Raw genomic sequence first — 55461 nt, forward strand, 5'->3', positions numbered from 1 at the left:
AATACCTGCCTGTCACGCAGGGGGTCGCGGGTTCGAGCCCCGTCCGTTCCGCCACTTAATTGGAAAGCCCTGACTTAACGGTCAGGGCTTTTTCCATTGGTTCGCATTCTGCCAGACAGTGCCGTCTGACAGGATCCTGCCCCGACTCACATAGCCAGCGACCGGATCGTTAAAGGTTCAAAGCCGGCGCGATCCGTTCATCTGTTCAGGAGTGTCCGCCAGCAGGCACCCTGAAAAACGATCGATTCAGCTGCGCCACGGTTGCTCTGCCGTCCACTCACTGACAAAGTCGATGAAAGCTCTTACACGTTGGCTTACGCCGGTATCACTGTAATAAACCGCATTGAACGGCATCTCAACCGGCAGACGCTGATCGGCCAGCACCTCCACCAGTTTCCCCTCTGCAATCTCACGATCGATCATATAGTCCGACAGGCACGCAAGACCATTGCCGGTCAGGCAGAGCTGCTTGATGGTCTCTCCACTGTTCGAAGAGAGAGTCCAGTTTATGTCGTAGAGTTCGCCATTCTCACGGCTGACCGGCCAGCGATTCAGACGTGGTGAGTCATCGAAGCCCAGACAAGGATGGTTATTGAGATCGGCCACCTGCTGCGGTATGCCATGCTCACGCAGATAAGCGGGCGAAGCCACAATCCTGCGGAAACTGTTAAACAGCAGCCGGGCGCGCAGGGTAGAATCCGTCAGATTACCGGCACGGATCGCGACATCCACTTTCCGCTCAATCAGATTGATAAAACTCTCTGAGGAGATCAGCGAAAGGGTAAGGCCGGGATAGCGCAGTCGGAAGGGTTTAATCATCGGCATCAGCAGATGGAGAATGACCGGTGTCGCGGCATCCACACGCAGTAATCCTTTCGGTTCCTGCTGACTTTCGATCAAATCGTTCTCTGCAGTCGTCATCTCCTGCAAAAAACGCTGAACGTGACGGAAATAGCGCTCGCCCTCCTGCGTCAGCGCCAGCTGCCGCGTCGTGCGGGTCAGCAGAGCGATACCCAGCTTGTTTTCCAGCTTTTTGATGGTTCTGCTGACGGCTGAGTTGGCCATCTGCAACTGCTCCGCCGCCCGACTGAAACTCCCACTTTCGACTACACTGACAAACACCTGTAGTTCGTCAGAAGATGCCTTCATCCTTCCTCCCTGTCATGACGTGACCTGTACGCCCGTTGATACCGATAATGCGATGTTGACCAATATAGATGTTTGCAGAGATAAGCCTGCAGGGCTTGCTCCGTTCTGACCCGATTTGCTTAACGACCATAATGAGGTGATTTTATGCTGGAAAAGGGTGATGAATTCTGACATTCACCTGCATCCATTGAAACCCCGGTCTAAAATCCCTATAACAGACAGGTGTTAACTGTAATCTGAATCATCAGCCAGGCGGGAAAGTGCGCAAAAAAACTTATGCAATGCGATATGTAGCAGGACAACCAGTGGAACAGATCTTTCCACCTGGCGCGATGCTCCATCTCGGTCAGGCACTGCCTCCCGGTGCGCCATTGCCTGCGCATCCCACGCTCAAGGTCCTTGTCTGGAACATATTCAAGCAGCAGCGCGCAGACTGGATGTCGGTTCTTGAGGGGTTTGGTAAAGACGCTCACCTGGTGCTGCTGCAGGAAGCCCAGACCACCCCTGAACTGGTGCAGTTTGCGACCACCAATTATCTGGCTGCCGATCAGGTGCCCGCCTTTGTGCTGCCTCAGCACCCTTCTGGAGTGATGACGCTTGCCTCAGCCCATCCGGTCTACTGTTGTCCGCTACGCGAGCGTGAGCCGCTGCTGAGGCTGTCTAAGTCAGCTCTGGTGACGGCCTATCCATTGCCAGCCGGTGAAATGCTGATGGTCGTTAATATCCATGCGGTAAATTTCAGTCTGGGCGTCGACGTCTACAGTAAGCAACTGGGGCCCATCGGCGAACAGATTATGCACCACCAGGGGCCGGTGATTATGGCTGGCGATTTCAATGCCTGGAGCCGCCAGCGTATCAATGCTCTCTACCGTTTTGCCCAGCGCATGAAGCTGGAAGAGGTGATGTTTACAGCCGATCACCGGCGTAAAGCCTTTGGCCGCCCGCTCGATTTCGTCTTCTATCGCGATCTCAGCGTCAGCGAGGCTTCAGTACTGGTAACGCGCGCTTCTGACCATAACCCCTTACTGGTGGAGTTCAGCTCAGGACGCTAGCCTGCTCAAGCCTGGTGAATAAAAGGGGGGAGGTCAGAGATGGCTGAGAAAAAAAAGAAAAAAGGCTGACAGATGTCAGCCTTTTCAACGTATCAGGTATCCGGAGTGGCGTTATTATTCACAAACAGCGTTAAATTATCGCCGGGTTGAATATCTTTCGCACTATCCAGCACACTGTTCCAGCGCATCACGTCTCTGATGTTGACGCCGTGATGACGGGCAATACTGTCAAGAGAATCACCCTTACGAACACGATAGGTGATGCTGTTGCCGTTATCAGCCAGTCGGGTGCCGTTTGAACCGATGGTCAGCATCTGACCCGGTCGGATATCAGCCCCGCGCAGGTTGTTATCCTGCTTCAGTGTGGAAACACTTACGCCCAGTTTTGAGGCGATGCCTGAAAGCGTATCACCCCGTCGCACTTTGTATCCGCCGCCTGCGCTGGCCTTCGCCAGTTGGGTCGGTTGTACCGCTGCGATGTCACCGGAGGCCAGTGAGTTGCGCAGTTTCGCGACGTTCGACTTCGGCACCATAATATAGTGCGGGCCGTTTGGCGCAGTGGCGCCGCCTTTATAACCGGTATTGAAGCTCTTCAGTTTTGTGAGCGACATACCTGCCATTTCGGCCGCCTGCGTCAGCCGTATCTGCTGACCTACTTCCACACGTGCCAGCGCACGGCTTTCGTTAGGTGTCGGCAGTTTGATACCGTAACGCTTGTTATTTTTCAGCAGTTCACTCAGCGCTAACATTTTGGGAACATACACAGTCGTTTCGCGTGGCAGCGACAGATGCCAGAAGTCAGTCGGCTTACCGCGCGCCTTGTTCTGTTTGATCGCTTTGAGCACCCGTCCTTCACCACTGTTGTACGCTGCAATGGTTAACAACCAGTCACCGTCAAACATGGAATTGAGACGTTGCATCATATCCAGCGCAACTTTTGTGGATGCCACCACATCACGTCGCCCGTCGTAATACTGATTCTGTTTCAGACCATAGTTCCGACCCGTTGCAGCAACGATTTGCCAGATGCCAGCAGCATTGGCAGATGAGGTTGCCCGAGGGTCAAAAGCGCTCTCCACTATGGGTAGCAGTACCAGTTCCATCGGCATTTTACGTTTCTGTATCTGCTCGACTATCCAGTACATGTACGGCTCTGCCCGTAATGTTACATCGTGGAGATAGCTCTTATTTTTTAAAAATTTACTTTTTTGTTCGCGGATTGCCCGGTTTTCCGGAATCCCCATCTTCAACTCGTCACTAATGAAACTCCAGAGATCGGCGTCTGCTGCGAGGCTGGTTCCATCTTCCTGCCATCGCGGCGACAAAAACTTGTCTCCGTACTTTCCATTTTCACCTTGACCAGCTGAAGACAGACTCTGTGCATGCTGTTCGGGGATATTGGCATCGTTCCTGGACGCCTGACATCCTACCAGCAAGACTGAGGCGAGTAAGATCGCTTTAGCCTTCATGTGTGTGTCAATAGTTCGCTTAAAAGACGAGCAACTATACGTGACGACTTTTCACAACACAACCCGAAAAATCAAAAAGCGTCTTTCTTCTCGCGTAGAACAGCAAATGTCTGCCATACAGGTTCATCATCAAGGTTAACGTTTAATGCCCTTTTTAAATCAATGTCTTGCGTGCGAAGAAATAAATTTATTGTCCGTTCGTGCGCCAGTTTTGTTGGCAGACTAATGCCATTTTCAGCGCGTAAGTCCTTAATTTTCTGATATTCGGCTATTATTTGCGGGTCATGGGGCAGAATAGCCGCAGCAAACTTCAGGTTGGATAAAGTATATTCATGCGCGCAACATACCCGTGTTTCACCAGGAAGTTGATTAAGCTTTTGAAATGAATCATACATCTGCTCTGCAGTGCCCTCAAAAAGGCGTCCACAGCCGCCGGAAAAGAGCGTGTCGCCACAGAAAAGATAAGGTGCGCTGTAATATGAGATATGTCCTAAAGTATGTCCGGGTGTATGGATGACGTCGAAGGTCAGGCCCAGGACGTTGACCTTATCGCCTTCGCTGACCACCGTGGTGGTTCCTTTTTCCGCTGTCTCCTGAGGCCCGTAGACCTCAAGCTGAGGGAAATGCTCGCGCAAAATTTTGACGCCACCCGTATGATCATTGTGGTGGTGGGTGAGCAGGATCGCCACTGGCTGCCAGCCATTGGAAGCCAGTTTTTCTAACACCGGCTGGGCTTCGCCAGGGTCTACAATCAGGCACTTATCTTCATCATCAGTCAGTGTCCAGATGTAGTTGTCCTGCAACGCAGGAATACTGTTAAGATTCATCATCACCTCTCGCAGGTTGCAGGAAAAGGAAGAGCGTAAAGCATGAAGCCCGCTAAATCACGCCAGGTTCTGAACGCACCGCTGTCGTGGCGCGATATGCCGTGGGGAGATTATTTCCGCGATGCGCTGACGCAGCACCTTCAGCCTTACCTTGGAAAGCTTTATGGCTTTCACATGCTTAAGCTTGGCAACCTCAGCGCAGAAATCAATACGGAAAATTGTGCTATTTCACATCAGGTTAACGTTGGCCGTGAGGGGGAGCTGCTTCAGGTCCTCGCCGATCCGATGCAGCTGCCGTTTGAGTCGAAGTCAATCGACGCCTGTCTGATGGCTCATACGCTGGCCTGGAGCCAGGACCCGCATCGGGTATTACGCGAAGTCGACAGGGTGCTGATTGACGATGGCTGGATGATCATCAGCGGCTTTAATCCCTTCAGTCTGCTTGGCGTGAGTAAAATAGTGCCGGGATTAACGCGCAGAGCGCCCTGGAGCGGGCGGATGTTCAGCCAGATGCGGTTACTCGACTGGCTGGGACTACTGAACTATGAGGTGGTCTACCGCACCCGGTTTCAGGTTTTGCCCTGGCATCGGCAGGGCGGAAAAATCATCAGCGCGCATTTACCGGCTTTAGGCTGTCTGAACATTGTGGTGGCACGCAAACGCACCTTCCCGTTGCTGCCGACCCGGACAAAGAAGAGCCTCAGCACCAGCAAAATTCGTCAGACGGTCAACGCCACCCGCCAGTTCCGGCAGGCAGACGATCAGGATTCCGTTTTATAGCCGATATCATCGAAGGCAGGATGTTCAGCCGCACTGCGTGCCAGGACGTCGCAGCGCTCGTTCTCCGGATGGCCGGCATGGCCTTTGACCCATTCCCACTGAATTTTGTGCGTGCTGAGCGCGGCGTCGAGACGCTGCCAGAGATCGACATTCTTCACCGGCTTTTTGTCAGCCGTTTTCCAGCCGCGTTTTTTCCAGTTATGGATCCAGCTGGTGATCCCCTGACGCACATACTGACTGTCGGTACTCAGCACCACGTCGCACGGCTGGGTAAGCGCCTCAAGCGAGACGATGGCCGCCATCAGTTCCATCCGGTTATTGGTCGTGAGACGATAGCCTGCGCTGAAGGTTTTTTCATGCTGGCCGTAGCGTAAAATCGCCCCGTAACCGCCGGGGCCAGGATTCCCCAGGCAGGATCCATCGGTGAATATTTCTACCTGTTTGCGCATCTCTGGTAGACTTCCTCTCAAAAACGTCAAGTCTGACATAAAACGGGTCCTATGAGCACTGCAAATAACCGCCAGATCGTTCTCGATACTGAAACCACCGGCATGAATATGATCGGGGCACATTATGAGGGGCACCGCATCATTGAGATTGGTGCGGTGGAGGTGATCAACCGTCGCCTGACCGGTAACAATTTCCACATGTACCTTAAGCCCGATCGGCTGGTCGATCCGGAAGCCTTTGGCGTTCACGGTATTGCAGATGAGTTCCTGGCCGACAAGCCTGCTTTCAGCGAGATTGCGGATGAGTTTCTCGACTATATCCGTGGCGCGGAACTCGTGATTCACAATGCTCCCTTTGATATCGGCTTTATGGACTATGAGTTTTCAAAGCTGAACCGCGGCATTGAGAAAACCGAAGCCTTTTGCAAAATCACGGACAGCCTTGCGCTGGCGCGTCGCATGTTTCCCGGCAAGCGTAACAGTCTCGATGCGCTTTGCTCACGTTATGAGATAGACAACAGTAAACGTACCCTGCATGGCGCACTGCTCGATGCCGAGATTCTGGCGGAAGTTTTCCTGACCATGACCGGCGGTCAGACGTCGCTTTCCTTCCTGTCAGAAAGTGAAAGCGCCCGTCAGGCACAGGGCGAAAGCATTCAGCGTATCGTGCGTCCCGCTTCGGCATTGCGGGTAGTGACCGCCAGTGAAGAAGAGGTAGTTGCCCATGAGTCCCGTCTGGATCTGGTAATGAAGAAGGGCGGCAGTTGCCTGTGGCGTGGCTGAACCCTGTGATTTTGCGGATAAAAACAGCGGCAAGTTGAAAAAAACAGCAAACGATCTCTTCGCCAGGAAAAAGCATTGACGCCGCATCAGCCTGCTATTACTATGCGCCTCGTTCCCGACGGGGAACACAGCGCGGAGCGGTAGTTCAGTTGGTTAGAATACCTGCCTGTCACGCAGGGGGTCGCGGGTTCGAGCCCCGTCCGTTCCGCCACTATTTAAAAAAGCCGATTCAGAAATGAATCGGCTTTTTGCTGTCTGCTATTCGATAGCAGCCTGTTTCTTCGGCGTAATAGCTTCGTGAGTCCAGCGCGCGTCATCCGTCGCTTCACGCTCTTCACGGGCGATGAAACGATAGCAGCCTGCGGCCAGTCCGGCACCGATAAACCAGCTGAAGTTCGCCACCTCATGCAGGGAGGGAATAAAGCTGATCACCAGACAGATCGCCACCGACGGCAGCAGTGCGGCGATGGCTTTGGGATTGAAACCTCCGCGATACCAGTAACGGCCTGATGGCGTGTCATTAAACAGATCGTCGACTGAGATACGTCCGCGTTTAATCAGATAGAAATCGGCCAGTAAAATCCCGAACAGCGGCCCGATAAAGGATCCCAGCACGTCGAGGGTGTAGTGGATCAGCTCAGGTGACTGAAAGAGGTTCCACGGCGTTAACAGCACCGAGCCTACCGCGGCGATCATACCACCGGTTCTGAAGCTGATTTTCTGCGGTGAACAGTTGGAGAAGTCAAAAGCGGGCGAGACAAAGTTTGCCACGATATTGATGCCAATGGTGGCGGTGATCATGGTCAGTAAGCCAATCGCCACGGCCAGATCGCTGCCGACCATGCTTACCGTTTCGATGGGATCGGTAATCATTTTGCCAAACAGCGACTGCGTTCCGGAGACGATCACCACCGTCACTATAGAGAAGAGCAGAAAGTTAAACGGCAGACCCCAGCGATTGCCGCGACGGATCGCTGACATGCTTTTGCCGTAGCGTGAGAAGTCGCCGAAGTTCAGCAGCGGCCCGGAGAAGTAGGAGACGACCAGCGCCGTCGCCGTGATCATCTGCCATGTCTGTTCACCCGGTGAAAGCGATTTGCTGGCGAGGGTAAAGGAGATCCCATCAAAGCCGGTCTGGTATACAATCCAGCCCGCCAGTGCCACCATCACCACATAGACCGCCGGCCCGGCCACGTCGATAAACCGTTTAATCGCGTTCATGCCGTGCCAGAACACCATCGCCTGCAGTAACCACATCACTCCAAAACAGCACCAGCCCAGCAGTGACAGCCCCAGCCAGTGCGGCTCCGTCATCGAGGTCAGCGACGGCGCAAACTTCAGCAGCACCAGCATCAGCGCATTCGCCGCCAGCCAGGTCTGGATGCCATACCAGGCAAACGCTATTAATCCACGGATCACCGCCGGGATGTTTGCGCCAAACACGCCAAATGCCTGACGACAGATCACCGCATAGGGCACGCCCGCCATCTGGCTCGGTTTTGCCACCAGATTGGCACAGAGCTGCACAATGCAGATCCCGGTCAGCAGGCAGAGCAGCACCTGCCAGCTGGCGAGCCCCAGCGTAAAGAAGCTGGCGGCCACCACATAGCCGCCCATGCTGTGCACGTCCGACATCCAGAAAGAAAAAATGTTGTACCACGACCAGTTCTGATCGCGCGTGGGGGCCAGGTCCTCGTTACAGAGCCGTGGGCTGTAATGGGCACTGGTTTCAGCGGCCGTGCTGGCCACCTTGGAATGTTCTGGCATAAAACCTGCTCCTCTACCCGAGAGTGAAATGAATGATCTGGTAAAGGGGTATTGCAGGATTCAGGCCAGATTTCGTTTTTTGTATACAATATTTTATTTTCACGTATACGATAGGTGACATACAGAGAGCGACCGGAGCAGGTAATGACGAATAAAACAGGCCAGCATGACGCGGCCAGGCTGCAGGATAAAGATGAAAGGATTTACCAGGCGCTGATGAACGCCATCGTTGAGCACCAGCTGCCGCCGGGCAGCAGGCTGCCGGAAGAGGCCCTTTCCGGCGTCTTTGGCGTCAGCCGCACCGGCATCCGCAAAGTGCTGCAACGCCTCGCGGCGGTGCAGATGGTGACCCTGACGCCCAAGCGTGGTGCGCAGGTCGCGACGCCGGGTGTCGACGAGGCGCAGGAGATCTTCACCACCCGCAGCTTAATCGAGTGCGGCAATCTGCCCGCCGTGCTGGCGCATCTTCAGCCGCCGCATCTGGTGGCGCTGGAGCAGCTCATCGCGCAGGAGAATCAGGCGCACGCCAGTCATGATGGCCCGGCCGCCATCCGGCTTTCGGCGGCGTTTCATATTCAGTTGCAGGCGATCGCCGGTAATCAGGTGCTGACCGGCATGGTCACCAGCCTGACACAACGATCATCGCTGGTGATTGCCGCGTATGGCGCACCCTGGCAACGGGGCTGTCGCTGTGACGACCACGCCACGCTCGTGCAGCTACTGCGTGCGCGTGCGCTTCAGCCACTGACAGAGGCGCTGCAACACCATTTTGAACACATCGTCTCCAGCCTCCACTTTGAGCGCAGCGGTGAAACCCTGCCCGATTTTTCCCGGTTGTTTGCTGCAGACTTCGGAGCCGCCTCATGAGCATCATTCAGGTTATTAACCCCAATACCACACTTGCGATGACCGAAACCATTGGTCAGGCCGCACGGGCGGTCGCCGCGCCGGGCACAGAGATTCTGGCGGTTTCACCGTCGCAGGGCGTGCCCGCGATCGAAGGGCATTTCGATGAGGCGATCGCCGCCATTGGTGTGCTGGAGCAGGTTAAGCTGGGCAGGGCGCAGGGCGTCAGTGGCCATGTCATCGCCTGTTTTGGTGACCCGGGGCTGCTGGCGGCGCGTGAGCTGGCCAGCGGCCCGGTGATCGGCATTGCCGAAGCGGCGATGCACACCGCGACGCTGCTGGCGACCCGGTTCTCTATCGTCACTACGCTGCCGCGTACCCTGATCATTGCGCGCCATCTGCTGCAGCAGTATGGCTTTACCCATCACTGTGCCGCACTGCATGCGATCGACTTGCCGGTGCTGGCGCTGGAAGATGGCAGCGGCCTGGCGCAGGAGAAGGTGCGGCAGCGCTGTATACAGGCAAAACGTGAAGATGGCAGTGGTGCAATCGTACTGGGCTGCGGCGGGATGGCAACGCTGGCGGCGTCATTGACCCGGGAACTCGATATGCCGGTGATCGATGGCGTCAGCGCGGCGGTAAAAATGGTCGAGTCGCTGGTGGCGCTGGGCTTTGGTACCAGCAAACAGGGCGATCTGGCCTGGCCTTTGCAGAAACCTCTCTCAGGTGCGTTTGAGCATCTAAACTAACGGAACTTTCCCGACTTAAGACAGGAAGCGAGTGATGACAGACGCTGCAGAGAAGAAAGAGTACAGTTTTAACAAAAACTATCCACGCGATTTAATTGGTTATGGTGCTCATCCCCCGCATGCAGCCTGGCCTGGCAACGCCCGCGTGGCGGTGCAGTTTGTCCTGAACTACGAAGAAGGGGCTGAAAACAGCGTACTGCACGGCGATGCTGGTTCAGAGCAGTTCCTCTCCGACATCATCGGCGCCGCCAGCTACACCGATCGGCACATGTCGATGGAGTCGCTGTATGAGTATGGTTCCCGCGCCGGGTTCTGGCGTATCCACAACGAGTTTCAGAAGCGCGGTCTGCCACTGACGGTATTTGGCGTCGCAATGGCGCTGGCGCGTCATCCGGCGATCGTGGAGGCGATCAAGCAGGCCGATTATGATGTGGTCAGCCATGGCTGGCGCTGGATCCACTATCAGGGCATGGATGCAAAAACCGAACGTCAGCATATACAGCAGGCGGTCGATGTGCTGGTGGATCTGTTTGGTAAAGCGCCCACCGGCTGGTACACCGGACGTGACAGCCCGAATACCCGTCGTCTGGTGGTGGAGCAGGGGGGCTTCAGCTACGACAGCGACTACTATGGCGATGACCTGCCTTTCTGGACCCAGGTAACCTGTCAGGATGGCACCGTGAAACCGCACCTGATTATCCCCTACACCCTGGAGTGCAACGACATGCGCTTTGCCACGCCGCAGGGATTTAATACGGCCGACCAGTTCTTCACCTATCTGCGTGACAGCTTCGACGTGCTCTATGAAGAGGGGGAAACTGCGCCGAAGATGATGTCGATCGGCATGCACTGCCGCTTGCTGGGACGTCCCGGCAAATTCCGCGCGCTGCAGAAATTCCTCGATCACATTCAGCAGCACGACGATGTCTGGATTTGTACCCGCCAGCAGATCGCAGACCACTGGATCGCGACGCACCCGGCGCCCTGATAGGGTGATGACGCCTGGCCCTTTTCGGGGTCAGGCGTCTGAAGGCTTAGCTCATCAGGCTGACCTGCGCGGCCACGATGCACCAGCCGTGCGGCATCCGCACCCAGGTCTGCTGCTGGCGGCCAGTTTTATCGCTGCCGGCGCGGGTAAATTCGGTGCTGCAGACCGCATAATCTTCACCAAAAGTGGTGATGACAGTGTTCCGCAGCGTCCGGTTCAGACCGGCTGACGGGCGCGCGGCGCGAAACGCACGGATCGCGTCAATACCATACAGATTTTCACCCGCCCCCAGGCGCACGGTGCGCGGGTCATGCCAGAACAGCGCATCCAGTTCAGTCACGTCATTACTGATCAGCGCCTGCTCATAGCGATAAAACTGCGCCGTTACCTCGGCAACCACCTGCGGTAAATTAATCTCTCTGTTCATCAGGCACCTGCCATCGTGATTTGCGGTAGCGTGATACCGCGTTGTTCCAGTGTCCAGGCGGCGCGCAGCACCGCTTCTTCATCAAACGGGCGGCCGATAAGCTGTAAGCCAATCGGCAGGCCGCTCCGGGTGGCCAGCGGCACGGTACACACCGGCAGTCCCAGGAAGGAGATCGGCTGCGTCAGCATCCCCATACTCGCTTTAGCAGGCAGCGATTCGCCCTGGATCGACAGCGTCTGCTGACCAATCGTAATCGCGCTGCAGGGGGTCGCCGGGGCGATCAGCACATCGAAATGGTCGAACAGCGGTAACACCTGCTGCTGAAAATGGCGACGGAAACGCTGCGCCTGCACATACCAGGCGCCCGGCATCATGGCACCAGCCAGCAGACGCTCGCGTGAGTTCGGTTCAAACTGCTCAGGCATCTGACGCAGGGCGGGTAGATAGTGATTGCCGCCCTCTGCGGCGGTCAGGATAAAGGCTGCCGAGCGTGCCAGCTCCGCCTCCGGCATCAGTACTTCTTCCTGCGCATTCAGCGCGGCCGCAACGACTGCGACGGCCGCGCGGGCATCCTCATCACACCAGCGGGCAAAAAAGCCGCCGAGTACGCCGCAGCGTAAGCCTTCGCTGCCCTGTGCCAGCGCTGGCTGCGTGGCGGTCTGCGGACGACTGGCCTGAAAGGCATCTGCGGGATCGGCCCCCTGTAACTGGTCATAGACCAGCGCCAGGTCATCCACCCGGCGGGCCAGAGGGCCGATATGGTCAAGGCTGGCAACAAAAGGGTGGCTGCCGCTGCGCGCGAGACGGCCAAAGGTGGGCTTAAGGCCAAAAATCCCGCACAGCGACGCTGGCACCCGTATCGAGCCGTTGGTGTCAGTGCCCAGCGAAAAGTGCACCAGCCCGGCAGCCACGGCGGCGGCGGAGCCACCGGAAGAGCCACCCGCCACGCGGCTGAGATCGCGGGGATTGCGTGTCGCGCCGTAGTGGCTGTTTTCGGTGGTAAAGCCGTAGGCGTAGGCATCCATATTCAGCATGCCCGACAGCAGTGCGCCAGCATGACGCAGTTTATCGACAGCAAAGGCATCCGCCTGCGCAGCCGGGCGATCGCGGAACAGGCTGGCCCCGGCCAGCGTGCTGTGACCCGCCACGTCAAACAGGTTCTTCACGGCATAGGGGATGCCGGCCAGCGGCGGCAGGGGCGCGCCGCGCTGCCGCTGTGCATCGATCGTCCGGGCTTCCTGCAGCATGCGCGACCCGGTCACCTCCGTCCAGGCGTTCAGCGCCGGATTGTGCTGCTCAATCGCCTGCAGCGTGTGTTGTGCCACCTCATGAGCACTGATTTCACCCTGGCGGATCGCCCGCTGCAGGCTCTGAATTGAAACGTCACCTAAGTTCATGCCTGATAGACTCCTGCCACTTCCAGCCGGTCATCCAGCGGAAACGCCATCAGCGGCACCGCCATCTCCGCAATGCGCGAAAGCTGGATCAGCAGCTCGGCGCGCCGGGCCTCATTCAGTTCCAGCTGCAGGATCTGCTCCATATAGCCGATGTAGCTGGCCCAGTCGTGTTGATTCATGATTCGCTCCTGTTAAAAACCGGCGGCGCTGCCGTTGCTGCGCGGATCGCTGGCACCTTCGAACATACCGTTGCTGTGCCGTACGATGGCACCCGCATGGCCTACGGATTCGCTGAAGTCCGGCAGCAGTTCCACCTCGTGTCCCCACTGACGCAGTCGCGAAACGGTTTCGGCGTCAAAGCGGCCTTCCAGTTTCAGCGAGTCGGACAACTGCCCCCAGGTGCGGCCCAGCAGCCAGCGCGGTGCACTGACCGCCTGCTGAAGCGGCAGCCCCTGAATCACATGGCGGGTAAAGATCGCCGCCTGGGTCTGCGGCTGCCCGTCGCCACCCATCGCGCCATAAACCAGCGTACGGCCATCCTTCAGGCGTGCGGCGGCGGGGTTCAGGGTATGAAACGGCTGCTTACCGGGTGCCAGCGCCAGCAAGTGATCCGGGTCGAGGCTGAACGCGGCGCCACGGTTCTGCCAGGTGATCCCGGTGCCGGGCAGCACGACACCGCTGCCAAATTCGTGATAAATGCTCTGAATAAAAGATACGGCCAGACCGCTGCTGTCCATAACACCCATCCAGACGGTGTCGCCCGGGCCGCGTCCCCGGCCCCAGGCGGCGGCTTCACCATCGGCTATCTGGCTGGCCAGCGTGGCAAGGTGGTCGCTGTCGAGCAGCGCCTGTAAATCCTCTTTGACGTGGCGCGGATCGGTGATGTGCTTATCGCGCAGCGCAAAGGCTTTTTTGGTGGCCTCCACGATACGGTGCACTGTCTGTGCGTCATCCGCGCCGGCCATCTCCAGACGGTCGGTAATGCCGAGGATCGCCAGCGATACCATGCCCTGGGTTGGCGGGGTGATATTCCAGATATCCCCTTCGCTGTGAGTGAGATGCAGCGGCGCTGTGCGGCGTGCGCGATGCTGCTGAAGATCCGCCAGCGTAACGGGCATACCCAGTGTGGCCATCTCATCGGCCATAGCGTGCGCCAGCTCACCGCGATAGAAGCTGTCGAGCCCCTGTTCGGTCAGCAGAGTCAGGGTCTGTGCCAGGGCAGGCTGGGTGAAACGGCTGCCTGGCTGCGGCACGTTGCCATCGGGCATAAAAGTGGCGCTGAAGCCGGGCTGATGCTGCAGCTCATGACAGAACGTGGTGGTCGCGGCGGTCTGCGACGCCGTGACCGGAATGCCGTCGGCGGCGTAGCGGATGGCATCCCGCAGCAGGCGCGCCAGCGGCAGCATCGGGCTGCCCATCTCTGCAGAGATCGCCAGCGCCTCCTGCCAGCCACTGACCGTACCGGCGACGGTCAGCGCCGCCTTCGGCCCGCGATGGGGGATCGTCGGGTGATCCGCATAGAAGTCGCAGTGAGCCAGCGCACCGGCTGCGCCGCTGGCGTCGATAGCCACAGGCTCCCCATTGGGCGGCAGAATCAGCCAGAAGCCGTCGCCGCCCAGTCCGTTCATGTGCGGATAGACCACGGCGATGGTCGCCGCCGCCGCCACCATCGCCTCAATGGCATTGCCGCCATCACGCAGCACCGCCAGCGCACTTTCACTCGCCAGATGGTGCGGGGTCACCGCCATCCCCTGCGGGGCCATATTGCTCTGAATCATCTTTCACTCGTTCTTCGGGTAACAGAATCTCTGATGAAGCAAGAGCTGTTCCAGTTTTCACCCCAACGGCGATTGCGGCGGTTAACCTGGCGTAAATTGTGCTAGCTTCTGCTGAAACAAAAGTTACAGGATGGGTTATGAAACAGCTTGATGAACGACTCAGAAGTCACTATCCCCGGCTGTCGCCGCAGGAGCAGCGTATTGCCGACTTCGTTTTTGACCACTTCGACGATCTGATCAGCTACAACAGCGCCGAGCTGGCACGGCTCAGTGGCGTGTCGAAAGCCACGGTCAGTCGGCTGTTTAAGCGTCTGGGCTATGAAAAATATAAAGATATGCGCGATGAGTTGCGCATCCTGCGTCAGAGCGGCATGCCGCTTACCGATAATCGTGATGCTGTGCAGGGCAACACGCTGCTGGCGCGGCACTACAAGCAGGAGATGGCCAACCTGACACAGTGGGTCAACAGCCTGGATGCCCGGCAGTTCAGTGAGGTGGTCGGGCAGCTGGCGCAGGCGAAGCGCGTCTTTATCATCGGCATGCGCAACGCCTATCCGGTGGCGCTGCACCTGCGCCAGCAGCTGGTGCAGGCGCGTTCCCAGGTGCATATCCTGCCGCAGCCGGGCCAGACGCTGGCTGAGGAGCTGGTGGATATTACTCCGGCGGATATGGTGGTAGTGATGGCCTTTCGTCGTCGTCCCCGCATCATCCGGCCACTGATGCAGCAGCTGAAGGCCGCCGCGGTGCCGGTGCTGGTGCTGTGTGAGCCGCAGGCGCAGACGGTGATGGCACTGGCGCGCTGGCAGCTCTGTACGCCGCTGGACAGCGTCTCCGCCTTCGACAGCTACAGCGCCGCCATGAGCCTGGTCAATCTGCTGGCGAATGCGCTGCTGCATGAAACCCTGGCCCAGGGTCGCCAGCGTATTCATCAGATCGCGGATCTTTATCAGCAGTTTGATGAACTGGAGCACCGTTAACAGGCACCATTCTGGTGCTTTGCCCCATTTCAGTACATCTCCGCTACGGCGTAATTATCCCCCGATTACGCCCGCCTTCCACTCAGAGCCGCCCTGTTTATCGTTTTTTTCGTGCCAGCCGGATTGGCACATTAGTTGCAGATTCAGGTTCAAAGAATCTTTTGTTTCACGTTAATCTTACCGGGGTGCATAATGAAAAAAGTTTTGATGGCGGTTGCCGCAGCGGCATTACTGATGGCTCAGGCGGGAAGCGCACTGGCCGATCAACTGCAGAATATTCAGAAGCGAGGCGTCATTCGCGTGGCCGTACCGCAGGATTTTCCGCCGTTTGGTTCGGTCGGAACCGATCTGCAGCCGCAGGGGTATGACATCGATATGGCGAAATACCTGGCAAAGCAGATGAAACTTAAGTTGCAGCTGGTGCCGGTCAGCAGTGCCAACCGCGTGCCTTACCTGCAGACCGACAAGGTTGATCTGGTGATCTCCAGCATGGGTAAAAATGCCGAGCGCGAAAAGGTGATCGACTTTACCCGTGCCTATGCGCCGTTCTTCCTGGGCGTCTTCGGGCCGAAAGGTGACGAAATTAAGACGGCAGCGGCCCTCGGCGGCAAGTCGATTGGCGTCACGCGCGGGGCGGTCGAGGATATGGTGCTGAGCGACGTGGCGCCGAAAGATGCGCAGGTGAAACGTTACGAAGATAACAACACCACACTGTCCGCCTACCTCTCCGGCCAGGTGCAGTATGTGGCTACCGGCAACCTGGTCGTGGCGGCAATTGCGCGTCAGAATCCGGCCAAAGCGCCCGTCGCGCAGTTTATGCTGAAAGATTCACCCTGCTTTATCGGCCTGAAGAAAGACCAGCCTGCGCTGAAAGCGAAAGTGAATGAACTGATTGAGCAGGGCATTAAAGATGGCACCCTGAATAAACTTTCTGAAGAGTGGCTTAAAGCGCCGCTGCCTGCGAACCTCGGCGCCTGAGGAACGATTCATGACCGGGCAACTTAACTTTCCCGCCCTGTGGCCTTACTGGCCGGAGCTGCTCTCCGGCCTCTGGGTCACCATTCAGCTCACGGTGCTGGCAACGACCGGCGGCGTGGCGATTGGGATTGCAGGCGCGGCACTGCGCAGCGGCAAACCGGGCTGGATGAGCCGCCTCTGGGGCATCTATGTCGAGCTGATCCGCAATACGCCGTTTGTCGTGCAGCTGTTCTTTATCGTATTTGGCCTGCCGGCGCTGGGGCTTAAGCTCACCGCGGGGGAGGCGGCGCTGCTGGCGATGCTGATCAACCTGGGGGCTTACAGCACAGAGATTATCCGTGCCGGGATTCAGGTGACGCCGAAAGGGCAGTGGGAAGCGGGACGGGTGCTGGGCTTAACCCGCAGCCAGACCTTTCTGCGGGTGGTGCTGCCCCCGGCGCTGCAGCGCATTTATCCGGCGCTGGTCAGCCAGTGCATCATCGTCATGCTGGGCTCGTCGGTGGTGTCGCAGGTCTCCTATGAGGAGCTGACCTTCGCCGCTAACCTGATCCAGTCGCGCACCTTCTTAAGTTTTGAAGTCTATCTGGTGACCACGCTGATCTACCTGGCGTTGTCGATTGTGATGCGCCATCTGCTGCTGGCGATTGGCCGTAAATGGTTTGGAGTGCAGCCATCATGATGACGACCTTTTCCGACTGGGACATTCTGCGCAACCTGCTGCTGGCCGCGCGCTGGACCCTGTTACTGTCGCTGGTGGCCTTTGTCGGCGGCACGCTGGTGACGCTGCCGCTGCTGTTTCTGCGCCTGCTGCAGCGCCGGTGGCTGACGCGCGTCATTCGTGGTTACACCGCGCTGTTTCAGGGTACGCCGCTGCTGATGCAGCTGTTCCTGGCCTTTTTTGGTGTCGGCCTGTTCGGCATCGATGTTGCGCCCTGGACCGCGGCGTCACTGGCACTGACTTTCTACACCAGCGCTTTTCTGGTCGATATCTGGTACGGCAGCATCCGTGCGCTGCCCAAAGGGCAGTGGGAAGCGTCGCGCTGCCTCGGCCTGACTTTTGGCCAGACGCTGTGGCGGGTGATTGCCCCGCAGGCGATCCGCATCGGCATCGCGCCGACGGTGGGGTTTGCCGTCCAGGTGATCAAGGGTACCGCGCTGGCGTCGATTATCGGTTTTATCGAGCTGACTAAGGCGGGCACCATTCTGAACAACGTGACTTATCAGCCGTTTAAGGTCTTCGGGCTGGTGGCGCTGGGCTACTTCCTGATGTGTTATCCGCTGTCCCGTTACAGCCAGTATCTGGAGAAAAAATTTAATGCCGCTCATCACCATTAATCAGGTGCAAAAATATTACGGCGACAACCATGTGTTGAAAGGCGTGGATCTGGATATCGACATGGGCGAGGTGATCTCGATCATCGGTCGCAGCGGATCGGGCAAGAGTACGCTGCTGCGCTGCATGAACGGGCTGGAGGGCTACCAGGAGGGCAGCATCAAGCTCGGCGGGATGACCATTACCGATCGTGATTCGCAGGCGCGTGAAATCAGCCGCTCAGTCGGAATGGTGTTTCAGAACTTCAACCTGTTCCCGCACATGACGGCGCTGGAGAACGTGATGCTGGCCCCACGCCGGGTGCTGAAAAAGAGTGATGCCGAATGCCGGGCGCTGGCGACGCAGATGCTGGAAAAAGTCGGACTGGGCGAACGGCTTAACTACTATCCGGGCAGCCTCTCCGGCGGTCAGCAGCAGCGGGTGGCGATCGCCCGTGCGCTGGCGATGACGCCAAAAGTTTTACTCTGTGATGAGATCACCTCCGCGCTCGATCCCGAACTGGTTGGCGAAGTCCTTAAAGTACTGGAGCAGCTGGCGGCAGAGGGGATGACGCTGATCCTCGTCACCCATGAAATGAACTTCGCCCGCGACGTGGGCGATCGTGTGGTCTTTATGCATCAGGGGCGCGTCTGGGAACAGGGTGACAGCAAAACGCTGTTTGCTCAGCCGCAGACACCGGAGCTGAAGCAGTTTATCTCTTCAGTTCGCCTCTGAGCCTCATAAAAGGAAATGATGATGGATATGACTAAATTCCCGCAACTGAATCCGCCACAGCGTCTGCTGATGGGGCCAGGACCGATCAACGCCGATCCCCGCGTGCTGCGCGCCATGTCGAGTCAGCTGCTGGGCCAGTACGATCCCGCTATGACCCACTACATGAATGAAGTGATGGCGCTCTATCGCGGCGTATTCCGCACGGAGAATCGCTGGACGCTGCTGATTGATGGCACGTCTCGCGCCGGTATCGAGTCGATTCTGCTGTCGTCTATCCGGCCGGGTGACAGAGTGCTGGTGCCGGTATTTGGCCGCTTTGGTCATCTGCTGTGCGAAATCGCCCGCCGCTGCCGCGCCGAGGTGCACACCATTGAAGTTCCGTGGGGCGAGGTCTTTACGCCCGACCAGGTGGAAGAGGCGATCAAAAAAGTGCGGCCGCGCCTGCTGCTCACGGTGCAGGGCGACACCTCCACAACCATGCTGCAGCCGCTGGAGCAGCTGGGGGCGATCTGCAAACGCTATGGCGTGCTGTTCTACACCGATGCCACCGCGTCGCTGGCGGGTAACCCGCTGGAAACGGACGCCTGGGGGCTGGATGCGGTGTCAGCAGGGATGCAGAAGTGTCTGGGCGGGCCATCGGGCACCTCGCCGATCACCCTGAGCGCGGAGATGGAGGCGGTGATCCGCAAACGTAAATGCGTGGAGCAGGGGATCCGCACCGAGGCGCATCAGGATGGCGAAGAGGAGATGATCTACTCCAACTATTTCGATCTCGGCATGATCATGGATTACTGGGGGCCGGAGCGGCTTAACCATCACACTGAAGCAACCAGCGCCCTGTTTGGCGCGCGCGAGTGCGCCCGTCTGATCCTGCAGGAGGGGCTGGACAACGGCATTGCCCGTCACAAACTGCATGGCGACGCGATGCTGAAAGGCATTCAGGGAATGGGACTGGAAACCTTTGGCGACCTGAAACATAAAATGAATAACGTGCTGGGCGTGATGATCCCGTCAGGCGTCAATGGCGACCAGGTGCGCAAGCTGATGCTGGAAGATTTCGGCATTGAGATCGGCACCTCGTTTGGCCCGCTGCATGGCAGGGTCTGGCGCATCGGCACCATGGGTTACAACGCACGCAAAGATTGCGTGATGCAGACCCTGTCGGCGCTGGAAACGGTACTGACCCACCTCGGTTATCGCACGCCGCAGGGCGCTGGCGCCCAGGCTGCATGGGATCACTACGGGAGTCAGGCATGATGATGAGCGCCAGCGAAGCCCGGATCGCTGCAGAGCGCGTGATGGCGCGCTGCGACGCGCTGGCGGCGATCAGCGAATCGGCAGAGGGGCTGACCCGCGTCTACCTGTCACCCGAGCATCTGCGCGCCAACGCCTGCGTCGGTGAGTGGATGCAGGCGGCGGGAATGCGGGTATGGCAGGATGAAGTGGGCAATATCTGTGGTCGCTACGACGCGGCTGACGCGGGCGCGCCTGCGCTGCTGCTGGGGTCGCATCTTGACACCGTGCGCAACGCAGGGCGTTACGACGGGATGCTGGGCGTGCTCAGCGCCATCGAAACCGTACAGTGGCTGAATGAACATCAGTGCCGGCTGCCGCTGGCCATTGAGGTGATTGGTTTCGGCGACGAAGAGGGCACCCGCTTCGGCATTACGCTGCTCGGCAGTCGCGGCATAACCGGCAGCTGGCCGCAAAGCTGGATCACGCATCCCGATGGCAACGGCATCACCGTGGCGCAGGCGATGGCGGATGTCGGTCTCGACAGTGAGCAAATTGGCGCTGCCGCCCGGCGGGTAGAGGACATTGTCGGCTATCTTGAACTGCACATCGAGCAGGGGCCCTGTCTGGAACAGGAAGATCTGGCGCTGGGCGTCGTCACGGCAATCAACGGTGCGCGTCGCCTTAACTGCCGGTTTACCGGTGAAGCAGGCCATGCGGGCACGGTGCCCATGACCCACCGCAAAGATGCGCTGGCTGCCGCAGCCGAGTGGATGGTCTTTGTCGAGCAGACCACCCGTGAGCAGGATCCGCAGCTGGTGGCCACTGTTGGCACCCTGAACTGTGCGCCGGGCGCGGTGAACGTCATCCCGGGCGAGGTATCGCTGTCGCTGGATGTGCGCGGCCCGCAGGACATGCCGCTGGAGACACTGCTCTCCAGCCTGTTAACCCAGGCGGAGGCGATCGCGCTGCGGCGCGGGCTCCGTTTTGAGTCGAACGAATATTATCGCATCGGGGCTACAGCCTGTGACTCCGCGCTGCAACAGGCGCTGAGTCACGCGGTGGAAACGGTGCAGGGGCGTACGCTTTCACTGCCGAGCGGCGCCGGGCACGATGCTATCGCCATCGCTGAACGCTGGCCGGTCGGGATGTTATTTGTGCGTAACCATCGCGGCATCAGCCACCATCCGGCGGAGTCGGTGGCGGTAGATGATGTGGCGCCTGCACTGCAGGCCTATCTGCAGGCGATTTCACTGATTGCCGGACGGAGCTGAAGATGGAATTAGCCGCTTTTAACCAGCTCGACGCCAGCGAGGCGCAGGCCGCTATCCGGCACTGCGTGGCGATCCCCCACTGGCAGCAGTCGCTGGTGGCCGCCCGGCCTTTTGCCAGCAGAGAGGCGCTCATGACGGTGGCTGATACGCTGGCCCGCCAGTGGCAGCAGCCTGAGTTACAGGCCGCGCTCACGGCCCATCCCCGTATCGGCGAGCGCGCAGAGGGCGCGGATAAAGAGGCGGCCCTGTCGCGTGGTGAGCAATCCGCAATGCAGCAGGCCGATCACACTCTGCAGCAGGCGATGCAGCAGGGAAATCAGGCGTATGAAGCGCGTTTTGGCCGGGTATTTCTGATCCGCGCGAAGGGGCGCAGTGGCGAAGAGATGCTGGCGGCGCTGCAGCGCCGGTTGCAGAATAGCGAGGCTGACGAACAGCAGGAGACGCTGGATCAGCTGCGTGAAATCACCCTGTTACGCCTTAAGGAGACAATTCGATGAGTACCATCACCACTCACATTCTGGACACGGCGCTGGGCAAACCTGCCTGTGGGATTGCGATTTCACTGGAGCAGAACAGTCCGGAAGGCTGGTTTCCGGTTGCGGAGGGCGCGACCGACAACGACGGGCGGCTGAAAGATCTGACACCTGAACCGCTGTCGCCGGGCCACTACCGGCTAACCGCAGAGATCGGCGACTATTTCGCCGCCGCCGGTCGGGATGCACTTTACGTCAGCGCGCAGATCGATTTCGTGATTGCCGAGGCGGGCAGCCATTTCCACCTGCCGTTTCTGATCTCGCCCTGGTCCTGGTCAACCTATCGCGGCAGCTGAAAAGCTGCCGCGTCAGGCCTTACAGGGAAAAGCGATCCGCATCCTGCCAGGCCGGGAAACGCTCACGGTAGGCGTTGAGCGTCTCCAGCGACAGTTCGGCGTCCAGCCGGGCGCGCTGATGCGGCTCTGCCTCACTGAGGATCTCGCCCTGCGGGGAAATAATCTGGCTGTCGCCGCTGTAGTGATGCTGATTACCGTCGCTGCCGACGCGGTTGCAGCCGGCCACATAGGCCTGATTTTCAATCGCCCGCGCTAACAGCAGCGCCTGCCAGTGCCGCGCACGCGGCGCAGGCCAGTTGGCGACATAGAGCGCCAGATCGTAATCGTTGCGGTTGCGCGAGAAGACCGGGAAGCGCAGGTCATAGCAGATCTGCGGCAGGATCCGCCAGCCGCGCCACGTAAACACCTGACGCTGTTCGCCCGGCAGATAGTGGTGATGCTCATCTGCCATCCGGAACAGGTGGCGCTTATCATACTGATGCACTGTGCCGTCGGGCGCGACCAGCAGAAAACGGTTTACCGCACCGTTCTCGGTCTGGATCGCCGCGCTGCCGCCAATCAGGGCATCGGTGCGCCGGGCATGCTGATGCAGCCACTCCACCACCTGCGCTTCGGGCAGCGAGCTTTTGGCCGCTTCCATCGCAAAGCCGGTGGTAAACATCTCCGGCAGTATAATCAGATCGCGACCGGTGAGTCCGGCCAGCTGCGCATCGAAATGGCGCAGATTGGCCTCGCCATCCATCCAGCTCAGCGTCTCCTGCAAGAGCGTGATTTTTAAAGCTGACATAAGCGCTCCGCGGCGGCATCTAAGGTCGCCGGCTGTTTAGCAAAACAGAGGCGAATCAGTTTATGAGGAAAAGGATCGGCGCAGAACACCGAGAGCGGGATCGCCGCGACGCCCACGTCGCGGGTCAGCCACTGGCAGAAGCTGACATCATCCAGGTCGGAGAGGGCGCTGTAATCCACCAGCAGGAAGTAGGTGCCCTGGCAGGGTAAAACCTTAAAGCGGCTGGCGGTCAGCGCCGTTGCCAGCCGGTCGCGGCGGTCGCGATAAAACGCCGGCAGCTCATGATAATGTTCCGGATGTTCACGCAGCATATCCGCAATCGCCAGCTGCGCCGGGGTATTCACCGAGAAGGTCAGATACTGATGCACCTTGCGCAGCTCAGCGCTGATCGCCGCAGGCGCAATACAGTAACCCACTTTCCAGCCGGTGATATGGAAAGTCTTACCAAACGAGGAGACTGCAACGGCGCGCTGACGCAGCTCAGGATGGGCCAGCACGCTGGCGTGACCCGCTTCATCGAAGCAGATATGCTCATAGACCTCGTCGCTCAGCACGTAGACTGGCCGGGCGGCAATCGCCTGCCACAGCGCGGCGAAATCCTGCTGCAGCCAGACGGTAGCCGAGGGGTTGTGCGGCGTGTTCAGGATCACCAGCCGGGTTTTATCACTCAGTAATGCAGCAAAAGCGGCCCAGTCGACCCGAAAGGCGGGCGGCTGCAGCGCAATACGTTTCATGACGCCGCCCGCCAGCGCGACCGCAGGCGCATAGCTGTCGTAGCTGGGATCAAAGCAGATCACTTCATCGCCCGGCCGCACCAGCGCGGTAATCGCCGCATAGAGCGCCTCGGTAGCGCCCGCCGTTACCGTAATCTCTGTTTCAGCATCGGGCCGGTAGTCATAAAGCTGCGCGGTTTTCTCAGCAATCGCCTCACGCAACGGTAGCACACCGGTCATCGGCGCATACTGGTTCGCCCCCTGGCTGACGTGAAACGCCAGCCGCTGCTGCAGATAGTCGGGACCACTGAAATCAGGAAAGCCCTGTGAGAGATTGATGGCGTTGTGCTGCTGTGCCAGCGCACTCATCTGGCTGAAAATCGTGGTGCCGAGTAAAGGAAGCTTACTCTCGGGGATCAGGTTGTGCTGCGTCATGGTGTCAGGCCTTAAGCGCGAAGAGTGATGCGGTCTCACCCGGGGTTTGTGCCACTATAAACAGGATGGTAGTATTTGGCAATCAAGACGCTTAGATGGCTAAATGCGTTATGCTCCACACCTCAGCGGCGTTGACTGCGCGTACTTACCCCGGTCACTGACTGATGTCAGCGCCCGGGGATGCGCATACCTGCCGCTTTGCTGAGATGCGGATCATTTAGCATTTAAATGCTCCGTGTAGCAGCGGCGTTAGCTGCGCGTACTTACCCCGGTCACTGACTGATGTCAGCTCCCGGGGATACGCACACTTGCCGCCTTGCTGAAATAGGGATCATCCGGCAGGACCCGGAGAACAGGAGTTAGAAGTGGGATATTCAGGCTAAAAATTTCACTACAACGGCGGGGACTTCTGTAGCCTTTACCCACAGTTACGTCACCCGCTACACATTTCACCGCAAGGAACCGTTATGTCGCAGACTCTTCCGTTAGATCAGCTGGTCGCTGCCTGTCACTGGATTGGGGCGAAAGGCTGGGCACCGGCCACCGGTGGGAATATGTCCGTGCGTCGCGATGCGCATGTCTGCCTGCTGAGTGAATCAGGCAAAGACAAAGGCACGCTGACGCGGGATGATTTCATCGAGGTCGATATCGCCACCAGCCAGTCACTTTCCGGCCGTAAACCGTCGGCAGAAACCGGGCTGCATACGATGATCTATCGCCTGTTTCCCGAGGCGGGCGCGGTGCTGCACACCCACACAGTCAATTCGACCGTGCTGTCGCAGGTGGAGCAGGGAGCGGCACTGCTGCTGCACGGTTATGAGATGCAAAAATCGCTAAGCGGACAGCAGACCCATCTGGATACCGTGGCGATCCCGGTGTTCGACAACAGTCAGGATATTGCGGCGCTGGCGTCAGAAATTGAGGATTACGCCGCCCGTTTTCCGCTGCGCTACGGCTTTCTGCTGCGCGGCCACGGCTTAACCTGCTGGGGCTGTGACGTCGGCGAAGCACGCCGTCATCTGGAAGGTCTGGAATTTTTATTTGAATGCGAACGTCAACGTCGCCTGCTGGAGAGAGCATGATTCACGCCATTGTCACCGATATCGAAGGCACCACCAGCGATATCCGTTTTGTACATAACATCCTGTTCCCCTTTGCGCGTGAGCATCTGCCCGCGTTTGTGCGCGACCATGCCGGCCAGCCAGAGGTTGCTGCGGCGCTGCAATCGGTGCGTGACGAGGCCGGTCAGCCAGCGGCCGATCTGGCGACGGTGACGGCGATCCTGCTGGATTTCATGGATCAGGATCGCAAATCCACCGGCCTGAAAGCCCTGCAGGGCATGATCTGGCGCGACGGCTATCTCAACGGCCATTTTACCGGCCACCTCTATCCCGACGTCGTACCTGCGCTGCGTAACTGGAAGGCGCAGGGCATTGAACTCTATGTATATTCCTCCGGCTCGGTGGCGGCGCAGAAATTGTTATTTGGCTACAGCGACGAAGGTGATATTACTGGCCTGTTCAGCGGCTATTTTGACACGCACGTCGGGGCCAAGCGCGAGGTCGCCGCCTACCGGGCGATTGCTGCTGAGATCGGCCAGCCAGCGGAGCAGCTGCTATTTCTCTCCGACATTCATCAGGAGCTGGATGCGGCCGCGGAGGCGGGCTGGCAGACGCGGCAACTCCTGCGTGGCGAAGCGGATCCTGAGAGCCGCCATCGGCAGGTCACTGATTTTTCCCAGATTAACCCGGAGTCAATTTAGGATGAGTGCACTGACTATTTTTACCGATCGTGATGCCGCGCAGCCGGTGTGGCATAGCACTGATGCAGAGGCGATCCGCGATCGTCTGAATACCAAAGGCGTCCGTTTTGAACGCTGGGAAGCGGATCGCAACCTGGGTGACAACCCGGACGCCGACACCGTCATCAGGGCTTATCAGCACGCCATCGATCGGCTGGTGGCAGAGAAGGGCTATCAAAGCTGGGATGTCATCAGCATGCGCGCCGACAATCCGCAGAAAACCGTGCTGCGCGAGAAGTTTCTCAACGAGCATACGCACGGCGAAGATGAGGTGCGCTTCTTTGTTGAGGGTGCCGGACTCTTCTGTCTGCATCTGGAGGGTGAGATCCTGCAGATCCTGTGCGAAAAGAACGATCTGATTTCGGTGCCAGCGGGCACGCCCCACTGGTTTGACATGGGCTCGTCACCGCACTTCACCGCGATCCGTATTTTCGATAATCAGGAAGGCTGGGTGGCGAACTTCACTGGTGATAAGATCGCGGATGCCTATCCGCGTCTGGCGTAACCGGTCAGCCTGCGTGTAGGGTGTCGGGCAGCGTAGCCCGCCCCCTCTTACAGCCTTAGCGGGGCTGAAAGAAGCCGTCCCGCACCTGATCGGGCGTCACCACGCCGGTGTCCAGTATCCAGCCGCTGATCAGGGCGGCAGGCGTGACATCGAACGCCGGATTGAAGACCTTTGCTGCCTCCGGCGCCCACTGAACGCTGCCAAAGCTGCCGGCAACGCCTTTGACTTCGCTGGCGGCACGCTGCTCGATTGGAATCGCCGCGCCATCAGGACAGTGGCGATCCAGCGTGGTATGCGGAGCCGCGACGTAAAACGGGATCCGATGGTAATGGGCCAGTACCGCCAGGCTGTAGGTGCCGATTTTGTTCGCCACATCGCCGTTGGCGGCAATGCGGTCCGCGCCGACCCAGACCGCATCCACCTCGCCACGCGCCATCAGGCTGGCGGCCATGGCGTCGGTAATCAGGGTGTAAGGCACCTCCAGTTCACCCAGCTCCCAGGCCGTTAATCGTCCCCCCTGAAGCAGCGGGCGGGTCTCATCCACCCAGACATTTTTCACCAGGCCCTGCTGATGCGCCCGTGCGATGACGCCCAGCGCGGTGCCGACACCCGCCGTGGCCAGGCCGCCGGTATTGCAGTGGGTCAGGAGCTGGCTGCCGGGTTTCACCTGCGTGCAGCCCGCCTCAGCGATAGCGTCACACAACTGCTTATCTTCCTGCACCAGCCGCCAGGCTTCTTTCGCCAGCGCGGACGCAAAGTCCGGCTGCGCCAGCGCCACTTTCATCCGATCCAGATTGTTCATCAGGTTAACCGCGGTAGGGCGGGCGGCGCGCAGGGTCTCCAGCGCCCGCGCCAGTTCAGCCCGTCCCTCTCCCTGACCGGCCAGCAGCGCCAGCAGCAGCGAGGCGGAAAGGCCGATCAGCGGCGCGCCACGCACCCGCAACGCATGAATATGCTCAATCAACTGCGGCACGCTGTGCGCGGGCAGCCAGTTTTTTTGCTGCGGCAGCGCCTGCTGGTCGAGGATCCAGAGCTGATTGTCACGAACCTGTAAACTGGTAGTTTTAAGTGTCTGCATTGTGGGTGAAATCCATGTTGCGTTAATGGCTGATATTGTGCCAACATGCTGAGCGGATGTATAGACGTCTGAACGGCTTATTATACCCGGTCATCCCCCTTCGACTGACGAGGAACAGGCAATGTCGCAATACCATACCTTTACCGCTGCTGATGCTGTGGACTATGCCCGGCAATTTGGCGGTGTGGACAATCCTGCTGCACTGAGCCGGGCAGAAGAGATTGGTGATGGCAACCTCAACCTGGTGTTTAAGATCTATGACGACCAGGGCATCAGCCGGGTGGTGGTCAAGCAGGCGCTGCCCTATGTGCGCTGCGTGGGCGAGTCATGGCCACTGACGCTGGACCGGGCGCGGCTGGAAGCGCAGACGCTGGTCGAGCACTACAAACATTGCCCGCAGCACACGGTGCAGATTACCCATTACGATGCGGATCTGGCGGTGATGGTCATGGAGGATCTCTCCAGTCATCGCATCTGGCGCGGCGAGCTGGTAAAGGGGGTTTATTACCCGGAAGCGGCCCGGCAGTTAGGCGTCTATCTGGCAGACACTCTGTTCCACACCTCCGATTTCATCCTGCATCCGCACCAGAAAAAAGCGGAAGTGGCGCGTTTCATCAATCCGGAAATGTGCGAAATCACCGAGGATCTCTTTTTTAATGATCCCTACACCAACCACGAGCGCAACAGCTATCCCGCTGCGCTGGAACCGCTGGTCGCCAGTCTGCGCGACGACGCTGCGCTGCGCATTGCGGTAGGCGGCCTGAAACATCGCTTCTTTGCCCACGCCGAAGCGCTGCTGCATGGTGATATTCACAGCGGCTCGATTTTCGTTGCTGACGGCAGCCTCAAGGCGATTGATGCGGAATTTGGCTATTTTGGTCCCATCGGGTTTGATGTTGGTACTGCGGTAGGCAACCTGCTGATTAACTACTGTGGCCTGCCGGGGCTGCTGGCGCCGCGCGAGGCGGCCGACGCCCGCGAACAGCGCCTCAGCGATATACACACCCTCTGGACGACTTTTGCCTCACGTTTTCTGGCGCTGGCGGCAGAGAAAACGCGCGATCAGGCACTGGCTTATCCGAGCTACGCGGCAGCGTTTCTGCGCAAAGTGTGGGCCGACACCATTGGCTACTGCGGAACTGAACTGATTCGCCGCACGGTGGGGATGTCCCACGTTGCGGATATGAAGCTGATTGCCGATCCGGCGATGCGCACCGACTGCATTCGTAACGCGATTAACCTGGGACGCACGCTGATTCTGGCGGCCGACCACGTAGAGGATGTGGATGCGCTGATTGCCCGCATCCGTCAGGCTGGATAAAGAAAGGCCGACGTGACGTCGGTTTTCAGAAAAGACAACGTTTCTGCCAGCTGTGAGGGTGTGCCAGCGCAGGAAACACGGTCAGATCGGAAAGTCGCTAAAGCCATCCGTGGCGCGGGACGCTTTCCTCCTCTTCCCGTGTTCCCTGCGCTTTGCGTTTGTTAGTTGCGGCCAGGTTTAACCTGACCTGGCTTTGCCGGCTGACAGAGTACGGAACTTAAAGCGATGGGAGCATACGCCCGGAGTAAAGCATAGCGGGCCAGGGATGGCGTTTTTTGCGTCTTTACGGAGGGCGTATACTCCCTGAGCCAGTGCTGTTTTTAGAGGCCGACATCACATCGGCCCTGACCCCTATGCCGCCTCGCTGGCCCGTGAGGCAGGCTGAGGCGCTTTTTCAGGCACCGGCACCGCCAGTGCGTCCGGCTCAAACTCATCGACGTTAATCGACCGCAGACGGCTCACTTCGGCACGCTGCAGGATCTCAGCCTCTTCCGCATCGATCCAGCCCTGTTCCAGCCCGCGCTTCGCCAGCGCATCCAGCCGGGTAAAGGAGAGATGCTGTTTCGTCTGTTTGCACAGCCGGTCATGAATCACCTCAGCGGCCATCACATCCTGTAGCGCCTGTTCCAGCTGACCGGCAGGGTTATTTTCACCCGGCGTCAGGTACATGCCACGGCCCAGACGGCTGCGGGTCGCGGAAGGCTGCTGCAGCATTTTCGCCAGCTGATGATCCAGACGGTCAGACGGCGCAGGGCAGTGGTGTCCGCCAGCGAACAGGGTCATACGCAGAGCGCCTGCGACCAGACGGTTCGGGAAGTTACGCAGCAGATCGTCCATCGCCGCTTCGGCCTGATGCAACGCATCCTGCACGCCCCAGTGGACCAGCGGCAGATCGGCTTCGTTGCGGCCCTCATCGTCATAACGTTTCAGCGTCGCTGAAGCAAGATAGAGCTGGCTCAGCACATCCCCCAGACGCGCCGAGATGCGCTCACGCCGTTTCAGGCTGCCGCCCAGCACGGCCATCGACACATCAGAGAGCAGCGCCAGGTTCGCGCTGATGCGGTTCAGGTGCTGATAGTAACGGCGGGTGCTGTCGCGTGTCGGGCTGGCGCTGGTCCGTCCGGCGGTTATGCCCAGCCACAGGCTGCGCATGGCGCTGCTGCCGACATGGCCGATGTGGCTGAACAGCGCCCGGTCAAACGCGTTAACGTCGTTGCTGGCGGCCGCCGCCATCTCCTGCAGAACATAAGGATGGCAGCGGATAGCCCCCTGACCGAAGATAATCATGCTGCGGGTCAGGATGTTCGCGCCTTCCACCGTGATAGCGATAGGCGCACCCTGATAGGCGCGAGCCAGGAAGTTACTGTTGCCGAGCATAATGCCTTTACCGCCGGCAATATCCATGGCGTCGATAATGGCGCGCTGACCGCGATGGGTGCAGTGATATTTCACAATCGCCGACAGCACCGCCGGTTTTTCACCCTGCATAATCCCGGCGGTAATCAGCGTGGCGGCGGCGTCCATGACGTAAGCGTTGCCGGCGATGCGCGCCAGCGGCTCCTCGATCCCTTCCATCTTGCCAATGGGGAGGCGGAACTGACGGCGGATATGGGCGTAGGCGCCGGTCGCCAGTGCCACCGTTTTCAGGCTGCCGGTTGAGTTGGACGGCAGCGTAATGCCGCGACCTACCGACAGACACTCCACCAGCATCCGCCAGCCCTGACCCGCCATGTCTGGTCCGCCGATAATGTAATCAATCGGCACAAAGATATCTTTGCCGCGGGTCGGGCCGTTCTGGAAGGGTACGTTCAGCGGGAAGTGTCGATGACCAATCTCCACGCCAGGCGTATTCGTCGGGATCAGCGCACAGGTGATGCCCGGATTTTCGTTGTCGCTGAGCAGATGATCGGGGTCGGAAAGTTTGAAGGCCAGGCCCAGCACGGTCGCAATCGGCGCCAGCGTAATGTAGCGTTTGTTCCAGGTCAGGCGCATACCCAGCACCTGTTTACCCTGCCATTCGCCCATACAGACTACGCCGGTATCGGGGATCGCCCCGGCATCGGAACCCGCTTCCGGGCTGGTCAGCGCAAAGCAGGGGATCTCATCGCCGCGCGCCAGGCGCGGTAAATAGTGATTTTTCTGCTCGTCGGTGCCGTAGTGCTGCAGCAGTTCGCCCGGGCCGAGTGAGTTAGGCACGCCGACGGTGATTGCCAGAATGCCGGACACGCCCGCCAGTTTTTGCAGCACGCAGGCCTGCGCATAGGCAGAGAAGTCGAGCCCGCCATACTCTTTCTTGATGATCATCGCGAAGAAACGATGCTCTTTCAGGTAGGCCCAGAGTTCCGGCGGCATATCGGCCAGCTCATGAGTGATCTGGAAATCGTTGGCCATGCGGCACGCTTCCTCTACCGGGCCGTCGAGAAACGCCTGCTCCTCGGCGGTCAGACGCGGCTGAGGATAGTTGTGCAGCTTCTGCCAGTCCGGTTTGCCCTGAAACAGGTCGCCTTCCCACCAGGTGGTGCCCGCATCGATCGCCTCTTTTTCGGTGCGCGACATCGGTGGCATCACCTTCCGGAAGCGCTGAAAGATCGGCGCTGAAAACAGGCTGCGACGCATTGACGGCAGATTAAACGGCAGCAGAATGATCGCCAGCGGCAGCAGCAGCCACGGCGTCCAGAGATGAGCGACAGCCATCGCGGCGGTCCAGAGCAGCAGGATCGCGCTGCTGAGCCGTAACGACAGGCGGTGATAGAACAGGGCGCCAATCAGCGCCACCGTGGCAAGTATCGAAACAACCATCATAGTGAACCGCTCCAAGTAGTAAGAGGTCTGACCTGTTATAAGGAGAGGTTTAGAGCAGTTGGCGCTATTTATCAATTCGTTTACATCGCAATTACAACCTGCCTCACAAAATCCCTGTTCTGTGCGTTTTTTCGTCTGCGGCTGTGGCCACAATCGCTGCCACGGCCTGGCATGGTGCTTTGCGCTGACGGGCCATTCCGTTAAACTTGCTGCGATTAACCTCTCCTACAAAAGGACACCCCTATGTACCAGGACATCATTCGCGCTGAGCTCAATGAAGCTGCTGATACGCTGAACAAATTCCTCAGTGACGATGCCAATATCCATGCGATCCAGCGTGCTGCGGTGCTGCTGGCTGACAGCTTCAAAGCGGGCGGCAAGGTGCTTTCCTGCGGTAACGGTGGCTCACATTGCGATGCGATGCACTTCGCCGAAGAGCTGACCGGCCGTTACCGTGAAAACCGTCCTGGTTATCCGGCGATTGCCATCTCTGATGTCAGCCATCTGTCGTGCGTCAGTAATGATTTTGGCTACGACTATGTCTTTTCACGCTACGTGGAAGCGGTAGGGCGGCCAGGCGATGTGCTGCTGGGCCTTTCTACCTCCGGTAACTCCGCCAACATCATCAGGGCGGTTGAGGCGGCGCGTGCGCAGGGGATGAAAGTGATCACCCTGACCGGTAAAGATGGCGGTAAGATGGCGGACAGTGCCGACATTGAAATCCGGGTGCCGCACTTTGGCTATGCAGATCGTATTCAGGAGATCCACATCAAAGTGATCCATATCCTGATGCTGCTGGTTGAAAAAGAGATGGTGAAGTAATCGCGCCGGCCTCCTGCTTACAGGAGGCGGCTTAATCTAAGGCGGTGGCTATGTGCGAATTGCTCGGGATGAGCGCCAATGTTCCCACGGATATCTGTTTCAGCTTTACCGGACTGGTTCAGCGCGGCGGTGGAACCGGGCCTCACAAAGATGGCTGGGGCATTACCTTCTACGAAGACAAAGGCTGCCGTACGTTTAAAGATCCGCTGCCAAGCTTTAACTCGCCGATTGCGCGTCTGGTGCAGGAGTACCCCATCAAATCGCATTCGGTGGTGGCGCATATCCGTCAGGCGAACCGGGGTCAGGTGTCGCTGGAAAATACGCACCCGTTTACCCGCGAGCTGTGGGGCCGCAACTGGACCTATGCGCACAACGGTCAGCTCAAAGGCTACCGCCAGCTGGAAACCGGCACTTTCCGGCCGGTCGGCGAAACGGACAGTGAAAAGGCGTTCTGCTGGATCCTGCATCAGCTGGCCACGCGCTACCCGCGCACGCCGGGCAACTGGCCTGCGGTATTTCGTTTTATCGGGGAGCTGGCGGGAATGTTGCGACAGAAGGGCGTGTTTAACATGCTGCTGTCAGATGGCCGTTATCTGATGGCCTTCTGCTCGACCAATCTCTTCTGGATCACCCGTCGTGCGCCCTTTGGCCGGGCGCAGCTGCTGGATCAGGATGTAGAGGTCGATTTTCAGCAGCACACCACGCCCCATGACGTGGTGACGGTGATTGCGACGCAGCCGCTGACGGCCAATGAAACCTGGCAGCGGATTGCGCCAGGCGAATGGGCCTTATTCTGTCTTGGAGAGCGCCAGGAATGAGCGTGAAGCGGCTTCGGGACTGGCTAAAACCGGTGCCGGGCTGCTGTTCATCACATATTTCCCGCTGGCAACGTTCACTACCGGCGGCTGGTGATACTTCGCAAAGTAAGCGTATCCCGGCTGCAGCTGCTGCCAGAAACTGGCGTAGGTGGAGTAGCGGTGGCGCTGCATATTACTGTCGGTCATCCGGAACGGATAGATGCTGATGCTGATATCCTGCTGACCGTTACGCAGCGCGGCATTCACATAAGTAAAAATCTCATCCATATAGGCGTTGGTCATGGCATAGCAGCCAATTGACTTACAGTCGCCATGAATCATCAGGTAGTTGCCGCTGTAGCCCTGATTCCGGTCATACTGATTCGGGAAGCCGATGTTGATCGCGCGATAAAACCGGCTGTCCGGCTTCAGCTGATTCAGCTTCACGTTGTAAAACCCTTCCGGGCTTTTGAAATCGCCTTCGCGGCGTTTCGGGCCGAGGCCACCTGAAAAATTACAGATGCGGTAGGTATCCAGCAGGCGGTATTCGTTACCAATTTTGCCGTAAAGCTCTAGAGTGCGTTCTTCCTTGAAGATCTGGATATAAACCGGGGTGCCAAGTAACTGTTTCTTTAACTCTTTACTGACCGGTGCCGCCGTCTGAACGGGTTCGGGAGTCATTGCCATGCTGAGGGCTGGCAGTAAAATCATCGCAAACAGGAGTGCGATTTTGCCCATGCTGTGTGTACCTTGAGGTGAAGAGAACATGACGCAAATTGTGCGTCTCTGCTTGCATTATCGGAACTGTCCGCTACCGCAGCGCAACATTAAACATTGTCTGTTTTTTTAGCAAGACGGTCGCCGTCAAATTCGCGAATTACAGGCAGATAATCGGCCAGAAATTTGTAAACGTTAATGCTTAACGCAACAGAGATTGCAGTTAGTTCCTCCGACTGTATACTTATCCAGTGCCGGAGGGGGGTATGCGTAAAATCATTCATGTCGATATGGACTGCTTCTATGCCGCGGTGGAGATGCGTGATAATCCCCAGCTGCGCGATATCCCGATCGCCATTGGTGGCAGCCGCGAACGTCGCGGCGTGATCAGCACCGCCAACTATCCGGCCCGCAAATATGGCGTGCGCAGCGCGATGCCCACCGGCATGGCGCTTAAACTCTGCCCTCATCTGCGTCTGCTGCCGGGCCGCTTTGATGCCTATAAAGAAGCCTCTGCGCAGATCCGCGACATCTTTACCCGCTACACGCCGCTGATTGAACCGCTTTCGCTGGATGAAGCCTATCTGGATGTGACTGACAGCCCGCACTGTCACGGCTCCGCGACGCTGATGGCACAGGCAATCCGCGCCACCATTTTCCGTGAAACCGGACTCACCGCGTCGGCGGGGATCGCCCCGATTAAGTTTCTGGCAAAGATCGCCTCTGACCTCAACAAGCCGGATGGGCAGTATGTGATTACGCCGCCGGAAATGGCGGATTTTCTGCTGACCCTGCCGCTGGTAAAAATTCCCGGCGTCGGCAAAGTGTCTGCCAAAAAGCTGGAGGAGATGGGGCTGGTTACCTGCGGTGACGTGCAGAAAACGGATCTGGCGCTGCTGCTGAAGCGCTTTGGTAAGTTTGGCCGGGTACTGTGGGAGCGCAGCCACGGCATTGATGAGCGGGGCGTGATCGTGGAGCGTGAGCGTAAATCGCTGGGCGTTGAGCGCACCCTGGCGGAGGATATCAACGACTGGGAGGCCTGCCTGGAGATTATCGATTTTCTTTATGCCGAGCTGGATCGCCGTCTGACGCAAATCCGTCCCGATAAGCAGGTGGCACGTCAGGGCGTCAAACTGAAGTTCAGTGACTTTCAGCAGACGACCCAGGAGCATATCTGGCCGGTGCTGAATAAAGAGGACATGATCGCCATCGCCCGCAAGACGTGGGATGAGCGTCGTGCCGGGCGTGGCGTAAGGCTGGTAGGGTTACATGTGACGATGGTCGATCCCCAGCTTGAGCGTCAGCTGCTGCTGGGGCTCTGACGGCCCGCCCTTTATTTGCTGTTTTTCGCCGCCAGGGTCGCGAACCACGGCGCGACGAAATCCTGATTGTCGCCCCAGCCCGGAATGATTTTGTTCAGCGATGCGACGTTCACTGCGCCCGGCTGGCTGCTCAGCTGCTGCTGTGAAATCGACGCGGCTTTGAACTGGTAGGTGGCTGGCGTCTCTTCACCGGCAATCTTCTTCGCCACCAGACGCATGTTGACCGCACCGATGGTTTTCGGATCCACCGCTACCGTCTGCACCCACGGGCTGTTTTTCTCGCGCATCAGCTGCAGATCCTGGTTAGAGACGTCGATGCTGTAGAGCCTGATCTCAGTGCGGCCATTCTCCTGCAACGCTTTATACGCGCCCTGGCTGAAGGCATCCCAGGCTCCCCAGATGGCGTCGATCTGACCTTTCGGGTATTTCGCCAGAATCGCGCCGATCTTATTCGCTGTGTCACCCTGAACGTCAGTCGAAACCGCACCGATCGACTCAAGCTGCCGGATACCCGGATTCTCTTTCAGCAGTTTTTCATACACCACCTGACGGCGTTCCATTGGCGGGAAGCCAGCGACCCAGAGTTTGACGATCTTCGCCTTGCCGTGGAAGTCACCGATGAGCTGGCCCAGCGACAGCTGTGCCAGTGAGGCGTCATCCTGGGCGGTCACGGTGACGCCCGGAACCGGGCTATCCACCGGTGTATCAAACACCGACAGCTTAATGCCCGCATCGGCAATCCGCTTCACCAGACCGCTGGCGTAAGGTGCTTTACCGTGTGACAGCACGATACCGTCATACTTCTGGCTGATCGCCTGATTGACGAAATCCTGGAAACGCGCATCATCGCCGTTGCTCAGAAAGGTACTGACCTTAAAGCCCAGCTGGCGGCCCTGCTGGATCGCGCCGGCCACAAACTGGGTGGTGTTGTCATCGGAGCCGAGGTTGCGGATCACGGCGATACGAATCGGGCCGTTATGGCTGGCGATAGCGGCAGGCACCGACGTCACGGTGTCCGCAAAAGCGGCGCTGGCGTTCAGCAGGCTCAGGGCCAGCAGCGAGAGTGTGATTTTTTGCATTGTTATTAACTCCGGTAAACGCGCCTCAGCGGCGCTGGATATAGGTGATCGCCAGCGCCAGGGCCAGCACCACGCCTTTAATAATGTCCATGGCATAGTAGGGGACGGAGAGCATCACCAGCCCGTTCTGCAGCACACCCAGGATCACCGCGCCGACCAGTGTGCCGAGTGCATTTGGCTTACCAGAGCCGGCCAGCGAGAAGCCGATCCACGCCGCCGCGACCGCATCCATCAGGTAGCCGCTTCCGGCGTTGACCTGAGAAGAGCCGATGCGCGAGGCGAGCAGGATGCCGCCCAGACCCGCCAGCAGCGAGGCGAGCACATACGCCAGCACCCGGTAGCGGGTGGTACGGATGCCCGACAGGCGTGCTGCTTCAGGATTGCCGCCCAGCGCATACATCCGGCGGCCATGTTTGGTCAGCGACAGCGCCAGCTGCGCCGCGACAGTTACCACCAGCATAATGATCACGATGGTCGGCACCTGGCCAAGCAGGCCAAAGGCTGCCGGAATAGTGCCTTCGGCCATATCGCCGCCCGGCAGCACCATGTTCTCGGTGATTGAGCCGCCAAAACTGTAGGTCATCGCCACACCCTGAATCACAAACAGGGTGGCCAGCGTCGCCAGCATGTCGGGAATACGCAGGATCACAATCAGAAAGGCGTTGAACAGCCCGACCAGGGTGCAGAGCGCCAGGGTAATCAGGATCGCGCTGGTGGTGCCAAAGCCGTACCAGACAAAGAGCGAGATCACCAGCGCATTGGCCAGTGAGGCGGTCGAGCCGACCGAGAGATCAAAGCCGCCCACGGTCAGTGAGATCGAGACGCCGATGGCGATCACCGTCACGATGGCAATTGAGCGCAGGATATTGATGATGTTATTCGGCTCCAGGAAGCTGTCGGAAGCCAGACCAAAGGCGGCGATCAGGATCACCACCGTCAGCAACATTCCCCATTTATAAAGGAAGTCGAAAAGCTGGTGACGCCACGACGTGGCGGTCAGATTCAGATGGGTTTCTTTGCTGCTCACGCAGGGGTTCCTCCGGTGGAATAGAGCAAAAGCGTCTCTTCGGTGACGTCCTGTGCAGCCAGCTCAGCTACAATACGTCCGTCCCAGAGCACGCAAATCCGGTCGCACAAGCCGACCAGTTCAGAAAATTCACCCGACGCGTAGATAATGCCTTTGCCTTCCCGCGCCAGGTTGTCTATCAGGTTGAAGAGTTCGGTTTTCGCTTTGATATCGACGCCCTTGGTCGGCTCGTCAAAAATCAGCACGTCCGCGTTATTGCGCAGCCATTTGCCAATCGCCACCTTCTGCTGATTGCCGCCGGAAAGACGGCGCAGGGTCTGAGCCGGGCCGGTGGTACGCACCTGCAGCTGGCGAATAACCTGCTCCGCCCAGTGCCACGCCTGGCGATGACCAAACAGGCTCCAGCGTGAAAAACTGTCGTCCGCGCTGACGCTGAGGTTCATCGCGACCGACTCATCAATGAAGATCCCCTCTTTGCGCCGCTCCTCCGGCACCAGCGCCATGCGGCGGCTGACCGAGTCGTGCGGGGAACGGGGCTGCCACGGCTCACCATGCAGTTCGCCCCGGCTGATGCGGCTTTTGCTGGCGCCGAACAGCGCCTTGCAGAGTTCGGTTTTACCGGCACCGGCCAGGCCCGCGATGCCGAGGATCTCGCCTTTGTGCAGCCGCAGCGAGATAGCCTGCAGTAACTGCTCATCGTGCAATCCTTCGACCGCCAGCAGCAGCGGCTGCGCCTTTTGTGGCCGGCGGGGCGGAAAGATATCGGTGAGCTGATGTCCCAGCATCTTCTCGACGATCTGCTCGCCGCTGAGCGCGGCCATCGGACCGGTTTCTACCAGGCGGCCATCGCGCAGCACCGTCAGCTGGTCGCAGATCGCCTTCAGCTCATGAATGCGGTGAGAAATAAAGACCACGCCAATGCCGCTGCGCTGCAGACGACGCACCACGGCAAACAGCCGTTCGCTCTCGTGCTGATCCAGCGGGGCAGTGGGTTCATCCAGAATCAGGAAGCGGCAGTGGTGGGAGAGCGCCCGCGCCAGCAAAATCTGCTGTTTTTCCGCCAGGGTGCAGCGTTCGACCAGCCGGTTAACGTCCAGCGTCACGTCGAGCTGTGCCAGCAGCGCCCGCGCCTGACGGCGAATCGCTCCCCAGCGATAGCGGTGGCCAGGCTCAGCCAGCCGATCCAGCAGAATGTTTTCCGCCACGCTGAGCTGCGGCACCAGTGCCACATCCACTTCCTGCTGAACCAGGTGGATCCCCCGCTGTTTGGCTTCACGGGGCGAGCGGATTGAAACCGGCTCGCCATCCAGCAGGATCTCGCCGCTGTAGTGGCTATGCGCGCCGGACAGGATCGCCATCAGCGTGGATTTCCCTGCGCCGTTCGCGCCGGTCAGGGCATGGACTGAATGGCCTTCACTGCGGAAATCCACCGACGATAGCGCGGCAAACCCGCCGAAAGCGATGGAGATGTTACGCATCTCAAGGCAGTTTAACCCTGGCATGTCATTACTCTCCTGAAGAATCACTGGCCGCATTTTTTCCTGAACGATGAAAGGCGGCAACAGCCGAAAGCGCATAAGCTAGCACGAAAACTTATTAGCCATCCAGACATCTGGACATAATGGCGGCTATAACCAGCGAAGCGCAGGAACGTGGGGGAATTGCGGGGAGAAGAGTGGAAAAGGTAGCGGATTATGCTGAGAAAATTTAAGACGACTTAATCAGATCTGAGCAGGGTATCGGTGACTTAAGGGGCGGGTGCCAGCGCCCGTGATAGCAACAATGAATTGGAAAATGACCCTGCGGGAAGTGCGGATATCGGTGGTCTGGCTAAAGTCTGACCACCCTGTCGCTGGAAGCGTAGTGGCGTAACGATGAAAACCATCGCCTCAGCATGCTGTAGCGTTGAAGGCTATAGCTTTTCAGCTGCCTTTTCACGGCCAGGCATTGGGAGAGGTGAAAAGGGAGGGGGGAGGGGCGATGCGCCTCCCTGCAACAGATGTGCAGATGCGCAAACCTGTTTATCTCAGGACGCTTTTTGTTTTTATACTTAACTACGTTAAATTAAAGTTATTGCTGGCAGACAGCCAGTCTAATGGCTGTCTGCGATCCCGTCAGGGCATTTGCTTAACGCTTTTCCTTTATTATTTCACCGCTATCTTTCATCCTGTATTCACCATCTTCAACAGTAAATGTAAGACCACTGTTTTTACTGTAACTGATGATAAAAACTCTGTCCTTTTCGATGCAGTTCAGGGGGGGCGCCATGTCTGAAAAACAGAGTCGGTCATAGCCATCGTCTTCTTTGTAACCTTCGCCAAACAGCCAGATACTTACCGTATAATTATCGTAAGATGCTGGTTTAGGAATGTCATATTTTTGTTTCAGGGCGTCTTTATTTTTTAACCACCAGTCAATCTTTCCACGATCGGTAATCGGAAAATTTTTTACTAAAACGTCACTAAAATTTCCAGCTCCATGAACGCTAACAATTTTAACCGAACAATATTCTGACCAGAGAAAATAACCAGCCAGCACGACGCTACAAACCGCCATTACAATAACTATTTTTATTTTATTTTTCATTGCGATTACCGATGATTTCTATAGTGGTTTCCATATTGGTCATAAAGGGCTTAAAACCAAATTGATTGCTTCTCTGAAGAACAAACCAGATGCGGAAAAATTGAAACTGGCTGAAGGTTTTCTTTAATATATCGGCACTATCAAGACCAAAATGATCTTGTACTTTGTAATGCAATATTGCCCGGTAGTGATCATTTTCAATATGTAATGACTTTAAGATAATATGCGCTGCTGAGATATCATGAACGGCAATTCCCATGCCGTTATAATTATCCTGAAACCTGTCAAACTTTGGTAGCCTTCCCCTGATAATGCTTTTCCGTAAATCTTCTCTTATCAATGAATATTTTTTGTTCTGCCAGTCAATCCCTTTTATAAAATGTTTTTTGAGTAATAAGCGAGTGCTATTTTCACTTTTATCACTGACAATATGGTTTTCTAAGGCCTTGTCCAGCGCCATAGCACGGAAGGGCTTACCGCTATTATTCTGCATGTGTGCGATCATCTTTTCAATCAGATGACGGTATGGGCCGCTAAGGGAAAACATGCGGGATAACGAGCGAAACTCATCAAAGAGCATTTCAGCACACTGCTGGCGGGAAATCGTGCGTCCCTGACCTCGCAGATTACAGCAATACAGGGATTGAGGACGATCCAGTGATGAACGCAGAGTCAGGTTCCAGGGATCAACCCGATCCGAAATGTAATCCAGCCGGTATCGGGATTTTAACTCTGCCTCAGTCAGGTCGCCATAGCGCATATCATCAGCATTGTCGTCGTCCATCACCTTCCGGGTGGTAAATATTGTGCAGGGAAACTGTAATGCGCCCATGATAATACACTCCTTGTATTCTTTTCCGTTAGCGTTCCCGCAAAAATATACCATTCTGATTACAGGGCGGAATGTGCCATATATCGCATTGTCGTAATTTTTCCCTGCTATTCATCGACGATGAACTCGCAGATGATACGTCAGTAAGCTGGATGCATAAGATAATGCAGAGAGGGAAGTATGTTAAAAATTGATAAAATAAATGAACCTGAATAACATTCATCTTTTATTTTTATTATAAGTTAATATTTTTGTTAGTCTGAAAAGAAAATGTCTGCGTCAGAGGCAGTAGAAAGTTAGCGTTAATTGCATGAGCGCTTTGTGATTTGCGCCTGTTTATCCTGCAGGTACGGTTCATTCAGCCTTAACGATGTAAAGATCCCAGGCGAAGTCATAAAAAAAATGGATTAACAGACTGTGAGGGAAGAGGACCATGGCACGAGCAGGGTGAGCAGCTCAGCATCACTGTTCAGAAAAAGTGCCGGTCACTCAGATGACCGGCATCAGGCCAGAGCCTGGTTTTTTATGGCAGGATTACTTTTCCGGCACCACGTTCAGCAGGGTGGTCAGCAGCTTCCAGTAGAGGCCCACGCTTTCGATGTGAACCTGCTCATCCGGCGAGTGTGGCCCGGTAATGGTCGGCCCAATCGACACCATATCCATATTCGGATAAGGCTTCTTGAACAGACCACACTCCAGACCGGCGTGGATCACCTGAATGTTCGGCGTTTTGTCGAACAGGGCGATGTAGGTCTCGCGGGTCAGTGCCATGATGGCGGAGTCCGCGTCCGGCTGCCAGCCCGGGTAGCCGCCTTTTGCTTTGGTCTGTGCACCGGCCAGCTGGCCTAACGAGGTCAGCATCTGCACCACGTAGTCGCGGCCCGTGTCGATCAGTGAACGAATCAGGCAGTTGATCTCGGCGTGATCGTCTTCCATCGTCACCACACCGATATTCAGTGAGGTTTCCACCACGCCCTTCGCCACGTCTGAATTACGGATCACACCGTTAGGCGTGCTGTTCAGCAGGTTCAGGAAGCGATCGCGGCTGTCACTGCTCAGGGCTTCACCCTGATGCGCGACCGGCTCACTGACCAGCGTGATGTTCGGCTCTTTGATACCGTGCTCATTCTTAATGGCGCTCAGGAACTGGGCGGCCGCTGATTTCAGCGCATCCGCTTTATGGCTTTCGACTGCCACGGTTGCAAAGGCTTCACGCGGAATGGCGTTGCGCAGTGTACCGCCATTAAAAGCCAGCAGACGCAGATCCAGTTCAGCCGCGTGAGCCGCCAGGAAGCGCGCCAGCAGCTTGTTGGCATTGCCCAGGCCAACATGGATATCGGCACCAGAGTGACCGCCACGCAATCCTTTCAGCGTCAGCTTCAGGGTCTGGAACTCAGCAGGCACGGCCTCACGGGTCAGCGGCAGGGAGGAGACAAAGTCGATACCGCCCGCGCAGCCCATATAGATCTCACCTTCCTCTTCTGAGTCGGTGTTGATAAGGATTTCAGCCTGCAGCCAGTCGGGCTGAAGACCGAATGCGCCATCCATACCGGTTTCTTCGGTCATGGTCAGCAACACTTCCAGCGGGCCATGCGTCAGGCTGTTGTCAGCCAGTACCGCCAGCGCCGATGCCATACCGATGCCGTTATCCGCGCCCAGGGTGGTGCCGCGCGCCTTGACCCACTCGCCATCAATCCAGGGCTGAATCGGATCTTTGGTGAAGTCATGAACGGTGTCGTTATTTTTCTGCGGCACCATATCCAGATGCGCCTGCAGCGCAACCGGGGTGCGCTTTTCCATGCCCGGGGTAGCGGGTTTGCGGATCAGGATGTTGCCGACCTGATCGCGCTCACACCAGAAGCCCTGCTCTTTCGCCCAGCCCATGATGTAGTTAGCCAGCGCTTCTTCGTGAAAGGAAGGGTGAGGAATGGAGCAGATCTTAGCGAAAATATCCCACAGTGGCTGTGGAGAGAGTTGAGACAATTCAGACACGACAGGTCTCCTGTATCCGTGTACCGGCGGGGCCGGACATCGCGAGTTTCCAGTGAAAAATCGCCGTCAGAGAATCTGACGAGCCAGGCCCGAGAATATCACTGTTTTTCCCCGGGTGCGCTCTCCGGCGCGCTAAAAAGCCGCAACCAGCGCACGGGTGCTGGTTTTTAGTGCGTCAACTCCTTATAATCTCGCGCAACCTTTTCCCCGTTGCACATTTTTAAGCCACTTCGGTTGGCTGGGATTTCTATTCTATGAGCGAAAAATACGTCGTTACCTGGGACATGCTGCAGATTCATGCCCGTAAACTGGCCCAGCGTCTTCTGCCTGTTGAACAGTGGAAAGGCATCATCGCGGTGAGTCGCGGCGGTCTGGTACCGGCTTCGCTGCTGGCGCGTGAACTGGGTATCCGTTACGTTGATACCGTCTGCATCTCCAGCTACGACCACGATCATCAGCGCGAAATGAAAGTGCTGAAGCGCGCAGAAGGTGACGGCGAAGGGTTTATCGTGATCGATGACCTCGTGGACACCGGCGGCACCGCCCAGGCGATCCGCGAGATGTACCCGAAAGCCCGTTTCTGCACCATTTTCGCTAAACCGGCCGGACGCGCGCTGGTTGACGATTACATCGTGGATATTCCGCAGGATACCTGGATCGAGCAGCCGTGGGATATGGGCGTGGTCTACATCCCGCCGATTGTCAAAAACTGATTGATACACATCAGACAACGCCCGGTTTTCCGGGCGTTGTGCTTTCCGAGCCTCGCACGCTGAATAGCCGTACAGTACACTTAGCCATTGCCGTTCTGATGCAGGAGAAGTGAATATGTCCAGCAAAAATCTCAGCGAGGAGCTGTTCAGGCCGTGCTTCAAACATCCTGAAACCTCTTCCCTGGTTCGCCGCCAGCATCATGCTACCCCGGATGTCCACTCCGCCCTGGATGGTGACAGCCAGCGTGGCTGGTATCGCATGCTTAACAAACTGATGTGGGCATGGCGCGGCCTGACGCCGCAGGAGATCAGTGAAGTGCTGGCGCGTATCGCCATCAGCCGGGCTGAGCACACCGATGACGCTCTGCTCGACACGGTAATCGGTTTTCGCGGCGGCAACTGGCCCTTCGAATGGTGCCGACAGGCAGGCTTCTGGCAGCAGAAGGCGCTGGAGGCCAGCGACGATAGCGAGGCGGGGCACAACTGGCTGCATGCGGCACATCTCTATAGCGTCGCCGCCTATCCTTATATTAAAGGGGATGAGCTGGCCGATCAGGCACAGACGCTGGCGAATCGTGCCTATGAAGAGGCGACGCAGCGGCTGCCCGGCGAGTTGAAAATCCTGACGTTTGCTATTCCGAATGGCAGCCCGGTCAGCGGCTTTCTGCACATGCCTCCGGATGTGGACGCGCCTTATCCTACCGTGCTGTTCTGCGGCGCGCTCGATTCCCTGCAGAGCGATCACTACCGTCTTTTCCACGACTACCTTGCACCGCGTGGCATCGCGATGCTGACCATCGATATGCCCTCGGTCGGTAACTCCGTGAAGTGGACGCTGAATCAGGACACCAGCTTCCTCCATCAGCAGATTCTGCGCGATCTGCAAAACGTACCGTGGATCGACCATCAGCGGGTAGCGGCGTTTGGTTACCGCTTCGGGGCCAACGTAGCCGTGCGACTGGCCTATCTGGAGTCGCAGCGGCTGCGCGGCGTCGCCTGCCTGGGCCCGATTGTGAACGCTCTGCTGACGCAGCGGTCGTTGCAGGATGCGATTCCCGATATGTATATGGATATGCTGGCGAGCCGGCTGGGCATGGCCTCCGCCTCCGACAGTGCACTGCGAACCGAACTGAATCGCTATTCGCTGAAAACACAGGGATTACTGGGCCGCCGTACGCCGACGCCGATGCTGTCGGGTTACTGGCAGAATGATCTCTTCAGCCCGGAAGAGGAGAGCAGGCTGATTGCGAACTCCTCATCAGATGGCAAGGCCCTGCAGATTCCGGTGAAGCCGATGATAGCCAGTTTCGACAGGGCACTGAATGAAATTTGCGACTGGCTGGAGAAGCGTCTAAAAAGGTAACTGGCAAAATTTACACTGTTTGCTACAACTAGTAGCGAAATTGTTCCGGGCTGCCTGTTTCACGCCATGACGTGACCAGAGACCCCGGAAAAACAAGGCTGTATAGCGGTCAAATCTACGGAGAATCAGCATGACGTTACCAAGTGGTCACCCCCGCAGTCGCCTGCTTAAACGCTTTACGGAACTGGGTCCTTATATTCGCGAGGGGAAATGTGGCGAAACCCGGTTCTTCTTTGACTGCCTGGCGGCCTGCGTCAATGTGAAACCGGCACCGGAACTGCGTGAGTTCTGGGGCTGGTGGATGGAGCTTGAAGCACAGGCTGATCACTTTACCTATGTCTACCACATCGGTCTGTTTGATAAAGAGGGCGACTGGTCGGTCGCGACGATCAAGGGCAAAGAGAACGCGGCGCGCGTGGAAGAGACATTACGGAATTTTCATACCCGCCTGAAAGCGATGCTGAAGGAGCTGGAGCTGGACCTAATCCCGGCCAGCGATTTCGATGAGAAACCCGTGAAGCTGAGCGCCTGACTGGGTGTTTAGCAAAAAAAGGCGAGTGGAAACACTCGCCTTTTTTGTCAAAGTCTGGCCCGCTGTGAGCGCGCGCCTGCGCAGGGAACAGGGTCACATCGGAAAGACGCAAAGGCCGTCATCCCTGACACGCGCGTCCCATGCCATTCCTGGCGTGGGACGCTTTCCTCTTCTGACCCTGCCTCCTGTGCGTTGAGTATTGTGTTGCTGCCGGGTTCGCACGAATTTGAGTCTGGCAATCATTAAGGGCGAGTGAAATACTCGCCCTTCTTTTATGCTGTAACCAGTGTGTCGCCACCCGGCAATCAGAACTGGTAGGTTACACCCATGGCGACCACGTCGTCGTTGTTGAGCGACAGCGCGTTATCATCATCCAGCTGGTTGATTTTGTAATCCACGAAGGCGGACATGTTTTTGTTGAAGTAGTAGGTCGCACCCACATCGATATATTTCACCAGATCCGCATCGCCGATACCGTTTTCGATATCTTTGCCTTTGGTCTGAACATAGCCGATGGAAGGACGCAGGCCGAAATCAAACTGATACTGCGCGACCAGCTCGATGTTCTGCGCTTTATTGGCTGCGCCTGAAACGGCCGCACCGGTATTGCGGTTGGTGCCACTGATGGGCGTCATGTTGCGGGTGTCGGTATAAATCGCGGCCAGGTAGACGCTGTTCGCATCATACTTTACGCCTGCGCCCCAGGAGTCGGCACGGTCACCGCCGCCATAGGCGCGCGCCTGCTGCTGGGTGGTGCGATCAGAAGAGGTGATGGCACTCATCAGGCTCACACCGCTATCACCCAGCGCATACCCCAGTGAGGCGCCGTAGCCGTCGCCGTTCTGGCGGTTAATGTCGGTACGGCTGTTGGCGCTGGAGGCGTCATTTTTGCCCTGATACTGCAGCGCAAACTTCAGTCCATCCACCAGACCAAAGAAGTTGTTGTTACGGTAAGTGGCGACGCCGGTTGCACGCTGCGTCATAAAGTTATCGGAACGGGCCGTGCCGTCGCCGCCAAATTCCGGGAAGACGTCGGTCCAGGCTTCCACGTCATACAGCACACCGTAGTTACGACCATAATCCACCGAACCATACTGCGAAAATTTCAGGCCGGCAAAACCAAGACGGGTTTTATTGCCGTTGTTGGCGTCGCTGCCTTCGGAGTTATTGACGTTGTACTGATATTCCCACTGACCATAACCGGTCATCAGGTCGTTGATCTGCGTCTGACCCTTGAAGCCGATGCGGGTATAGGACTTGTCCCCGTTTGCGCTGGCATTATCGCTGATGTAATGCTCCGCCTTCACCTTGCCGTATAAGTCCAGCTTGTTGCCGTCTTTATTATAGATTTCGGCAGCCTGCGCGGCAGAAGCCAGCGTTAGTGTGCAGAGGAGCATGGCCAGTGTGCTTTTCTTCATTTGCTATCAATCCCAATGTGAACGCCGTAAAAATGAAAGTTTTTGTAAAGCACCGACTTTTTACCCGCTGCGGATGAACTTTTTATGACGCTTTTCCTGATTTCTTGTTAATGCTGAACTTTTGGTCTACCGCTTTGTCCGCGTAATTTCGTGCTTTTACCCCGCTGGCTGTTGGCTTCCGTATCGACACCTGTTAAAACGTCTTTTCGTAAAAAATTTTCACTACGGCAGGAAATATGAGTGGCAGTCAGACCTTAGTGGTCAAATTGGGTACCAGCGTGCTTACCGGCGGCTCCCGTCGGTTAAATCGGGCACATATCGTGGAACTGGTTCGTCAGTGTGCGCAGCAGCACGCCGCAGGCCACCGCATTGTGATCGTGACCTCTGGCGCGATGGCCGCCGGACGCGAACATCTGGGCTACCCCGAACTGCCACCGACCATCGCCTCAAAGCAGCTGCTGGCTGCGGTGGGGCAGAGCCGTCTGATTCAGCTGTGGGAACAGCTCTTTTCCATCTACGGCATTCATATTGGCCAGATGCTACTGACCCGTGCCGACATGGAAGATCGCGAACGCTTCCTGAACGCCCGCGACACGCTGCGTGCGCTGCTGGATAACCACATTGTGCCGGTCATTAATGAGAACGATGCCGTCGCTACCGCGGAGATCAAAGTTGGCGATAACGACAACCTTTCTGCACTGGCCGCAATGCTCGGCGGGGCGGATAAGCTGCTGCTGCTGACCGATCAGCAGGGGCTGTTTACCGCCGACCCGCGAAACAATCCCGATGCTGAGCTCATCAGCGACGTCCACATTATCGATGATGCGTTGCGCGCCCTGGCGGGTGACAGCGTGTCCGGGCTGGGCACCGGTGGCATGTCCACCAAGCTTCAGGCGGCTGATGTGGCCTGCCGCGCAGGTATCGACGTCATCATCGCCTCCGGTAGCCGCAGCGGCGTGATCAGCGATGTGATCGAGGGCAGGCCGGTCGGCACGCGTTTTCATGCGCAGCAGTCGCCGCTGGAGAATCGCAAACGCTGGATTTTTGGCGCGCCACCGGCGGGTGAACTCACCGTCGATGATGGAGCACTGGCGGCCATTATTGAACGCGGCAGCTCGCTGCTGCCAAAAGGGATCCGGGCGATCCAGGGAAACTTCTCGCGCGGAGAGGTGATCCGTATCCGTAGCCTGCAGGGGCGTGATATTGCCCATGGCGTTTCACGCTACAACAGCGATGCAATGCGGATGATTGCCGGTCATCACAGCCAGCAGATCAGTGAAATTCTGGGCTATGAGTATGGCCCGGTGGCGGTTCACCGCGACGACATGATCGTCAGTTAAGGAGCGGACAATGCTTGAAGAGATGGGAAAAGCGGCACGTGCCGCAGCTTATACCGTGGCCGATCTGTCAACCACTGAGAAGAATCAGGTGCTGATGAGCATTGCCGACCGCCTGGAAGCAGAGAGCGCAGATATTCTGGCGGCGAATGAACTGGATTTGGCCGATGCGCGTCAGAATGGCATGAGTGCGGCGCTGCTGGACCGGCTGACGCTCAACCCGCAGCGTCTCAGCAGCATCGCCAGCGATGTCCGTCAGGTCTGCCAGCTGGCCGATCCGGTCGGACAGCTGATTGATGGTGGTCTGCTTGACAGCGGGCTGCGGATTGAACGTCGTCGCGTGCCACTGGGGGTGGTCGCGGTAATTTACGAGGCGCGTCCCAACGTCACGATTGATGTCGCCAGCCTGTGCCTTAAAACCGGTAACGCCGCTATTCTGCGCGGCGGTAAAGAGACATGGCGCACCAATGCGGCCACCGTGCGGGTCATCCAGAACGCGCTGCAGCAGCACGGTTTGCCGGCTGCCATTATCCAGGCGATCGAGAACCCTGACCGTGAGCTGGTAAATCAGTTGCTGAAGCTGGATCGCTATGTTGACATGCTGATCCCGCGCGGCGGAGCGGGTCTGCACAAGCTGTGCCGGGAAAAGTCGACTATCCCGGTCATCACCGGCGGGATCGGCGTCTGTCATATCTATATCGATGAGACGATGGCGATCGAACCGGCACTTGATCTGATCGTTAACGCGAAAAAACAGCGTCCCAGCGCCTGTAATTCACTGGAAACGCTGCTGGTGGATCAGGCAATGGCCGATCGCTTCCTGCCCGCGTTCAGTGCGCGTATGGCGCAGGAAGGGATCTCGCTGCATGCTGACCGCAATGTGCTGGCGCAGCTGCAGCAGGGGCCGGCCGCCGTCACCCTGGTGAAGCCTGAGCAGTACAACGATGAGTGGCTGTCGCTGGATCTTAACGTCAGGCTGGTGGCGAATATGGATGACGCAATCGACCATATCCGCACGCACGGTACGCAGCACTCCGATGCCATTCTGACCCGCAACACCCGCAATGCCGCGCGTTTTGTCCGTCAGGTCGATTCGTCCGCAGTCTATGTGAACGCCAGCACCCGCTTTACCGACGGCGGTCAGTTCGGGCTGGGCGCGGAAGTCGCCGTCAGCACACAGAAGCTGCATGCCCGCGGACCGATGGGGCTGGAAGCGCTGACCACCTACAAATGGATAGCCTGGGGGGACGACACCCTCCGGTCCTGAGCACACTAATTTTTAACAAAACGGGAGTCTTTTACAGACTCCCGTTTTTTTTAGCGCATTTTTTCCGGTCCAGTGAAAAATAGAGTTTTTTGTGGATCAGATCTCTTTTCGCTCTGGCGTCGTCGTCACTATCCGCTATGCTGGCTGAATTTCACGCAATTTCTTACGGAACATTCCTGAAAGCCCAGGCTGTATGCGGCCTGAGGCGATATTTTTTGTTCAGCGGCAAGCGGAAGCGGATAATGATAATCAGAAATGCTTGATAAAGCGGTTAGGTAGTAAATGAGCGGTAATATAAAATGAACTGGTAGCAATAATGAAAATAACATCCAGTATCTCTTCTATGGCTGATTATTAACTAATGGTTAAAAAAGAAAGTACAAGACAGGCTTTCACTGCCAGGCTGATAGCGGCCTGTGAGAGTGCCGGCATTGTCGGACATGGACGAAACAAACAGGTTGCCAGGGCCCTGCAACAGCAAGGCTGTAAGATATCAACGCCAGGAGTGTGGAAGTGGTTTAATGCGCAGTCTGTCCCCGATGACGGCAATCTGCTGGCGCTCAGCCAGCTGCTGGGCGTCAGGGTCGAGTGGCTGCAGTACGGAATGGAGCAGCCCGCGGAGCCGGTCACGCTGAATTCGTTCACTGCCCACAAGAATGTGTTTCGGGTTGACAGTCTCGACATCGGGCAGCGCAGCGCGGCAGGCCTGCCTGCGCGCGATGAGTTTGTGGAGACGATCCAGGCCATTGAGTATGGTCTGGATGAGGCGCGCGTGCTGTTCAACGGCCGACCGGCGGAGAACATCCGTCTTATCGCGATCAACAGCGACTCCATGGCGGACACCTTTGCGCCGCGTGATCAGCTGTTTGTGGACATTAGCGTCCGGATGTTTGACGGCGATGGCATCTATATTTTTACGCTCGACGAGCAGCTCTACCTCAAACGCTTGCAGCTTCAGCATAAGAAAATTGCTGTAATTTCAGATAATAAACGTTATGAAACCTGGTATCTTAATCATGAGGACGTGACCAGCCTGAAGGTGCTGGCTAAAGTCATTATGAGCCAGGCACGTCACTATCAAATCCTCGGCTAAGCCCGCTTTTGCCGCTTTCCTCAGGAGGGCTGCAAAAAAATAATCGGCTTAAATTCATAAATTTAACCAGCGGTAAATAAAAAATTAACCAACAGTGTTTGATAATGCATAAGAACCTGTTAATAATTTGAACATGGACGAACGAAGCAGTTCTTTCAGGGATGAGCCGCTCTTAAACAATTGAGGCGCTGCACAAGCGCGAATCATACCACCCAAAAGTCAGTGAACTTTGGGATGGGGTGGATGCGCAAAATGCAGCGTCGTCAGATGCCGTTATTTCCCTTCGCTTACTTTCCACCTGGCTGCTTATGCAGCCGGGCGGCAGGCGTGTGATTGCGATAAACGACATCCGGGCCCGTTCGGATCACCGAAAGCTCGCGCCTGCCACCCCATCGCCAAAGACTCATTCACAGGAGGAGTTATGGCGATAATTCACTATGGCAAAAGCGTTTTTGTGGGCAACGCACGTACTCGCCGCCATCGGCGGCGCCAACCTCTCAGCAGCCTGAAACAGAGCATCGACCAGGCACTGAACTTTCCGACTGAAACACTACCCCTGCGACGTGCAGAGCAAATCTGCCAGCGTCAGGTCACTCCGCGCGTTGAACGCGCAATCACTGCTCCCCGTATTACCAGCCAGGAAACACCCAGTTTCGACAACTGCTGTCTGCCGCACGTGCATCTCTACGCCGTGGGCTGACAGGCAGAGAAAACGGCGGTTTCCGTCCCGGTCAATGCTCCGCGTTCTCCAGCTCTCACTGGACGCAATCTGTTGAAATACTGTTCAGTTTTGCTGGATGTTCAGCAGGGCATTCTGTTGCGCTGCGCAGGCTAATGATCAGCGGGCGTTATGTATTTCTTTCCACAGGGCGGCATGGAATTTACCCATTACTGAGGAGTTGTTATGAGCCAGATTATCGCAGTACTGAATTTTGAAGAGGGGTATGTAGAAACGCCTTATCTCGACACGCTGGGCTATCCCACCGTGGCGGGCGGCATCCGCATCGGGCCCAAAGGCGCGTCGCTGAGTAACTACGGTTTTCGCGTTCCCCGGCGGGTCGGTGACGTCTGGAAGCAGTGCATTCTTGAAAACAAAATTCAGGAAATGCAGGGCAGGGAGCTGCTGCGTAATGCGCTGGCGAAGTGCAACGACGCCCGGACCGACGTGCTGCTCAGTATGGCTTACCAGCTTGGCGTCGAGGGGGTGCTGCAGTTCAAAAACATGCTCAGCGCCATCGTCTCAGAGCAGTTCAATGAGGCGGCCGACGCGATGATGAACAGTCTCTGGGCGCGTCAGACGCCGGGCCGCGCCAGACGTCACGCGGAGATGATGCGCAGCGGAACCTATGCGGTTTACAGGGGGTTGCTATGAGATGGCTCATGTTCCTTGTCGCCGTGCTGACGGCAATCATCATTCTGCTGCTGCTGCAGCGTTTTACCACCCTGGAATTTGTCTCTCATGCCCGTCTCCTGTTTAAAACCTGGTCTGTCTGGCTGGCGTCACTCGGCTCCATGCTCAGCGCCTGGGCACAGTCCTTTCCTGCCGCTGCCGTCGATGCCTGGAGCGTTCTGCCGGAAGACGTGAAAGCGATTTTGCCGCACAACTATCTGGGGCTGATAGGTGCGTTCATGGTGGCGATGGGGGTGATTGCCCAGTTTGTCCGGCAGAAAAATCTGCTTAACGCGAAGGTTCAATCCGGAGGCGCAAAACCATGACGCTGATTACCTCTCTCCTGGGCGGCGGCTGGCACTGGCTTGCGGCGCTGGCGGCTGTTATCGCGGCGCTGGGCGCGACTTACCTCGGTGGCAAAAAAGTCGGCAAAGTGCAGCAAAAAGCACGATCTGACGTCGATAACGCGCGTCAGGAGGCGTCCCGCATCACTGCGGTGGCACAACAGCAACAACAGCATCGCGAGGAGGCTAACCGTGTGGCGACCGACAATAACAGCCTTGATGACGCTGCTGCTCGCGACAAGCTGCAGCAGTCGAAATACCACAAACCCTGAGCCGGTGGCGATCACCGACTCTGCCTGTGTGCTTTTTTCCCCTCTTTATACCTACGGCGATGACGCGCAGAAGATGGACATCCGGACGGTGCGCGCCATCAACACCCACAACGACATGTGGGACACCCTTTGCGGCCATCCGGCCGCAGCAAAGTAATGCGCTGATAACCGGCGCAATCTCTCTATGATCCTGAGGAGGATTCTATGATCGAAGTGAACTCTTTTGCTGAACTGCGTACCACAGTCCCGCCAAAATCAGGTGAAGTCGCGAGCCTGAAGCGCTATTACGACAAAGACTCCAGCTTCCGCGGTGGCGCTGACTTTGTCGGCTTCCTCAGCACCACCCCGCTGAAAGATGATGGCGGTACGGTGGCAGTGGGTAACGGTTTCTACTGGAAGCGCACCATCAACGATCCTGCCGAAGTAAATATCCTGCACTTTGGTGCGAAAGGGGATGGTGTTACCGATGATACCGATGCCTTTAAACGGATGCTGGCATGGACACAGACCTACAACACCTATGCCAAAGCGATACCGGTGCGTTTTCCGGGCGGTCGTTTCCTGATCTCACCGATTGATCTCACCAATACAGAGCTGCCGTTTTTTGGTCTGATTGGGGATGACATCGAGCAGGGATCATCACCGCGCACCACCATCGTCTCTGACAAGAGCGATAATCCGGTGTTTAAGGTCATGGCGCGTAAAATCGCCATTAAAGGCATCGCCTGGCATGGACAGGCCAGTGCCAGCATTGCCCTTAAAACTACTGTGAGTCCGGAGCAGTGCAGCAACAAGCAGCCATTCTTTGAAAATACGATTACCGGCGGCCAGATCGTCAGCCTTTTCTGCTTCAAAGCGCAGAGCACGGGGGGCACGGTCTTTAAACTGCAGGATACGCTCGACAGTAAATTCGATCAGATCTACACCTCCAGCACCTTTTCCCGGGTGTTCGATGTTGGCTGGTCAAACGCACCAAAAGGCAACTGGGATCACTCAACCGCTATCGAGTTATGTAATGCCAATTTCCAGTCGGGCTACGGCGATGCCACGCTCTATATGCCACGCGTAACCCAGGGGATTATGCGCAACGTCTGGATCGAACATACGGCTAACCCAGGGGATCTGTCGGACGGCGGCTGGACCATCGATACGCTCAACATTGAGGATTGCGTGACGCCACTCAATCTCAACAATGCCCGCGTAGTGATGCGTCACATTAACCTGCAGGCCGGCGCAAAAATCACCAATGATGTGGCCGGAAACAAATGGTTATCGACCTTTGAATATGGCTATCGTCGGGATGAGAACTACGGCAGTTTCCTGACCGGTTCGCTGCGCGCCGGCTATTACAGTGGCTACAAGGTGGTGAACAACACCGATACAGATAACTGGTATCGGCTGGGGCAGCTCTATTTCCCGGCGCCCAACCAGCAATGGGTGATGGAGCTAATCGGGAAAGCGGATGCCACCACGCCGTCAGGGACCGCCGGTTCACCGGTCAATGTGCCCGGCACCGGTAAAACCCTGATCAACCTGCAGCGACTGGAGACGGTCTGGGCCGATGCGTATCACATGGGGCAGCCTTCCGTGCTGGATATCCGCTATGGCCGGGTCGGCACCACCTATGCCGTTGTGTGGGTGAAGCTGAAAGCCAACAGCGGCGAAACCATGTTCAACCTGAAAACCACCGGTCCGACGCGCTTCGATACCGGTTCCTGCTCACTGTTCCAGGCTGATATGTCGATGGTCACGGACATTACCAAACTCAGTAACCTGAAACCCGCAGCACGCTTCGGCATGCACAACGGGCTGGCGGGTGTCGGTGCGAATGAAAAAGGGGTTGTCACGCTGGCCACCGCAGCGGGTACACCGACCAATAAAACCGCGCCGACCGGTTTTGTGCTGATCAATATCAATGGCGTTGACCGCAAGGTCCCTTACTACGATTGATGATCGGCACCTTTTGGGCGAGGCCTGGGCCTCGCCCTTTTTTTGATCTGGTGAGCTGCTGATGTTTAAGCTGACAGGTCACGACAAAGCCGATATTGTCCTGTGTCAGACAGCTGACAGGACGTGATAAATAAGGAGAGATCATGAAAAAAGGGTTAGTGGCGATCGCACTGGCGATGGTGCCGATGTTCGTGAGCGCGGCGAAGCCAACTTATCTGTCTGATTTTATACAGAGCAGACAGACAGGCCAGGCTTATCAGACGCTGATCGCCGGGCACGACTTTCCTGCCTGGGTGAAGCAGGGCGGTACCAGTACACCGGCTGAAACCCTGACGCTGAAGGGTGTGACCTGGCAGGTGCTCTCTGGCTGCAAGACGCACAACTGTCCGGCGCAGTCTATCGCCATTCTTTACTCGCCAGGAACAGGGGAGATCCATGGTCTCTACTCCGACTACGATCAGACGCGCGATCGCCAGACGTTGACCTGGCTTAATCTCGATCCTCTGGACGATGCCGGGCTGCGGAATGTCCTGTTCAGGACGCTGAATGGCGGGGCCGCTGAGTAAGTGTCTGGCCTGCAGATCCACGCAGGCCGGGGGATCTGCAACAGAATGCGTGTCAGCACGTCTTACGCACAGTCATTTGGGTTTAATTTCAAATGCAGGTTGCGTCCCTGAGCGAAGTGTGGCCTAATGAATTGTCGGTTTGATTAACAGACACTATCAAAGCTAAGTAACCAAAGCAGTTCTCATCTCTAAGTTTGTCGCGAGACATCCCTTCTTTTTGAGTCTTCTCTTACGTTCTGATTAAAATCTGTTCTCAGGCCATTACGCCGGAAGGCTCGATAATTAAGGATTTAAGCATGTCTAACAAAATTCGCGGTACCGTTAAATGGTTTAACGCAGAGAAAGGCTTCGGTTTCATCTCTCCTCAGGACGGCAGCAAAGATGTATTCGTACACTTCTCTGCAATCCAGGGCACCGATTTCCGTTCATTAGACGAAGGTCAGCAAGTTGAATTCACAGTAGAAAATGGTGCCAAAGGCCCAGCTGCTGCGAATGTTGTTGGTCTCTAAGGACTGAAAATTACTTTTAAGTGTCCTCACTGTAATGGCTCACAGTTTCGTACGTCACATTTTGATGTCACAAGAGCCAATCCGCATGGAGCGAAATGCATTTTCTGCAAATCTGTTGTTGTTCAGGTGAACGCAACGAGGATTGCAACTCAGAGCGCGCTTCGTGCTTTCTGATAAAGGCTTGTGAGCTTTATAGCGTTGTTGCATTTACAGTAATCAAAGGCTGCCTCTGGCAGCCTTTTTTGTTTCTGGCGTTTTCATTCTCAACCCTCAAATCCGCGCCTGCGGGCTG

General features: G+C 57.3%; 58 protein-coding genes and 1 tRNA gene. 38 read left to right on the forward strand and 21 right to left on the reverse strand.

The genetic code is table 11. From position 1 onward, the window contains the following. Positions 1 to 246: 246 nt before the first annotated feature. Positions 247 to 1149, reverse strand: a complete 903-nt coding sequence (gene yafC, locus RT657_RS09930; protein ID WP_313654181.1) for a DNA-binding transcriptional regulator YafC — start codon at positions 1147 to 1149, stop codon at positions 247 to 249. A gap of 260 nt (positions 1150 to 1409) precedes the next feature. Between yafC and RT657_RS09935 the strand changes: the two genes are divergently transcribed. Beyond that, positions 1410 to 2201: an endonuclease/exonuclease/phosphatase family protein gene (locus tag RT657_RS09935; RefSeq protein WP_313654183.1), complete on the forward strand. Its 792-nt coding sequence runs from the start codon at positions 1410 to 1412 to the stop codon at positions 2199 to 2201. Between the two features lie 92 nt (positions 2202 to 2293). Here RT657_RS09935 and mltD read toward each other — a convergent pair whose 3' ends face one another. Both mltD and gloB read right to left on the reverse strand, forming a co-directional pair. After that, the gene (gene mltD, locus RT657_RS09940; protein WP_313654184.1) at positions 2294 to 3670 is read right to left on the reverse strand and encodes a murein transglycosylase D; all 1377 of its coding nucleotides are present in this window, start codon (positions 3668 to 3670) and stop codon (positions 2294 to 2296) included. Between the two features lie 71 nt (positions 3671 to 3741). Beyond that, on the reverse strand, positions 3742 to 4497 hold the full coding sequence (gloB, locus tag RT657_RS09945; RefSeq protein ID WP_313654641.1) for a hydroxyacylglutathione hydrolase: 756 nt from the start codon (positions 4495 to 4497) through the stop codon (positions 3742 to 3744). Positions 4498 to 4539: 42 nt separating this feature from the next. On the opposite strand from gloB, the gene RT657_RS09950 reads away from it, so the two are divergent. Next, positions 4540 to 5277: a class I SAM-dependent methyltransferase gene (locus tag RT657_RS09950; RefSeq protein WP_313654186.1), complete on the forward strand. Its 738-nt coding sequence runs from the start codon at positions 4540 to 4542 to the stop codon at positions 5275 to 5277. On the opposite strand, the gene rnhA is transcribed toward RT657_RS09950, so the two are convergent. Continuing rightward, positions 5259 to 5726: a ribonuclease HI gene (gene rnhA, locus RT657_RS09955; protein WP_128086380.1), complete on the reverse strand. Its 468-nt coding sequence runs from the start codon at positions 5724 to 5726 to the stop codon at positions 5259 to 5261. The two genes, RT657_RS09950 and rnhA, sit on opposite strands and share 19 nt — an antisense overlap. A 51-nt stretch (positions 5727 to 5777) precedes the next feature. Between rnhA and dnaQ the strand changes: the two genes are divergently transcribed. Further along, positions 5778 to 6509 carry a DNA polymerase III subunit epsilon gene (dnaQ, locus tag RT657_RS09960; protein ID WP_313654190.1) on the forward strand — a complete coding sequence of 244 codons (732 nt, stop codon included), beginning with the start codon at positions 5778 to 5780 and terminating at the stop codon, positions 6507 to 6509. Between the two features lie 134 nt (positions 6510 to 6643). Beyond that, positions 6644 to 6720 (forward strand) — tRNA-Asp (locus RT657_RS09965). Between the two features lie 47 nt (positions 6721 to 6767). On the opposite strand, the gene RT657_RS09970 is transcribed toward RT657_RS09965, so the two are convergent. Next, on the reverse strand, positions 6768 to 8276 hold the full coding sequence (locus RT657_RS09970; protein WP_313654192.1) for an NCS1 family nucleobase:cation symporter-1: 1509 nt from the start codon (positions 8274 to 8276) through the stop codon (positions 6768 to 6770). Between the two features lie 144 nt (positions 8277 to 8420). Between RT657_RS09970 and RT657_RS09975 the strand changes: the two genes are divergently transcribed. Genes RT657_RS09975 through puuE form a run of 3 tightly spaced genes read left to right on the forward strand, consistent with a single transcriptional unit; the run spans position 8421 to position 10859 of the window. Further along, positions 8421 to 9143 (forward strand): GntR family transcriptional regulator, encoded by a 723-nt coding sequence (locus RT657_RS09975; RefSeq protein WP_313654195.1) that lies wholly within the window; start codon positions 8421 to 8423, stop codon positions 9141 to 9143. Next, complete coding sequence (gene hpxA / locus RT657_RS09980) at positions 9140 to 9871, forward strand: allantoin racemase (protein ID WP_313654198.1); 732 nt, start codon at positions 9140 to 9142, stop codon at positions 9869 to 9871. The genes RT657_RS09975 and hpxA overlap by 4 nt, the downstream gene beginning before the upstream one ends. 34 nt (positions 9872 to 9905) lie before the next feature. After that, positions 9906 to 10859, forward strand: coding sequence for an allantoinase PuuE (gene puuE / locus RT657_RS09985; protein ID WP_313654199.1), 954 nt, complete (start codon positions 9906 to 9908; stop codon positions 10857 to 10859). A gap of 46 nt (positions 10860 to 10905) precedes the next feature. Here puuE and hpxZ read toward each other — a convergent pair whose 3' ends face one another. From hpxZ to RT657_RS10005, 4 genes are read right to left on the reverse strand one after another with little or no spacing between them, the layout of a single operon-like run. Beyond that, positions 10906 to 11286 carry an oxalurate catabolism protein HpxZ gene (hpxZ, locus tag RT657_RS09990; RefSeq protein ID WP_313654201.1) on the reverse strand — a complete coding sequence of 127 codons (381 nt, stop codon included), beginning with the start codon at positions 11284 to 11286 and terminating at the stop codon, positions 10906 to 10908. After that, the gene (locus RT657_RS09995) at positions 11286 to 12683 is read right to left on the reverse strand and encodes an AtzE family amidohydrolase (protein ID WP_313654204.1); all 1398 of its coding nucleotides are present in this window, start codon (positions 12681 to 12683) and stop codon (positions 11286 to 11288) included. Before RT657_RS09995 ends, hpxZ begins: the two co-directional genes overlap by 1 nt. Further along, entirely contained in the window at positions 12680 to 12862 is a 183-nt protein-coding gene (gene hpxX / locus RT657_RS10000; RefSeq protein WP_313654206.1) for an oxalurate catabolism protein HpxX, read from the reverse strand. Before hpxX ends, RT657_RS09995 begins: the two co-directional genes overlap by 4 nt. Positions 12863 to 12874: 12 nt before the next feature. Continuing rightward, positions 12875 to 14461: a gamma-glutamyltransferase family protein gene (locus RT657_RS10005; RefSeq protein WP_313654208.1), complete on the reverse strand. Its 1587-nt coding sequence runs from the start codon at positions 14459 to 14461 to the stop codon at positions 12875 to 12877. A gap of 137 nt (positions 14462 to 14598) precedes the next feature. On the opposite strand from RT657_RS10005, the gene hpxU reads away from it, so the two are divergent. The 9 genes from hpxU (at position 14599) to uraH (ending at position 21799) form a co-directional block, all read left to right on the forward strand. Then, a complete protein-coding gene (gene hpxU / locus RT657_RS10010; protein WP_313654210.1) occupies positions 14599 to 15438 on the forward strand; it encodes a MurR/RpiR family transcriptional regulator HpxU in 840 nt (279 codons plus the stop codon). A gap of 192 nt (positions 15439 to 15630) precedes the next feature. Continuing rightward, positions 15631 to 16416: a transporter substrate-binding domain-containing protein gene (locus tag RT657_RS10015; RefSeq protein WP_313654211.1), complete on the forward strand. Its 786-nt coding sequence runs from the start codon at positions 15631 to 15633 to the stop codon at positions 16414 to 16416. Between the two features lie 10 nt (positions 16417 to 16426). Beyond that, positions 16427 to 17095 carry an amino acid ABC transporter permease gene (locus RT657_RS10020; RefSeq protein WP_313654212.1) on the forward strand — a complete coding sequence of 223 codons (669 nt, stop codon included), beginning with the start codon at positions 16427 to 16429 and terminating at the stop codon, positions 17093 to 17095. After that, positions 17095 to 17751: an amino acid ABC transporter permease gene (locus RT657_RS10025; RefSeq protein ID WP_313654642.1), complete on the forward strand. Its 657-nt coding sequence runs from the start codon at positions 17095 to 17097 to the stop codon at positions 17749 to 17751. The genes RT657_RS10020 and RT657_RS10025 overlap by 1 nt, the downstream gene beginning before the upstream one ends. Continuing rightward, entirely contained in the window at positions 17732 to 18463 is a 732-nt protein-coding gene (locus RT657_RS10030; protein WP_313654214.1) for an amino acid ABC transporter ATP-binding protein, read from the forward strand. The genes RT657_RS10025 and RT657_RS10030 overlap by 20 nt, the downstream gene beginning before the upstream one ends. 21 nt (positions 18464 to 18484) lie before the next feature. Next, the gene (locus tag RT657_RS10035; RefSeq protein ID WP_313654216.1) at positions 18485 to 19720 is read left to right on the forward strand and encodes an alanine--glyoxylate aminotransferase family protein; all 1236 of its coding nucleotides are present in this window, start codon (positions 18485 to 18487) and stop codon (positions 19718 to 19720) included. Next, a complete protein-coding gene (gene hpxK / locus RT657_RS10040) occupies positions 19717 to 20970 on the forward strand; it encodes an allantoate amidohydrolase (protein ID WP_313654218.1) in 1254 nt (417 codons plus the stop codon). Before RT657_RS10035 ends, hpxK begins: the two co-directional genes overlap by 4 nt. A 2-nt stretch (positions 20971 to 20972) precedes the next feature. After that, on the forward strand, positions 20973 to 21467 hold the full coding sequence (uraD, locus tag RT657_RS10045) for a 2-oxo-4-hydroxy-4-carboxy-5-ureidoimidazoline decarboxylase (protein ID WP_313654220.1): 495 nt from the start codon (positions 20973 to 20975) through the stop codon (positions 21465 to 21467). Continuing rightward, a complete protein-coding gene (gene uraH / locus RT657_RS10050) occupies positions 21464 to 21799 on the forward strand; it encodes a hydroxyisourate hydrolase (RefSeq protein ID WP_313654222.1) in 336 nt (111 codons plus the stop codon). Before uraD ends, uraH begins: the two co-directional genes overlap by 4 nt. A 19-nt stretch (positions 21800 to 21818) precedes the next feature. Here uraH and RT657_RS10055 read toward each other — a convergent pair whose 3' ends face one another. Together RT657_RS10055 and RT657_RS10060 are read right to left on the reverse strand one after the other, a co-directional pair. Continuing rightward, positions 21819 to 22586, reverse strand: a complete 768-nt coding sequence (locus RT657_RS10055) for an amidohydrolase (protein WP_313654223.1) — start codon at positions 22584 to 22586, stop codon at positions 21819 to 21821. Next, on the reverse strand, positions 22574 to 23719 hold the full coding sequence (locus RT657_RS10060; RefSeq protein WP_313654643.1) for a pyridoxal phosphate-dependent aminotransferase: 1146 nt from the start codon (positions 23717 to 23719) through the stop codon (positions 22574 to 22576). Before RT657_RS10060 ends, RT657_RS10055 begins: the two co-directional genes overlap by 13 nt. Positions 23720 to 24201: 482 nt before the next feature. Between RT657_RS10060 and RT657_RS10065 the strand changes: the two genes are divergently transcribed. Genes RT657_RS10065 through RT657_RS10075 form a run of 3 tightly spaced genes read left to right on the forward strand, consistent with a single transcriptional unit; the run spans position 24202 to position 26040 of the window. Next, entirely contained in the window at positions 24202 to 24816 is a 615-nt protein-coding gene (locus tag RT657_RS10065; RefSeq protein WP_313654225.1) for a methylthioribulose 1-phosphate dehydratase, read from the forward strand. Continuing rightward, positions 24813 to 25496 (forward strand): acireductone synthase, encoded by a 684-nt coding sequence (gene mtnC, locus RT657_RS10070; protein ID WP_313654227.1) that lies wholly within the window; start codon positions 24813 to 24815, stop codon positions 25494 to 25496. The genes RT657_RS10065 and mtnC overlap by 4 nt, the downstream gene beginning before the upstream one ends. 1 nt (position 25497) lies before the next feature. Then, positions 25498 to 26040 (forward strand): acireductone dioxygenase, encoded by a 543-nt coding sequence (locus tag RT657_RS10075; RefSeq protein ID WP_313654229.1) that lies wholly within the window; start codon positions 25498 to 25500, stop codon positions 26038 to 26040. A gap of 55 nt (positions 26041 to 26095) precedes the next feature. Here the strand turns inward: RT657_RS10075 and mtnA are convergent, their stop codons facing one another. Then, positions 26096 to 27118 carry an S-methyl-5-thioribose-1-phosphate isomerase gene (mtnA, locus tag RT657_RS10080; RefSeq protein WP_313654230.1) on the reverse strand — a complete coding sequence of 341 codons (1023 nt, stop codon included), beginning with the start codon at positions 27116 to 27118 and terminating at the stop codon, positions 26096 to 26098. A 121-nt stretch (positions 27119 to 27239) separates the two neighbouring features. On the opposite strand from mtnA, the gene mtnK reads away from it, so the two are divergent. Further along, positions 27240 to 28439 (forward strand): S-methyl-5-thioribose kinase, encoded by a 1200-nt coding sequence (mtnK, locus tag RT657_RS10085; protein WP_313654232.1) that lies wholly within the window; start codon positions 27240 to 27242, stop codon positions 28437 to 28439. A gap of 351 nt (positions 28440 to 28790) precedes the next feature. Here mtnK and fadE read toward each other — a convergent pair whose 3' ends face one another. After that, positions 28791 to 31241, reverse strand: a complete 2451-nt coding sequence (gene fadE / locus RT657_RS10090; RefSeq protein ID WP_313654233.1) for an acyl-CoA dehydrogenase FadE — start codon at positions 31239 to 31241, stop codon at positions 28791 to 28793. 243 nt (positions 31242 to 31484) lie between these two features. Here fadE and lpcA point away from each other — a divergent pair, with 243 nt between their 5' ends. Both lpcA and RT657_RS10100 read left to right on the forward strand, forming a co-directional pair. Next, positions 31485 to 32063 (forward strand): D-sedoheptulose 7-phosphate isomerase, encoded by a 579-nt coding sequence (gene lpcA / locus RT657_RS10095; protein ID WP_313654234.1) that lies wholly within the window; start codon positions 31485 to 31487, stop codon positions 32061 to 32063. 50 nt (positions 32064 to 32113) lie between these two features. Further along, positions 32114 to 32881: a class II glutamine amidotransferase gene (locus RT657_RS10100; protein ID WP_313654235.1), complete on the forward strand. Its 768-nt coding sequence runs from the start codon at positions 32114 to 32116 to the stop codon at positions 32879 to 32881. On the opposite strand, the gene dpaA is transcribed toward RT657_RS10100, so the two are convergent. Further along, the gene (dpaA, locus tag RT657_RS10105; RefSeq protein ID WP_313654237.1) at positions 32852 to 33598 is read right to left on the reverse strand and encodes a peptidoglycan meso-diaminopimelic acid protein amidase; all 747 of its coding nucleotides are present in this window, start codon (positions 33596 to 33598) and stop codon (positions 32852 to 32854) included. The genes RT657_RS10100 and dpaA overlap by 30 nt on opposite strands. A gap of 245 nt (positions 33599 to 33843) precedes the next feature. Here dpaA and dinB point away from each other — a divergent pair, with 245 nt between their 5' ends. Further along, positions 33844 to 34899: a DNA polymerase IV gene (dinB, locus tag RT657_RS10110; protein WP_313654240.1), complete on the forward strand. Its 1056-nt coding sequence runs from the start codon at positions 33844 to 33846 to the stop codon at positions 34897 to 34899. 11 nt (positions 34900 to 34910) lie between these two features. Here dinB and RT657_RS10115 read toward each other — a convergent pair whose 3' ends face one another. The 6 genes from RT657_RS10115 to pepD form a co-directional block, all read right to left on the reverse strand. Beyond that, on the reverse strand, positions 34911 to 35978 hold the full coding sequence (locus RT657_RS10115) for a sugar ABC transporter substrate-binding protein (RefSeq protein ID WP_313654241.1): 1068 nt from the start codon (positions 35976 to 35978) through the stop codon (positions 34911 to 34913). A gap of 25 nt (positions 35979 to 36003) precedes the next feature. Continuing rightward, positions 36004 to 37005 (reverse strand): ABC transporter permease, encoded by a 1002-nt coding sequence (locus RT657_RS10120; protein ID WP_313654243.1) that lies wholly within the window; start codon positions 37003 to 37005, stop codon positions 36004 to 36006. Continuing rightward, on the reverse strand, positions 37002 to 38507 hold the full coding sequence (locus RT657_RS10125) for a sugar ABC transporter ATP-binding protein (protein ID WP_313654244.1): 1506 nt from the start codon (positions 38505 to 38507) through the stop codon (positions 37002 to 37004). Before RT657_RS10125 ends, RT657_RS10120 begins: the two co-directional genes overlap by 4 nt. 625 nt (positions 38508 to 39132) lie before the next feature. Beyond that, positions 39133 to 39591, reverse strand: coding sequence for a DUF943 family protein (locus tag RT657_RS10130; RefSeq protein WP_313654245.1), 459 nt, complete (start codon positions 39589 to 39591; stop codon positions 39133 to 39135). Then, positions 39581 to 40423: a YPO3983 family protein gene (locus RT657_RS10135; protein ID WP_313654246.1), complete on the reverse strand. Its 843-nt coding sequence runs from the start codon at positions 40421 to 40423 to the stop codon at positions 39581 to 39583. Before RT657_RS10135 ends, RT657_RS10130 begins: the two co-directional genes overlap by 11 nt. Before the next feature lie 534 nt (positions 40424 to 40957). Then, positions 40958 to 42415: a beta-Ala-His dipeptidase gene (gene pepD / locus RT657_RS10140; RefSeq protein ID WP_313654248.1), complete on the reverse strand. Its 1458-nt coding sequence runs from the start codon at positions 42413 to 42415 to the stop codon at positions 40958 to 40960. A gap of 254 nt (positions 42416 to 42669) precedes the next feature. On the opposite strand from pepD, the gene gpt reads away from it, so the two are divergent. The 3 genes from gpt (at position 42670) to crl (ending at position 45023) form a co-directional block, all read left to right on the forward strand. Then, positions 42670 to 43128, forward strand: coding sequence for a xanthine phosphoribosyltransferase (gene gpt, locus RT657_RS10145; protein WP_111142236.1), 459 nt, complete (start codon positions 42670 to 42672; stop codon positions 43126 to 43128). 115 nt (positions 43129 to 43243) lie between these two features. Continuing rightward, positions 43244 to 44491: an esterase FrsA gene (frsA, locus tag RT657_RS10150; protein WP_313654250.1), complete on the forward strand. Its 1248-nt coding sequence runs from the start codon at positions 43244 to 43246 to the stop codon at positions 44489 to 44491. A 130-nt stretch (positions 44492 to 44621) separates the two neighbouring features. Then, positions 44622 to 45023: a sigma factor-binding protein Crl gene (gene crl / locus RT657_RS10155; protein WP_313654252.1), complete on the forward strand. Its 402-nt coding sequence runs from the start codon at positions 44622 to 44624 to the stop codon at positions 45021 to 45023. A gap of 305 nt (positions 45024 to 45328) precedes the next feature. Here crl and ompC read toward each other — a convergent pair whose 3' ends face one another. Beyond that, the gene (ompC, locus tag RT657_RS10160) at positions 45329 to 46441 is read right to left on the reverse strand and encodes a porin OmpC (protein ID WP_313654253.1); all 1113 of its coding nucleotides are present in this window, start codon (positions 46439 to 46441) and stop codon (positions 45329 to 45331) included. Between the two features lie 236 nt (positions 46442 to 46677). On the opposite strand from ompC, the gene proB reads away from it, so the two are divergent. From proB to RT657_RS10220, 12 genes are all read left to right on the forward strand, one after another. After that, a complete protein-coding gene (gene proB / locus RT657_RS10165; RefSeq protein WP_313654254.1) occupies positions 46678 to 47781 on the forward strand; it encodes a glutamate 5-kinase in 1104 nt (367 codons plus the stop codon). A gap of 10 nt (positions 47782 to 47791) precedes the next feature. Further along, positions 47792 to 49045 carry a glutamate-5-semialdehyde dehydrogenase gene (gene proA, locus RT657_RS10170; RefSeq protein WP_313654256.1) on the forward strand — a complete coding sequence of 418 codons (1254 nt, stop codon included), beginning with the start codon at positions 47792 to 47794 and terminating at the stop codon, positions 49043 to 49045. Positions 49046 to 49406: 361 nt separating this feature from the next. Further along, positions 49407 to 50138 carry a S24 family peptidase gene (locus RT657_RS10175; protein ID WP_313654259.1) on the forward strand — a complete coding sequence of 244 codons (732 nt, stop codon included), beginning with the start codon at positions 49407 to 49409 and terminating at the stop codon, positions 50136 to 50138. 421 nt (positions 50139 to 50559) lie between these two features. Further along, on the forward strand, positions 50560 to 50838 hold the full coding sequence (locus tag RT657_RS10180; protein ID WP_111141857.1) for a hypothetical protein: 279 nt from the start codon (positions 50560 to 50562) through the stop codon (positions 50836 to 50838). A 204-nt stretch (positions 50839 to 51042) separates the two neighbouring features. After that, positions 51043 to 51510: a glycoside hydrolase family protein gene (locus RT657_RS10185; RefSeq protein ID WP_313654264.1), complete on the forward strand. Its 468-nt coding sequence runs from the start codon at positions 51043 to 51045 to the stop codon at positions 51508 to 51510. Continuing rightward, on the forward strand, positions 51507 to 51854 hold the full coding sequence (locus RT657_RS10190) for a hypothetical protein (RefSeq protein WP_313654266.1): 348 nt from the start codon (positions 51507 to 51509) through the stop codon (positions 51852 to 51854). The genes RT657_RS10185 and RT657_RS10190 overlap by 4 nt, the downstream gene beginning before the upstream one ends. Continuing rightward, positions 51851 to 52144 carry a hypothetical protein gene (locus RT657_RS10195; RefSeq protein ID WP_313654269.1) on the forward strand — a complete coding sequence of 98 codons (294 nt, stop codon included), beginning with the start codon at positions 51851 to 51853 and terminating at the stop codon, positions 52142 to 52144. The genes RT657_RS10190 and RT657_RS10195 overlap by 4 nt, the downstream gene beginning before the upstream one ends. Before the next feature lie 4 nt (positions 52145 to 52148). Further along, the gene (locus RT657_RS10200; RefSeq protein ID WP_158527498.1) at positions 52149 to 52301 is read left to right on the forward strand and encodes a hypothetical protein; all 153 of its coding nucleotides are present in this window, start codon (positions 52149 to 52151) and stop codon (positions 52299 to 52301) included. A 47-nt stretch (positions 52302 to 52348) separates the two neighbouring features. After that, positions 52349 to 54094: a glycosyl hydrolase family 28-related protein gene (locus RT657_RS10205; RefSeq protein ID WP_313654273.1), complete on the forward strand. Its 1746-nt coding sequence runs from the start codon at positions 52349 to 52351 to the stop codon at positions 54092 to 54094. A gap of 143 nt (positions 54095 to 54237) precedes the next feature. After that, positions 54238 to 54660 (forward strand): Ivy family c-type lysozyme inhibitor, encoded by a 423-nt coding sequence (locus RT657_RS10210; RefSeq protein WP_313654275.1) that lies wholly within the window; start codon positions 54238 to 54240, stop codon positions 54658 to 54660. Between the two features lie 296 nt (positions 54661 to 54956). Continuing rightward, positions 54957 to 55169 (forward strand): RNA chaperone/antiterminator CspA, encoded by a 213-nt coding sequence (gene cspA, locus RT657_RS10215; RefSeq protein WP_009091867.1) that lies wholly within the window; start codon positions 54957 to 54959, stop codon positions 55167 to 55169. Positions 55170 to 55172: 3 nt separating this feature from the next. Next, positions 55173 to 55343 (forward strand): cold-shock protein, encoded by a 171-nt coding sequence (locus RT657_RS10220; protein ID WP_313654644.1) that lies wholly within the window; start codon positions 55173 to 55175, stop codon positions 55341 to 55343. Positions 55344 to 55461: the final 118 nt, after the last annotated feature.

This window comes from Pantoea sp. (assembly GCF_032114055.1).
Taxonomy (GTDB): Bacteria; Pseudomonadota; Gammaproteobacteria; order Enterobacterales; family Enterobacteriaceae; genus Pantoea.

What these genes read in the sequence shown, in the direction of transcription:
- hpxK (WP_313654218.1), top strand. Translation starts at nt 19,717, where the DNA reads ATGATGATGAGCGCCAGCGAAGCCCGGATCGCTGCAGAGCGCGTGATG.
- fadE (WP_313654233.1), bottom strand. Translation starts at nt 31,241, where the DNA reads ATGATGGTTGTTTCGATACTTGCCACGGTGGCGCTGATTGGCGCCCTG.
- puuE (WP_313654199.1), top strand. Translation starts at nt 9,906, where the DNA reads ATGACAGACGCTGCAGAGAAGAAAGAGTACAGTTTTAACAAAAACTAT.
- hpxZ (WP_313654201.1), bottom strand. Translation starts at nt 11,286, where the DNA reads ATGAACAGAGAGATTAATTTACCGCAGGTGGTTGCCGAGGTAACGGCG.
- mtnK (WP_313654232.1), top strand. Translation starts at nt 27,240, where the DNA reads ATGTCGCAATACCATACCTTTACCGCTGCTGATGCTGTGGACTATGCC.
- uraD (WP_313654220.1), top strand. Translation starts at nt 20,973, where the DNA reads ATGGAATTAGCCGCTTTTAACCAGCTCGACGCCAGCGAGGCGCAGGCC.
- RT657_RS10005 (WP_313654208.1), bottom strand. Translation starts at nt 14,461, where the DNA reads ATGATTCAGAGCAATATGGCCCCGCAGGGGATGGCGGTGACCCCGCAC.
- RT657_RS10075 (WP_313654229.1), top strand. Translation starts at nt 25,498, where the DNA reads ATGAGTGCACTGACTATTTTTACCGATCGTGATGCCGCGCAGCCGGTG.
- RT657_RS10100 (WP_313654235.1), top strand. Translation starts at nt 32,114, where the DNA reads ATGTGCGAATTGCTCGGGATGAGCGCCAATGTTCCCACGGATATCTGT.
- proA (WP_313654256.1), top strand. Translation starts at nt 47,792, where the DNA reads ATGCTTGAAGAGATGGGAAAAGCGGCACGTGCCGCAGCTTATACCGTG.
- rnhA (WP_128086380.1), bottom strand. Translation starts at nt 5,726, where the DNA reads ATGCGCAAACAGGTAGAAATATTCACCGATGGATCCTGCCTGGGGAAT.
- hpxX (WP_313654206.1), bottom strand. Translation starts at nt 12,862, where the DNA reads ATGAATCAACACGACTGGGCCAGCTACATCGGCTATATGGAGCAGATC.
- mltD (WP_313654184.1), bottom strand. Translation starts at nt 3,670, where the DNA reads ATGAAGGCTAAAGCGATCTTACTCGCCTCAGTCTTGCTGGTAGGATGT.
- RT657_RS10055 (WP_313654223.1), bottom strand. Translation starts at nt 22,586, where the DNA reads ATGTCAGCTTTAAAAATCACGCTCTTGCAGGAGACGCTGAGCTGGATG.
- lpcA (WP_313654234.1), top strand. Translation starts at nt 31,485, where the DNA reads ATGTACCAGGACATCATTCGCGCTGAGCTCAATGAAGCTGCTGATACG.
- gloB (WP_313654641.1), bottom strand. Translation starts at nt 4,497, where the DNA reads ATGAATCTTAACAGTATTCCTGCGTTGCAGGACAACTACATCTGGACA.
- dinB (WP_313654240.1), top strand. Translation starts at nt 33,844, where the DNA reads ATGCGTAAAATCATTCATGTCGATATGGACTGCTTCTATGCCGCGGTG.
- RT657_RS10030 (WP_313654214.1), top strand. Translation starts at nt 17,732, where the DNA reads ATGCCGCTCATCACCATTAATCAGGTGCAAAAATATTACGGCGACAAC.
- hpxU (WP_313654210.1), top strand. Translation starts at nt 14,599, where the DNA reads ATGAAACAGCTTGATGAACGACTCAGAAGTCACTATCCCCGGCTGTCG.
- RT657_RS10115 (WP_313654241.1), bottom strand. Translation starts at nt 35,978, where the DNA reads ATGCAAAAAATCACACTCTCGCTGCTGGCCCTGAGCCTGCTGAACGCC.
- RT657_RS10015 (WP_313654211.1), top strand. Translation starts at nt 15,631, where the DNA reads ATGAAAAAAGTTTTGATGGCGGTTGCCGCAGCGGCATTACTGATGGCT.
- RT657_RS09950 (WP_313654186.1), top strand. Translation starts at nt 4,540, where the DNA reads ATGAAGCCCGCTAAATCACGCCAGGTTCTGAACGCACCGCTGTCGTGG.
- RT657_RS10180 (WP_111141857.1), top strand. Translation starts at nt 50,560, where the DNA reads ATGGCGATAATTCACTATGGCAAAAGCGTTTTTGTGGGCAACGCACGT.
- RT657_RS10185 (WP_313654264.1), top strand. Translation starts at nt 51,043, where the DNA reads ATGAGCCAGATTATCGCAGTACTGAATTTTGAAGAGGGGTATGTAGAA.
- ompC (WP_313654253.1), bottom strand. Translation starts at nt 46,441, where the DNA reads ATGAAGAAAAGCACACTGGCCATGCTCCTCTGCACACTAACGCTGGCT.
- RT657_RS10130 (WP_313654245.1), bottom strand. Translation starts at nt 39,591, where the DNA reads ATGAAAAATAAAATAAAAATAGTTATTGTAATGGCGGTTTGTAGCGTC.
- RT657_RS10195 (WP_313654269.1), top strand. Translation starts at nt 51,851, where the DNA reads ATGACGCTGATTACCTCTCTCCTGGGCGGCGGCTGGCACTGGCTTGCG.
- RT657_RS09975 (WP_313654195.1), top strand. Translation starts at nt 8,421, where the DNA reads ATGACGAATAAAACAGGCCAGCATGACGCGGCCAGGCTGCAGGATAAA.
- frsA (WP_313654250.1), top strand. Translation starts at nt 43,244, where the DNA reads ATGTCCAGCAAAAATCTCAGCGAGGAGCTGTTCAGGCCGTGCTTCAAA.
- RT657_RS10065 (WP_313654225.1), top strand. Translation starts at nt 24,202, where the DNA reads ATGTCGCAGACTCTTCCGTTAGATCAGCTGGTCGCTGCCTGTCACTGG.
- dnaQ (WP_313654190.1), top strand. Translation starts at nt 5,778, where the DNA reads ATGAGCACTGCAAATAACCGCCAGATCGTTCTCGATACTGAAACCACC.
- proB (WP_313654254.1), top strand. Translation starts at nt 46,678, where the DNA reads ATGAGTGGCAGTCAGACCTTAGTGGTCAAATTGGGTACCAGCGTGCTT.
- RT657_RS10025 (WP_313654642.1), top strand. Translation starts at nt 17,095, where the DNA reads ATGACGACCTTTTCCGACTGGGACATTCTGCGCAACCTGCTGCTGGCC.
- RT657_RS10125 (WP_313654244.1), bottom strand. Translation starts at nt 38,507, where the DNA reads ATGCCAGGGTTAAACTGCCTTGAGATGCGTAACATCTCCATCGCTTTC.
- uraH (WP_313654222.1), top strand. Translation starts at nt 21,464, where the DNA reads ATGAGTACCATCACCACTCACATTCTGGACACGGCGCTGGGCAAACCT.
- RT657_RS10135 (WP_313654246.1), bottom strand. Translation starts at nt 40,423, where the DNA reads ATGGGCGCATTACAGTTTCCCTGCACAATATTTACCACCCGGAAGGTG.
- RT657_RS10175 (WP_313654259.1), top strand. Translation starts at nt 49,407, where the DNA reads ATGGTTAAAAAAGAAAGTACAAGACAGGCTTTCACTGCCAGGCTGATA.
- crl (WP_313654252.1), top strand. Translation starts at nt 44,622, where the DNA reads ATGACGTTACCAAGTGGTCACCCCCGCAGTCGCCTGCTTAAACGCTTT.
- mtnC (WP_313654227.1), top strand. Translation starts at nt 24,813, where the DNA reads ATGATTCACGCCATTGTCACCGATATCGAAGGCACCACCAGCGATATC.
- yafC (WP_313654181.1), bottom strand. Translation starts at nt 1,149, where the DNA reads ATGAAGGCATCTTCTGACGAACTACAGGTGTTTGTCAGTGTAGTCGAA.
- mtnA (WP_313654230.1), bottom strand. Translation starts at nt 27,118, where the DNA reads ATGCAGACACTTAAAACTACCAGTTTACAGGTTCGTGACAATCAGCTC.
- RT657_RS09970 (WP_313654192.1), bottom strand. Translation starts at nt 8,276, where the DNA reads ATGCCAGAACATTCCAAGGTGGCCAGCACGGCCGCTGAAACCAGTGCC.
- RT657_RS10190 (WP_313654266.1), top strand. Translation starts at nt 51,507, where the DNA reads ATGAGATGGCTCATGTTCCTTGTCGCCGTGCTGACGGCAATCATCATT.
- RT657_RS09995 (WP_313654204.1), bottom strand. Translation starts at nt 12,683, where the DNA reads ATGAACTTAGGTGACGTTTCAATTCAGAGCCTGCAGCGGGCGATCCGC.
- gpt (WP_111142236.1), top strand. Translation starts at nt 42,670, where the DNA reads ATGAGCGAAAAATACGTCGTTACCTGGGACATGCTGCAGATTCATGCC.
- dpaA (WP_313654237.1), bottom strand. Translation starts at nt 33,598, where the DNA reads ATGGGCAAAATCGCACTCCTGTTTGCGATGATTTTACTGCCAGCCCTC.
- RT657_RS10035 (WP_313654216.1), top strand. Translation starts at nt 18,485, where the DNA reads ATGGATATGACTAAATTCCCGCAACTGAATCCGCCACAGCGTCTGCTG.
- hpxA (WP_313654198.1), top strand. Translation starts at nt 9,140, where the DNA reads ATGAGCATCATTCAGGTTATTAACCCCAATACCACACTTGCGATGACC.
- RT657_RS10205 (WP_313654273.1), top strand. Translation starts at nt 52,349, where the DNA reads ATGATCGAAGTGAACTCTTTTGCTGAACTGCGTACCACAGTCCCGCCA.
- RT657_RS10020 (WP_313654212.1), top strand. Translation starts at nt 16,427, where the DNA reads ATGACCGGGCAACTTAACTTTCCCGCCCTGTGGCCTTACTGGCCGGAG.
- cspA (WP_009091867.1), top strand. Translation starts at nt 54,957, where the DNA reads ATGTCTAACAAAATTCGCGGTACCGTTAAATGGTTTAACGCAGAGAAA.
- RT657_RS10210 (WP_313654275.1), top strand. Translation starts at nt 54,238, where the DNA reads ATGAAAAAAGGGTTAGTGGCGATCGCACTGGCGATGGTGCCGATGTTC.